Here is a 56,893-nt window from a genome sequence, read left to right as displayed (position 1 = left end):
GGTGCCGGTCCACCGTATAGACCCTCCGCGCCAGTTGCGACAGGATCGCCGCCTGATAGCCCGATCCGGTGCCGACTTCCAGCACGGTATCGCGCGCGGTGACCTGTAGCGCCTGCGTCATCAGGCCTACCACAGAGGGCTGGCTGATTGTCTGCCCGCAGGCGATGGGCAGGGGCATGTCCTCATAGGCGCGATTGGCAAAGATGCCGCGGATAAAGGGGCCACGGTCAATCTTTTCCATCGCGGTCAGCACACGGCTGTCTGTCACCCCCTTGGAGCGCAGGGCAAAAAGGAACTGCATCTTGCGTTCCGCCGCTTCGCTCATTCGATGCCTTTCAATGGATCTATCAGATCATGCGCGGTCAGGTCCGCGCGCATCGGCGTGACCGAGATATAGCCATCCAGATTCACCGCGGCATCCGTATCGGGCAGGGTGGGCACATGCTGCTCGCCCCCCTTGATCCACAAAAAGCGCCGCCCCGAAGGTGAAAGATGCGGCTCGACCGAGAAGCGGGTGTTGCGGCGGAACCCCTGCGGCACCACGCGCACACCGCGCACGGCAGCGGCCAGAACGGGCGGGAAGTTGATGTTATAGAAGACACGGTAATCCGCGTCATTCTGGTCCGCGGGTGTCGCGGCCAGCAACTTGCGGATCAGGTCGGCGCCATGCACGCTGGCGGCCTCGAAGGGATCGGGGGCGGTGAAATTGCTCGGTCCCAGATATTGCGAGAGGGCCATGGCGGGAATGCCCTGCAAAGCCGCTTCCATCGCGCCACCTAGCGTACCGGAATAAAGCGCGTTCTCGGCCGAGTTGTTGCCTCTGTTGACACCCGACAGCACCAGATCGGGGCGCTCGCCCTCGATCACGTCATGCAAGCCGGCCAGCACGCAATCAGCGGGGCTACCCTCGGCTGCGAAACGGCGCTCGCCCAGTTTGGCGATCATCATCGGATGGGTGTAGCTGATACAATGGCCGACGCCGGATTGCTCGAATGCGGGGGCCACGGTCCAGACCTCGCCATCCGGTCCGGCAAGGTCGTTGGCGATCCGTTCCAGAACGGCCAGACCCGGAGCGTTAATGCCGTCGTCATTGGTGATCAAAATTCGCATGCCTGCCCCGATTTGTCCTTTTGCATGGTGTAAAGGAGCCGCGGCAAAGGGGCAAGCGGACAAGCCACATGACGGGGTCGGCAAAGCCTTTTGGCATTTTATCTTGCCGCAAATACTCAGGCAACAGCAGCAGCGATGCACTGAGCCGGAAGGGAGGGCGGGTAGTTATGGCATGATGAAAAGGGCGTCAGACCAGGGCGGCCAGCAGGCGCGCGGCCTCGGTGCGCGGGCTGGCCAAAAGGGCGCGGTCTTCGCCGGGAAAGAACCTAGCGCGGTTGGCTGTAGCCATCGGCGCAGGTGTCAGCACATGCACGCGCGGGCCGGTCTTGACGGTTTCGGCGGCCCAGCTTTGGGCAAGGGCGATCTGTGCAGCTTTGGTGGCGCCATAAGCCCCGAAGAACTTTTCCCCCGCGCGGGGATCTTCAAAGAAGACGGCGCTGCCCTTTTCGCCCAGCAAGGGGGCGATATAAGGGATCAACTGGCCTGTGGCCGTGACATTGCAGGCAACGGATTTGTCCCAGTCGCGCGCGTCGATGGTGTTGGCGGGCGACAGGGGGGCTGCGTGCACCGCCGTGTGCAGCCACATGTCCAGCTTGCCCCAGCGGTCATGGATCGAGCGGCAAAGCTGCGCCATCGCATCGGGTTTGGTGACATCCATCGGGGCCAGTGTTGCCTGACCGCCGACCGCCTTGATCCGGTCGTCCAGTTCTTCCAGCGCGCCAGTCGTGCGGGCGACCGCGACGATGTGATGGCTGGCGGCCAAAGCCTCGGCCAGTGCCGCACCCAGCCCGCGCGATGCGCCTGTGATCAGGGCGATTTTCTCGGACATCTCGGCTCTCCTTGCGGATTTTGGTTGCACGCGGTGTGCTGGACTGCGCGGCCAAGGTCAAGGGGGGCGCGTGTCCTTTGGGCCGGAAGGCAGATGTCAGGGCATGGCCAGCCGGTGCGCCTCGCCGTTGCGGATCATGTGGATCAGACCCGGTTCGATGGCGGCGATTGTGGCATCGCCGATCCTGTCGCCAAGGCGCAATTGCTGCACCTTTCCGCTCTTCAGGCGGATCAGGGCGCGCGATGCCTCGGCCGACACAACGGTGCCCAGCAGGGTAGTGCCATCCAGCGGTAAAAGCTGGGGCAGGGTGGCGGCGGTCTGTGTCTTCTCGGTGGTCGGGGTCGTTTTGTCTGTTATGCTCATTGCCTTTACGGGCGTCCATTCCCCGCTGTCGCGGGCGGCGCCCTCCTTGTGGTGGTGGTGGTCCAGAGGGGCGTTTGGCATGTCTGCCAGGCGGGGGAAAGGCCGATCAGACCGGCCCGCGCAGCACAAGCTATGCTGTCGGCAAAGCCCTGCCAGATCGCAGGCGGCGCCTTGCCTGTCGTTCCGTTTCGGGCTGCGACCTATTGTCCGCAAGGCTTGTGGTGGCGCGGCTATCGCCACGCCAGCGCACCCCCTATTCGGCGGCTTTGAGCTGGAAACCCTTTTCGATCATGTCGGAGGGGGCAACTGGATATTCACCCGAGAAACAGGCATCGCAATATTGTGGGCAGTTCGCGTTGCGGCCCTGTGCTTCGCCCGCGGCGCGGTAAAGACCGTCGAGCGAGATGAACTTGAGGCTGTCCACCGCCAGATGCTGGCGCATTTCCTCTTCGGTCATTGTTGCGGCCAGCAGTTTGTCGCGCTGCGGGGTATCGACGCCATAAAAGCAGGGCCATGCTGTGGGGGGCGATGCGATGCGGAAATGCACTTCCTTGGCACCGGCATCAAGGATCATTTCCTTGATTTTGCGGCTGGTGGTGCCGCGCACCACCGAATCGTCCACCAGAATCACGCGCTTGCCGCGGATCAGCGCGCGGTTCACGTTCAGCTTGAGGCGCACCCCCATGTTGCGGATGCTTTCGGTGGGTTCGATGAAGGTGCGGCCCATATACTGGTTGCGGATGATCCCCATACCATAGGGAATGCCGCTTTCATGGGCGAAACCGATGGCTGCCGGTGTGCCGCTATCGGGCACGGGGCAGACCAGATCGGCATCCTGCGGTGCCTCGCGCGCCAGTTCCACGCCGATCTGTCGGCGTGTTTCATAGACCGAGCGACCACCGATGATGCTGTCCGGGCGCGAGAAATAGACATGTTCGAAAATGCAGAAGCGCGGGCTTTGCTTGCGGAAGGGAAAGCGGCTTTCCAGCCCGTTCTTCTCGTCTATGACAACCATCTCGCCGGGTTCGACCTCGCGGATGAATTCGGCCCCGATGATGTCCAGCCCGCAGGTTTCCGAGGACAGCACCCAGCCATCCCCGACACGGCCCAGAACCAGTGGGCGGACGCCCAATGGATCGCGCACGCCGATCAGCTTGCTGCGGGTCATGGCGACGACGGAAAACGCGCCTTCGACGCGGCGAAGCGCGTCTTCCATCCGTTCGGGGATGTTCTGCTGCAGAGAGCGCGCCATCAGGTGGATGATGCATTCGCTGTCGCTGCTGGACTGGAAGATCGAGCCACGCTCGATCAATTCGCGGCGCAGGGCAATAGCATTGGTGATATTCCCGTTATGTGCAATGGCAGCGCCGCCCATCGAGAACTCGCCAAAGAAGGGCTGCACGTCACGGATGACAGCGCCTTTCGATCCGGCGGTGGAATAACGTACATGCCCGATGGCCAAGGGGCCGGGCAGGGTCTGCATCAGGGTCTGCGAGGTGAAGCTGTCGCGCACATAGCCGAAGCGATGGGCCGAGTTGAAGCCGTATTCGGGATGGTGACACACGATCCCGCCCGCTTCCTGACCGCGATGTTGCAGCGCGTGCAGGCCAAGGGCCACGAAGTTGGATGCATCTGTGACACCAAGGACACCGAACACGCCGCATTCCTCGTGCAGCTTGTCATCGCCGTCGTTGCCGTAGGCATCAAAATCGAAAGGATGGGCGGGGGGCATGGTTTTGGACAAGGCAGGCTCCGAATCCGAAGGGCGTCGCTTAGGGCCCCTCATAAGGGGTCCAAGCGGAAGTGTCACGAAAGGATCACATGAAAGGTGCGTGCGCGGCGCAGCTTTGCGGCGCGCCGGTTATTTCCGATGCGTTTACTGGGGCGTTTCGCAGACACCGACCAGCGCTTCATACTGTTGTGCGATCCATCCCAGGGCCTGATCGGGGTTCCGTTCGCCGATCTGGCCGGTCAGGTTCGCAAAAACACGTGCCGAGCGGCTGTCGTCGATCATTGCGATCTCTTGGGCGCTGACCACGGTTTCATAGGCAAAGAAGGCCACAGCCACCAGAAGGATGCCGCGCAGCACGCCGAACAGGAAACCTGCGCCCTGATCCAGCCCCCCCAGAACCGAGCGTTGCACCAGGTTTGAAAAGAGTGGTGTGAACAGCGAGGCCACGACGAGGGCCAAAGCAAAGACACCGCCAAAGGCCGCGATGATGGACAATTCGCAGCTATCGGCGATCATCGCGCCGACAACGGGGATTTCCTTGACCAGCGGTTGCACCTGCGGGGCAAACATGAAGGCTACAAGGGCGGCCACGATCCAGCCGACAATCGCCAGCGCCTCGCGCACGAAACCGCGGCTGTAGGCCAGCAGCGCTGATACCACGATGACGGCGGCCACGATGCCGTCGATGAGGGTAAAGCCTTCCATGTCGTCCCGTTCCTTGCCCTGAGGCGCGACCGCGCGCCGAAAACCTAACACAAATCCCGTTGGCGCGACCGCGCGCCGAAAACCGTATCTCAACCCTGTGGCACTAACCTGCGCCGAATACCTCGCCCACAAAAGCGGTCAGATCACCCATCTGCGTCAGCTTCAGGCCGCTTGTCGCCCCCACTTTGCCGCCAGAGGGCGCGATGGCCGCTGTGAAACCAAGTTTTTGCGCTTCTTTCAACCTGTTTTCGGTCTGGCTGACCGGACGTAGTGCCCCAGACAGGCTTATTTCGCCGAAAATGACTGTTTCGGCGGGCAAAGCGGCGTCTTCACGGGCACTCAGCAGCGCGGCAGCCACGGCCAGATCAGCCGCGGGTTCGGTTACTTTCATGCCGCCCGCCACATTCAGGTAGACATCAAGCCCCGTGAAGGGGATGCCGCAACGTGCCTCGAGCACGGCGAGGATCATCGCCAGTCGCCCGCCATCCCAGCCCACGACCGAGCGGCGCGGTTGGCTGTGGGGCGAGGGCGCGACCAGCGCCTGAAACTCCACCAGCAGGGGGCGTGTGCCCTCGACGCCCGCAAAGACCACCGATCCGGGGCTGGGTTGGCCGCGTTCCGACAGAAACAGCGCCGAAGGGTTGACCACCTCGGACAGTCCCGCACCTGTCATCTCGAAGACGCCGATCTCGTCTGCGGGACCAAAGCGGTTTTTGACCGCGCGCAGGATGCGGAACTGGTGGCCGCGCTCGCCCTCGAAATAGAGCACTGTATCGACCATGTGTTCCACAACGCGGGGGCCGGCAATCTGGCCGTCCTTGGTGACGTGACCGACCAGAATGACCGCCATGTTGCGCCGCTTGGCAAAGGTTGTCAGCTCATGTGCCGCAGCGCGGACCTGAGACACCGAGCCCGGCGCGCTTTCGACATTGTCGGCCCACATCGTCTGGATCGAATCGATCACGGCCAGTTGCGGTTTCTCGGCCTCGAGCGTGGTCAGGATGTCGCGCAAATTTGTGGCGGCGGCCAGTTGTACAGGCGCGTCCGACAGGCCAAGCCGCTGCGCGCGCATACGGACCTGCGCGGTGGCTTCCTCGCCCGAGACATAGATCGTTTTGAGACCGGATTGCGCGAAACGGGCAGCCGCCTGTAGTAGCAGCGTCGATTTGCCGATTCCCGGATCACCACCCACCAGAATGGCGCTGGAGGGCACCAGCCCGCCGCCCAGAACGCGGTCAAGTTCGGATATGCCTGAATTGGTGCGCGGGGGCGGGGTCTCTTCCGTGGCCAGATCTGTCAGGCGGATCGCTGACCCGCGCTTGCCGCCCAGTGATTTCGAGCTCGGACCGGCAGATAGCGGCGCTTCCTCGACAATCGTGTTCCATGCGCCGCAGCCGTCGCAACGGCCAGACCATTTGTTGAAAGAGGCGCCGCAGGCCGTGCAAGAGAAACTGTTGGATTTTGCCATAGCGCAGTGATGCCCCAGCAGGGCGGGGCGGTCAAACCCTCAATGTTGCGGTTGGTCCGCGCCTATTCGGCGGCGCGGGCCAGACCTGCGGGCATGTCGGTGGACAGATCCGCTGCCAGATGTGCTTGCGCCACCCTGCGCCGCGCCGTCGAACGTGTGTCGAGACCCAGCGGGTCAGGCAGAATGCCGATCAGTTCCGACCGCAGACGCGCCAGTTGGGCATTTGCGCCTGCCTCTTCCTGTGCGACCTGCCGCAACGATTGGCTAAGTTCTTTCGAGATCACCTGCGCCTTGGCCAGACGCTCTTTGAAGGTGGCCACCTCCTGCTGGCGCTGGCGCAGGAACATACGGGCGCGGCCCACATTCGCGTCGGAATAGGTTTCTGCAAGGGCGCGACTGGTGTGTGACATCTGGGCGGCGATCTCCATGATCTCGGGTTCCAGATGGCCCAATTCGGGGTGCCGCCGCATATAGGCCAGCCTTTCGCGAACCGAATCGAATTCTGAGGCCAGCCTGAACACACCCGCACGATCCGCCGCATGGGCCATGTGATAGGCATGGGCCACATCCTGCATGCCCAGCGAGAACTGCCTGTGCGAGTTCTCAAGCGCCATGATACGCGTATGGGTGGGCAGAAACCCTACCAGCATCATGCAAAGCAGCGTGGCCCCGATCTGGGCAAATTGGCCCGCATTCTCGAACACCTGATCGCCCATCAGCACGGTAAACTGTAGCCACGGCAAAAGGCCAACCATCGCCCCGAACGTCAGCAGGCTCAGGCAGAGGGCACAAATCAGGACGAGGCCGAATGAGACAGTCTGAAGAATGACCGCGGCGGACCGGGTCGCGGAACGAACAGAAGACAGCATGTTTCCCCCAGAAACATCAAACTCTTTACCCCTTTTACGCTAAACCGCCTGTGGGCATTTCCCCAAGTGTTTTTATGCCATTAGCCGATGATTGCGCAGGGCAGGAAAGCGCGTTCAGGGTGATTAACAGCCTGAATAGAAACAATGACGCAAATGAAGGTCTATTGTTTCCGTTCTGCAAGAGAAAGAACCAGCGAGGCAAGGATGCAGGCGGAAAACAGGTACAGCCCCCACGCCACCTCGATCCGGCCCACGCCAAGGCCCTTGGCCGTCACGATATAAAGCGCGATCAGAAAGATATCCGCCATTGCAAGCTTGCCCAGCAGGGCCAGTGCGGGCAGGGCGTTGTGGCTGAGAAGCCTGAAATGGACGAGCGCCAGCAAGGCGGTCTTCGTGATTGGCGCGACAAGGGCGAACACAGTGACAATTAACGCCAGAAAGACATCCTCCTGCCAGAGCGTCTGCAACCCCGAGATGACCGAGATGTCCTGCGTCCGGAAGAATGGCAGCAATTGCGCGCGCAACAGGGGCGCGAACCAGGCCAGCGGGAACAGGACCAGCAGTATCAGATTGGCCGCAATCAAGGCCGGATGCGACCGGCCCCCTGTCACTGCGCCAGCATCCAGAGCAGGAACAGCGCAGAGACCAACAACCCGTGCAGCGCGTCCAGCAGGGGCCAGCGTCGTCCGGGCAGAACCGCAGACACGGCCAGCGGGACGGATGCGGCCAGCGCAATCACCATGCCGCCGCCTGCATTTGCGATGCTATAGGCGAATTGTGACAGGGTGCCGCCGGACAGTCCCAACAAAGGCGGACCAAACCGCGCGGTGATACCCAGACCCGCCACCGCGACGGTGATGATCGCAAAGATCCGCGCCGGTCCCTTGGCGATCAGCGCACGCAGACAGGCCAGAAACAGCAGTGCCGGCAAATAGATGGTTGTTTTCAGGGCCAGAAATGCCAGCAATATCGGGTTCGGTTCGAATAAGGCATTCATCTGACCGCCTCGATCGGGCCGGTTGCGCGACCGTGGATGAACTGATCGAGATAGGGATCGCCCGAGTTGTCCATCTGCGCCACCGGACCTGTCCATTTGATGACACCATCATGCAGCATGGCCACATTATCCGCAATCGCGCGAACCGATGTCATATCATGGGTGATGGTCATGGCAGTCGCGCCCATCTCGGTCACGATCTCGCGGATCAGCTCGTTGATGACACCGGCCATGATCGGGTCCAGCCCTGTGGTCGGTTCGTCGAAAAAGATGATCTCGGGCTCTGCGGCAATGGCGCGGGCAAGGCCCACGCGTTTTTGCATGCCGCCCGACAGTTCGGCAGGCAGCTTGTCGGCCACATCGGGCTTCAACCCCACGCGGCGCAGCTTTTCGATCGCGATCTCGCGCGCCTCGGCTCTGGGTCGCTTGAGCGAACCGCGCATCAGCCGGAAGGCCACGTTCTGCCAGACGGGCAGGGAATCGAATAGCGCGCCGCCCTGAAACAGCATTCCGAAACGCGCCAGAAAGGCATCGCGGTCACCCTTGCGGACATCCTGACCATCGACCTCGATCGTGCCGCTGTCATGGGTTACCAGCCCGAGGATACATTTCAGCGCAATCGACTTGCCGGTTCCCGATCCGCCGATGATCACCATGGAGGTGCCGCGCGGCACATGCAGGTTCACGCCGCGCAACACGTGGTTGGAGCCAAACGCCTTGTGGATGTCGGTCAGCCGGATCATAGCGCGAAAAACGCCTCTGTCAGAATGAAGTTGGCGGCCAGTATAAGCACCGCGGCAGCGACGACCGATCCTTTGGTCGCGCGTCCCACGCCCATCGCGCCACGGGTCGAGTTCATACCGTAATAGCAGCCCATCAGTGCCGCGATGAAACCGAAGACAGCTCCCTTGGCCAGCGAAGATACGATATCGCGCAATTCCAGAAAATCGGCTGTGTTTTTCAGATAGGTCGCGGCGTTGAAGCCCAGACGCTCGGTCCCCACCAGAAAGCCCCCATAGATACCGATGATATCGCCAACTCCCACCAGCAGCGGCATCACCAAGGTCGCGGCCAGAACGCGGGGCAGGGTCAGGTATTTCATCGGATGGGTGGACAGGGTCACCAACGCGTCGATCTGTTCGGTCACCTTCATCGTGGCGATCTCGGCGGCGATACTGGAAGTGACGCGCGCTGCGATCATCAGGCCCACCAGAACGGGGCCAAGCTCGCGCACCATGCCGATGGCCACGATCTGCGGCACCACGGCCTCGGCTGAAAAGCGCGCGCCGCCGGCATAGATCTGCAAGGCCAGCGCGCCGCCGGTGAACAGCGCGGTCAGGCCCACAACGGGCAGCGAGAAGTAACCGATCTGCATCATCGCCTGCCCGAATTCGCGGGGATAGAATGGCGGGCGCACCAGATGGCTGACCGTCTGGCCGGTGAAGATGGCAAAACGCCCGATGGCGGCCAGAAGCGCCAGAACCGCACGGCCCAAGGCGGCAAGAGGGTATAAAGCGATCATGCCCCGCTATACCGCCGCTGATAGCGATTGCCCAGTGAAGTCAGGATCTCGTAGCCGATCGAGCCTGCCAGATCTGCCAGCGTGTCGACGGTCTGTATATGGTTCAACAGGTCCAGCGCGCGCGGCTCTTCGGGCAGATGGGTGATATCCACCGTGATCAGGTCCATCGAGATGCGTCCCCGCACGGGGCAGGGTGTGTCGCCTGCATAAAGATGCAGCTTGCCCGACATGGCGCGGTGGATGCCGTCGGCATAGCCTGCCGCCACCGTGGCCAGTTTGGTGGGCGCCGTGGCTGTCCACGTGTTGCCATAGCCGACCGCTTCACCTGCATCAAGGATGCGGGTCTGGATCACCGGCAGGCTGACATGGGCCACCGCCTGCGCGTCACCAAAGGGCGCGCCGCCGTAAAGGCCGATTCCGGGACGGGTCAGGTTGAAATGATATTCCGGCCCCAGCAAGATCCCGCCCGTTGCGGAAAGCGAACGCGGCACGTCCAGCCCCTCGGTCATGGTGCGGAAACTGGCCAGTTGGGCCGCGTTCATCGGATGGTCCGGCTCATCCGCGCAAGCCAGATGCGACATGATCAGGGTGATGTTCTGCTCCAGCGCGATATCGCGCAGGGCGGCCCATTCGGCAGGCTCCATTCCCAGACGGTTCATGCCGGTATCCAGTTGTACCCCGAACGGATGACCCGGCAGTGCCTCGACATGGCGTAGCATCTGGTCGATGGAATTGATCATCGGCACGAGGTGCAGGTCATGGATGCGGTCGGTATCGCCAGCCATATGGCCCGAGAACACGTTGATCTCCGGCCCCGGTCCCAGTGCCTCGCGCAGTTCGGCGGCTTCTTCGGTCACGGCCACAAAAAAGCGCCGCGCGCCCGCCCGCGACAGCGCCCGCCCGACACGCGCGGCTCCCAGTCCGTAGGCGCCCGCCTTGATCACGGCGGCGGTTTCCACGGTGGTGCCAGATGCCGCGTCAAGCGCGCGCCAGTTGGCGGTCAGGGCGTTCAGATCAATGGTCAGAGATGCGGCTGTCATGGCATCGTTGTGGCACGCCGCGTCCCGAGGTCAAGACCAAATCGGACCGCGCGCGCATGGCGGCTGCTGTGCATGGATATTTTTGGCAACAAGAAGCCGCGGTCATTCCCGCCCTGCTTGGTCTTGCAGCAAATATCCTTGCGAAATACCCTGCAAGGACGGGGACATACAGCCCCCTTTTGCTCCGCCTCAGAAGCCCACGTCTTCGGAACCGCCCTGTTGCCATGGTTTGACCAGATTGCCAAAGCGGGTGAACCGGCCCTCGAAGCTCAACTCGACCGTTCCGATGGGGCCGTGGCGCTGTTTGCCGATCACGACCTCGGCCTTGCCGTGCAGGCGTTCCATCTCGGCCTGCCATGTCGCCATCTTCTCCAGTTCGTGATCGCCCGGCTTCTCGCGTTCCTTGTAATATTCCTCGCGGAACACGAACATTACCACATCGGCATCCTGTTCGATCGAGCCGGATTCGCGCAGGTCGGACAGTTGCGGGCGCTTGTCCTCGCGGTTTTCAACCTGACGGCTGAGCTGCGACAGGGCGATGACCGGAATGTTCAGCTCTTTGGCGATAGCTTTCAGCCCCATCGTGATCTCGGAGATTTCGTTCACGCGGTTTTCGGAGCGCCCACTGCCGCGGACCAATTGCAGATAGTCCACGATCAGCACGTCCAGACCATGCGTCCGCTTGAGGCGTCTGGCACGCGCGGCAAGCTGGCTGATCGGCAGGGCGGGTGTGTCGTCGATGAAGAGCGGGCAGGCTTCAAGCGACTTGGCAGCTTCGACAAAGCGGCGGAACTCGGCTTCGGTCATGTCGCCGCGCCGGATCTGTTCGCTGGGAACTTCGGCGGCTTCCGACAGGATGCGCGCGGCAAGCTGTTCGGCGCTCATCTCCAGACTGTAAAATCCTACGACACCGCCTTCCACCGTGCCTTCCTGCCCGTCGGGGAGCATGCCGCGTTTATAGGCTTTGGCGACGTTGAAGGCGATATTGGTCGCGAGCGAGGTCTTACCCATCGAGGGGCGGCCCGCAAGGATCAGAAGGTCGGATTTGTGCAGGCCGCCCAGTTTCTTGTCCATATCGATCAGACCCGTGGACACGCCCGCCAGCCCGCCTTCGCGCTGATAGGCGGCATTGGCCACGTTCACCGCATCGGTCACGGCGCGCAGGAAGGACTGAAAGCCCGTATCGGTTTTGCCCTGTTCGCTGAGTTGATAAAGCGCCTGTTCCGCCTCGACGATCTGTTCGCGTGGCTCGGATGCGATATCGACCTTGGCGGCCTTGGCAGCAATATCGCGCCCCAGCCCGATCAGTTCGCGCCGGATCGCAAGATCATAAATCATCTGCGCATAGTCGCGCACAGCATAGGAGGACACAGCCGAGCCTGCCAGACGCGCCAGATAGGCGGGGCCGCCCAGTTCCTCAAGCCCTGTATCGCCCTCGAAAAACGCCTTGAGCGTCACCGGCGAGGCGAGGTTGTTCTTGGCAATACGGGCCGCTGCCACCTCGTAGATGCGTGCATGGACGGGATCGTAGAAATGCTGCGCGCCGATGATGCTGGCCACGCGGTCATAGACGTCGTTATTGGTCAGGATCGCGCCCAGCAATTGCTGCTCGGCCTCGATCGAATGGGGCATGGTATCGGCTTCCTGAACGACGGTTCCGGTGGCGTTGAATATGGAAAGGTTGTTCATGATTGTCCCTGTCATCCCAAGCCCGTGTCATAGAAAGAGCAGCCCGCGCGCGCAAATTGTATGTTTCTGGGGATAGTCTGTGCATATCCCGAAAACTGCGATCCGCCTACCTTATGATGGGGCGTGCAGGGGTGTTGCGTCAACATATGGATGGTCGCGTGGCTGATCCCGTTGCGTCAGGATGGCGGGTTCCCGCCTGAGAGCAGGCAGGATGTCACCGCGCGGCCACAACTTTCGGCAAGCTGTGGCGCCGCGTCTACTTGCCTGCGCGCGCCTCGCGCCATGCTTGCGGGGCGGTTAGGAAGGATTCGACCTCGGTCATTGTCGCCGCATCGAAAGCACCCGATGCGCGGGCTTCGGCCAGTACGTCCCACCATGTGCACAGGTGATGCAATGCAACACCGTGATCGGCCAATACCTGTTCGGTCTGCGGGAAAATCCCGTAGTAGAAGATAACTGCCGTATGGCCGCAGGTCGCACCTGTCTCGCGAATCGCATCCACAAAACTAAGCTTGGAGCCGCCATCGGTGGTCAGATCCTCGACCAGCAGCACGCGCTGGCCCTCATGCATGACCCCCTCGATGCGCGCATTGCGCCCATAACCTTTGGGCTTTTTGCGCACGTAAGTCATCGGCAGGCCCATGCGTTCTGCCACAAGCGCAGCGAAAGGGATGCCCGCAGTCTCGCCGCCCGCGATATTGTCGAAAGCCTCGAACCCTGCGTTCCGCATGACTGTCACGGTCAGAAAATCCATCAGGGTCGAGCGAATACGCGGATAGGAGATCAGCTTGCGGCAGTCGATGTAGACCGGCGAGGGCAATCCGCTGGCGAAGATGAAGGGCTCATCGGCATTGAAATGGACGGCCTTGATTTCCAGCAGCATCCGCGCGGTCAGGCGCGCCATTTCTTGCGGGGCGGGATAGCTTGAGGGAATCATGGCGATGTCCTTTCGGGCGGTAGGAACGGGATCAGGCGCTAACCTGCCAGTGCAGCGGAAAACCGGGGTCGAAAACGGTAACTGGCCCGTCGCCGCCTTCAATCTTTTGGGGATAGGTGACAGGGGTGTCCTGACGGGTCAGCGTGATGCTGTCCGCGTTTACAGGCAGGCGGTAGTAGGCGGGGCCATGCAGCGAGGTGAACCCCTCAAGCCGTTCCAGCGCGCCTTCTTCCTCGAAGACATGGGCGAGGATCGACATGGTATTGGTCGCGGTAAAACAACCGGCGCAGCCGCAGGCATGTTCCTTGAGAGCATCGACATGCGGTGCGCTGTCGGTGCCAAGGAAAAACCGCCCATCGCCCGAGATGGCGGCGGCGCGCAGGGCTAAACGGTGGCTTTCGCGCTTGGCCACGGGCAGGCAGTAATAATGCGGTTTGATCCCGCCCACCAATATATGGTTGCGGTTGATGATCAAGTGATGCGTGGTGATCGTGGCGGCCAGATCTTCGGGCGCGGATTTGACATAGTCCACCGCGTCTGACGTGGTGACATGCTCCATCACCACGCGCAGACCCGGTGTCTTACGGCGGACCTTATCCAGGACACGGTCGATGAACACGGCCTCGCGGTCGAAGATGTCCACGCTGTGATCCGTCACCTCGCCATGCATGCAAAGCGGCAGACCGATCTCGGCCATACGTTCCAGCACCGCGCGGACATTGTCGAAATTGGCCACGCCCGAGGCCGAATTGGTCGTAGCACCGGCGGGGTATAGCTTGACCGCGCGGATCAGACCGCTGGCATGGGCTGCGGCCACGTCATCGGGGTCCGTCTCCTCGGTCAGATACAGGGTCATCAGCGGCTCGAAGGCCATCCCTTCGGGCAGGGCCGCCATGATCCGGTCGCGGTAGTTTGCGGCCTGCGCGCCTGTCACGACGGGCGGCACAAGATTGGGCATGATGATCGCGCGGGCGAAATGGCGGGCGGTTTCGGGCAGGACCGCGCGCAGCATCGCGCCGTCGCGCAAATGCAGGTGCCAGTCATCGGGGCGGCGGATCGTGATGGATGTGCTCATGCCCGTCGCTTACACAAAGCGCGCGCGCAGGGCCAGAGGGTGCTTTGCCAAAACCCCGCCGCGTGAACGGGTTTTTGTGTTCCGCTTGTCAGTTGCCCTCGGAAGCGGCGGCGCCAGCACCGTTGCCGTTGCGCGAAAAGACGGGTGGTGCCGTGAATTCCCCGTCACGCGCGGCTTTTTCCAACGCATCGAGGCGACGCCGAATCCGTGGCGCATGCATGCGCGATACCACGTTGCGGCAGAGCATCGTCGCCAGATAGGGGCGTTGCGTGGTATCCAAGTGGCCCAGCAAATTACGCAGATAGGGCGGATGGTTGCGCCGCGCGCGCGCGAGTTGGGCGAAACGCTGTTCTGTCAGGGTGCCTTCGGCAACAGCGACCAGCAATTCCTCCAGGATATCTATCTCGATCAGATCGCCTTGCAGCGCAACACCCATATGGCGCAGGCGCAGCTTGGTTACGTTGGGACGGGTGAAGAGGGCTGCATGCATCGCGTCCAGATCTTCGGTCGGATCAAACAGGATAAAACCCTGCGCGGCTGCATCCAGCATATCGGGCGCATAACCGTAGCGATCAGTAAAGGAGGTGCGGCGCATATGGGTAAAGCGGTTGTCCCATTCGGTCACGCGCGGATCAAGCGTGGCTTGCGGTTGCACTGCCAGCACAAAGGCACCGGGCGAGGCGACCGAGAAAGCCGCAGCCGCATAGCCGCAGGGACCGGCACCGTAAAAGACAACACGGTCGAATTCCTCGAAATAGCCGTCATCGGTCAGGCGGTCGAACATCGCATAGACCTGCGGGTCGCGGAACCATGTGTCGCCATCGCTGATGACGCAAAGGCTGGACCAGCCTTGCCGTCGCACCAGATCCCATCCCAGCGGATGGCCTACATCGGATTGAAGCTGGATGCCCTGAATCGTCTCGAAGGTCACAAGCAAAGTGCCTGAACCGATTTCGACCCCGTCGATGCGGGCTGCGACGTGGCGGGTGCCAAGTGTCTCGAACTCGCCAGAATCATCTGCGATTTCAGCCAGTTGAGCCAGCCATTCGCGTTTTTTCAATCCCGACAGGGACCGGTCGGACAATGAGATGGGGTCTTGGGTCACTGCGTGTCCTTACGCTTCCCGCATGATTGTGCAGGTATGTTTGGCGCAAGAGTTAGACTTTGTTTAGGGCAAAATTTGGGAAAATCTCGCGGGTTTCAAGGCGATTACAGGGCAGTCAGCGTCAGCTTTGGGGCAGGCCCTCGTCGGCGCGTTTGGAATGACGGGCCGCTATCGCATGAGCCAGCAGCGGTGCCGCTTGTTTTGCGTCCAGCGGATGCGAGGGGGGCGTCATCATCAAGCGCCCCATCAGGGCGCGCATCTCATCGTCGCGCATCAGTTCGGCAAAGCGGTCGTGCCGCCATGCAACCGCATCCCTGTGCATCCCTGCCAACACCGGATCGGCCGTCAGAGCCGCATATTCGCGCTGCATCTGCGGGGCCAGCGCATGGATCGTGCGATCTTCGTCAGTGTTGAAATTCCGCTCGACCCAGTAATCCATTCCAAGGCGTTGGTCCGTATGCACGGCGCGCCCGCGGTCCGCCTTGAGAAGATAGCTTTCCATTGCCCCCAAGGGATAGTGGTTGATCTGCGCCATCCCGTGATTGGGCCTGCCATAGGCCGAGAATATCCCCGCACGATGGTATCGCGCCGGTAGTGCACGACCATGGCCGTCGAACCAACGCGCAGTATCCAGCTTTGCGGGATCGGGCGCGCGGGGGCGGTGGATTCCGGGTTTTCCGTAGGTGCCATCGTTGCGATAAAGCGTCTTGAACATGGCCGCGCGCCATGGCCAATGAATCACGGAAGGGGCAGCACGGGTGAATTGCGTGGTAATAGGCTGATCGTCATAGGCGACAATGCCTGCATTGCCGAACAGCCGCCATGTCAGGGTAATCGCGGTCGCATCGGGCAGGGCAGCCAGAAGGGCTGGCAAACTGCGGTCGCCCACATGGATATTGACGAATTCGTCAATATCCAGTGGCAAGATCCAGTCGGTTTGTTGCAGCAGCGGATGTGTTGCGGCCTGCTTGAGGGCGGAAAACTGGATGCCCGCCCTGTCATAGGGGGGCAGGTTGGGCAGGTGAACCAGCCAGCCGGATGTGGCTAAATGGTCCAGCATCCGGTCCGATCCGTCCTGACAGTCATTTGAAAATACAAGAAAATCGGTAAAGCCGACCGCCTTGTGATGCGCCAGCCATTCCAGCAGGAAAGCCCCTTCGTTGCGCTGCGACAGGATCGCCAGCGCGCGCATCAGCTTTCCATATCCAGCGCCAGCGCATAGGCTACACGTTCGGGGGCTGTCAGCTTGAGGGTCAGCGCCTGATCGTAAAGCTCGCGGAATTCGGGCATGGCGTGCAACTCGGTCGCCTTGGCGCGATGCCATTCCAGCCCGTCCTCATGCAGCGCGCGCAGGGCGTCATCCTGCATCATCGCGTCAAATTCGGCCCGCAAGCGAGGCAGGTTGCGCTTGATCGTGATGTCGCGCGTATCGTTCCAGTCCATCCTGATCCAGTAGTTGATCCCGATCGCACGATCCACATGCAGCGCGCGGCCCCGCTGGCGTTTGATCAGAAAGCTTTCGGCAGAGCGCAGCGCGTAATGGTTCAGTTGCAGCAGGTCATAGCCGATGGATTTCACCGAATTGCGCCAGCCCTTTTCCGCTGCCTCGCGCGTCATGTCCCGCCCTGACCCGTTGACCCAGCGCACGCTGTCGCGCAGGTCGGCATCCAGCTTGTTGGGGCGGTGGCAGCTGAGCTTGGCATAGGCCCCCATGTTGCGGAACATGGTCTTGAAGCCCCATGCCGTATGAGGCTTGGGGCAAAACCGCGGCGCGCACCATTCGAACTGCTCGGTCACTAGCCCGTCGGATAGAGCGGTCACGCCGCCATGCCCGAACAGCCGCCACGTCATGGCGACGTTGGTCGCGTCGGGCACGCGGGCAAGAAAATCGTCCAGGGTGCCATTGTCGCAGCGCACATTGATGAACTCGTCCACGTCGATATGGATGATCCATTCGGCATCGCGCAGCAGCGGTTCCTTCATGGCCTTGTTCAGCGCGGATTGCTGCGGGGAATTGCCCTTCCAGCCATCGTTGTTGCGGTGCTGGATCAGGCCCATGGTCTGCATCCGGTCCAATATCTCGCCGGTGCCGTCAGTGCAGTCATTGGTATAAATCAGAAAGTTGTCGACCCCGATCGCGCGGTGATAGGCGACCCATTCCGCGATATAGGGTGCCTCGTTCTTCATGCAGCCGACGATCACGCGGCCGCTATTGCCTGCGGGCAGGGTCCGGCGCGGGTGCGGTGTATAGGCGGCGGCGAGATCTTCCTCGTTCACCATGCCAAGGCGGTTGTGCGGGCGGAAGGGTGAGGCTTGAAGCTTATGGAAATTCTCGACCGCGAGCGGCGGCATGATGCGCGCGGCATCGGGGCTGAGAGCCGCTGTCTGTTTCGGGGCAGCGGGCGCAGGTGCGGGTGTCGCTATCTGGGCTGGAGCCGAGTCTGTTTGCGGTGCCGTGTCTTGCGCCGCCGCTTTCTTCGCGGCGGCATATTCCGACTTGATGGCGCGATTTATCCGGGCGCGGAAAGCCAGCAGATACTGGCTGGCGCGATAGCCCTGACGGGGATCAGCCTCGGGCTGCGGTTTGCGGGCGCGCGGGCGTTTGAACAATGTTGCATCCAGCGCAGGCTGGGTCTTGAGAAGTGTCTTCAGGCTGGTATCCAGCGGCTTGACGATGTCGGAAAGATCATCGGGATCAAGTGGTTCTCCGTCAATCCTGATCTCGTCCATGAACTTTCGCCACAGCGCGCGCGGCACGGCCTTGCCGCTGGTATCCTGCAAGCGGTGCAGCAGATGGTTCAACTGCCTGACACGGGTGATCCACGCGGCAGACGGGGGCGCGGAATGCTTGTCTGCTGTGGCGCGGCCCAGCGTTTCGGCAATCCCGAAAGCGGCACGCAGTTCCTCGGTTGCGTCTTCGCCATGAAAACCCGTGGCATCCACGGGGCGCAATGTCATGCATCCTGCACCAAAGACGGCTTCCCAATTGTGCACCAGTCGCCCGAAATCCAGCCAGAAGGGGGCGCATGAGGTTTCGGGAAAACGGCCCATCGCGGGATTGGCTGGCGCAGTCTTGGCCAAGGCACCGTCCCACCAGTCGCCCTGCGCCAGCCCGCGCTCGAGATCCAGCGGTTCGGCACGACCGTCGAACACCTGCGCCGCATAGTGGCGCGCCAGCATGCGGGCGGGCGCATCGACATGGGCGATGATGCGGATATCGTCTGACAGCGGTGCCAGCAAGTCATGCAAGCGCTGAACTTCGGTCGGTTGGGACAGCGAGGTGCCCAACTGGTTGGCGGACAGGATCATGCTTGCGGGCTGATGCGTGGCGATGTCCCGCGCCAGAGTGCTGGCCAGTTCTTGCCGCAAGGTGGCCTGCTTGGTCGGATTGGTATAGCCGCGATTGGCGCGCAGCGCGTCGATACGGTCGGGGTCGGTCACCGCCATGAACAGGCGTGTATGGTTGCGCGCACCGGCCGCGCGGGGGAACAATATGCCCTTGGCCAGCATCTGCTCACGCTTGTCGGCCATGACCTTTTGCAGACGCGATGTGGCGACTGGGTCCAGCCCGATATGCAGATAGATCCGCGTCATGCTGCTTTGGTTCCGTCTTTTTGTGCGGCGGTCAGGTTCTTGTTGGCGCGGCCCCACCATGTGAGCTTGCGCCCGATATGTGCGCCGATCTGCGCCGGTGCTGCGGGATCGGCGATATCATAAAGCAGAAAGGCCGGATCATCGCGGAACAGGGCGCGTAGATGGTCGTAATGCGCGGTGATCCAGCGCACGCGTTCGGCCGTCGTTGCGCCGTAACCGGCGGGAAGGCCCGGCACATTGTTGCGCGGCAGGCGTTCGGTGCCCAGATCGGACCAGCGCAGCATCGAATCCGAAAGCGCCTGCGGGTCGCGCCAACTGGCCAGAAACACCGTGCCGGGATGATGTGCGCGGATCGCGCTGATCAGTCCCCAATCGGTCTGGGGCCACAGGCAATGCCCTTCGCGCAGGCTGCTGATCTCGCTGAAGGCATCGAAAGCCTCAAGTCCTTCCAGCGGATCGCCGGTATGGAAATAGCCGTTATAGAACCGCTCGGCCAGAAAAGCACCGTGAAGGCCTGTATCCTTGGTCTGGCGGCGGCGGATGCGGTAATCGGCGACGGACATGCCTGTCAGCCGCAAGGCATGGGCCAGCGTGGTGGTGCCCGTCTTGGGAAGGCCAAGGTTGACGACGCGCAGGCGGGACGCAGGGTTTGTCATGCGGCGCCTTCCCACAAATCAAGTTCGCGCAACAGCGCCTCTTCCTGCGGTGGCAGGGTCGAGGCGGCTTTCAATTGCGCGCGCATTTTCTGGTATGCGGGTTGCTGCAGCAAGGCATCACGCCGCGCAAGATGCAGGGAGACGCATTCCAGATGCAGCGCGTCAATGACCGGATCAGAGCGCAGGCGGGCTATTTCGGTCTCCAGCGCGGGCAGGTAGCGCCGGATGCTGGTATCCTCATGGGCGGGATCATTCCGCTCGCGCCAATAGGTATCGTCAAAGGCGCGGTTCTCGCGGTTCACATCGCCACGGTCGTTCTTGACCAGATAGCTGTCGAGGCTGCGTAGCGCGTAATGGTTCAAAGTTGCGAACTGGCGCGCGCCTGCGGCGGGAAACTTGCGGATGCGGCGAGGATTGGCCGCGACAAGGAATTTATGGGGCACGGCACGGCCTGCTGCATCAGTCCAGCGGGGCATGTTGCGCGGCGGCAGCTTGGCACGAAAAAAGGGACGATGCGCGCCGTAATAATGAAGAGGAAAATCCTTGCGGACCAGGGACTTCACCTCAATCGCGCTTTCGCCGCACCAGATATCGGGGTTGTGGCTGCGGTTGAATTGTTCGATCACGGGGCGGTCGGTGAAGGCATCCACACCGTCATTGGCGAAGAACTGGAAGGTCACGCTGATCGCCTGCGGATCGCCGCAAGCGGCAATCAGGGCAGGGATCGTGTGATCGCCGACATGGATGTTCAGAAATTCGTCCACATCCGCAACCCAGACCCAGTCGGCGCCTGTCACCACCTCCTGCGTGGCGGCGTGTTTGAGCGCCTCCATCTGGTAGTTGCGCCCCTCGGCGGGGTTGGGCAGATGCTGCAGGACCCCGCGTTCGGCCAACGCATCCAGCATCCGGTCGGTGCCATCGGTGCAATCATTGGAATAGAACAGGAAATCGGTGACACCGATCACGCGGTGAAAAGCGATCCATTCCAGCAGGAATGGCCCCTCGTTCTTGACACAGGTGACAGCCGTGATCCGCAAATCTTTTTGCAAATCTTGCTGCGGCCCCTGTTCCAGACGCTGATCACTCATGACACTCTTGCCCGTCTTCTGCCCCGGCGCGCTGTTGCCAGTCGCCATGCCCCGCCATTGTGGCAGGTTATTCTTGCGGAAAACCATCGCAGGTCAGGCCGAATCCGTCAATCTTTCGCAAAACTTTCTGCATCTTGCAGGCATTCGGGTCACGCTGTCTTGCCTTGACGCCAGCTTGACCCAGTTGCAGGGTTCTGGCGTTCAAGGGAGGGACACATATGCCGTTGCCGCAATCCATCGACGAGGTGCAAAGCCTTCTGGCCGGACAGAACTATGTCTGCGGACGGGCGCTGGCCACGGTCACGTTCCTCTCGCTGAAATTAGGCCGCCCGCTGTTTCTGGAGGGCGAGGCCGGCACCGGCAAGACCGAGATCGCTAAGGCCATTGCCGCTGCTCTTGGTCGCCGCCTGATCCGTCTGCAATGCTATGAGGGACTTGATGCGTCATCGGCGGTCTATGAATGGAACTTTGCCGCGCAGATGATCGCGATCCGCACGGCCGAAGCCGCAGGCGGGGCGGAACGGGATTCGCTGAAATCCGAACTGTTCACGCAAGATTATCTGATCGAGCGTCCTTTGCTGCAGGCCATGCGCCCGCAGGCTGGCGGCGCGCCCGTGCTGCTGATCGACGAGTTGGACCGCACCGACGAACCGTTCGAGGCGTTTTTGCTTGAGGCTTTGTCCGATTTTCAGGTCACGATCCCCGAACTTGGTACGATCCACGCGCCGGAAGCGCCTATCGTGATCTTGACCTCTAACCGCACGCGCGAAGTGCATGACGCTTTGAAGCGGCGTTGTCTCTATCACTGGGTCGATTATCCGACCTTCGAGCGCGAGATCGAGATCCTGCAAGCCCGGGCGCCGGAAGCCTCAGAGGCGCTGAGCCGCGAGGTTGTGGCCTTCGTGCAGCGCCTGCGGACAGAGGACCTTTTCAAGAAACCGGGTGTCGCGGAAACCATCGATTGGGCGAAATGCCTTCTGGCGCTGGATGTGATCAGCCTCTCGCCCGAGGTGATTGCCGACACGCTGGGCGCGATCCTGAAATATCAGGACGATATCGCAAAACTGCAGGGCAGCGAGGCGAAACGCCTGCTGGACGAGGCGCGCGCATCGCTGGAACCTGCGTGATGGGGACGGTGAGCGGACGGAGGGCAGTTTGCCCCCCGCACCCCCCAAGGATATTTGCGGCAAGAAGAAGCGGGGGGGCGTAGTGGCGGAATATATTCCCCTTGAACTGCCCGACAATCCGAAGCTGGCGCAGAACATCACCCATTTTGCACGGGCCTTGCGCAAGGCAGGGTTGCCCATCGGCACGGGCCGCGTGATCGACGCGATCCGCGCTGTGCAGGCAGCGGGGTTCACCGACAAGCGCGATTTCTTCTGGGTGCTGCATGCCTGTTTCGTGAACCGGCCCGAACACCGCGCGGTGTTCTCGCAAATCTTCCGGCTTTATTGGCGCGATCCGCGCTATCTGGAACATATGATGTCAATGATGCTGCCCGCCATTCGTGGCGTGCAGGAGGAACGGCAGACGCAGGCGGCCGAGAAGCGCGCCGCCGAGGCGCTGCTGGACGGGGCCAACAGGCCGGTGGAGCAGGAACAGCCCCGCGAGGAGGAGACGATGATCGAGGTCGATGCCTCGATGACCATCTCGACCGAAGAGCGGCTGAAAACGCTGGATTTCGAACAGATGAGCACGGCCGAGATCGCCGCCGCCAAGCGGATTCTGGCGCGGATGCGTCTTCCGGTGAAGCCCATCCCTTCGCGCCGTGGCCAGCCTAGTCTGACGGGCAACCGGATAGACTGGCGCCGGACCATGCGCGCCTCGATGCGGCGCGGCGGCGAGATGCAGGGGCTGTCGCTGAAACAGCCGCGCCCGCGCTGGCCTAATCTGGTGGTGCTTTGCGATATTTCAGGCTCGATGAGCCAGTACAGCCGGATGGTTTTGCATTTCCTCCATGCCGTTGCGAATGAGAAGGGCGCAGGCTGGGCAAAGGTGCATGCGTTCACCTTTGGCACGAGACTGACCAATATCACCCGCCATCTGGCAACGCGCGACGTGGATCAGGCGCTGAAAGCGGCAGGGGCCGAGGCACAGGACTGGGAGGGCGGCACCCGGATCGGCACCTGCCTGCATGCGTTCAACCGCGACTGGTCGCGCCGCGTCATGGGGCAGGGCGCGGTGGTGCTATTGATCACCGACGGGCTGGACCGCGACAGCGACGCCGATCTGGGTCGCGAGGTGGAGCGGTTGCATCTGTCCTCGCGCCGCCTGATCTGGCTGAACCCGCTGTTGCGCTGGGACGGTTTTGCGCCAAAGGCGCGCGGGATCGCCGCGATGCTGCCGCATGTGGACAGCTTTCGTGCGGGACATTCGATTGATAGTCTCGAGGCACTTGCCGCCGCGATCTCGAAGCAGGATGATACGGGCGAGAAGACACGGTTGATGGCGGCGCTGCGTGCCACATGACCGATGCGGCCCGTCAGGGCCAGGGGAGGGTTCGAGATATGACTGACAGATATGACCGTATTCCCGAGATTGCGCTGGAATGGCACCGCGACGGGCGCGGCGCGGTGTTGGCGACCGTGGTCGAGACATGGGGCTCGGCTCCAAGGCGCATTGGCAGCCAGTTGGTGATTTCGGGCAAGGGCGAGATGGAAGGCTCGGTCTCGGGCGGTTGTGTCGAGGGCGCAGTGGTGACCGAGGCGCTGGAGGCGTTGGAGCAGGGCAGCCAGCGGCTGCTGGAATACGGGGTCAGCGATGGCGATGCCTTTGCCGTCGGATTGGCCTGCGGGGGCACCATCCGCGTGCTGGTGGAACCTGTCGGCGCGGTTTTGCCAGAGGCAATGCTGGCCAATCTGGTCACGGCCCGCGCGGCGCGGCAGGCGGTGGCCTATGTCGTCGATCTGGAGAGCGGCGCCAGGCATCTGAGCAAGGCGGATCATCCCGAACGCTTCCGCATGGACCGTTCAGGCTTTGAAGAGGAGGGGCGCGTTTTTGTGGCCATTCATAACCCGCCCTTGCGGATGATTGTCGTAGGGGCCGTGCATATTGCGCAAGCCCTTGTGCCGATGGCGCGGATCACAGGCTATGATCCGGTGATTGTCGATCCGCGCGATGCTTTCGGATCGCAGGCACGTTTTCCCGGCGAGACCATCCTGAACGACTGGCCCGATGATGCGATTGCCACGCTGGGGCTGGATGCGCGCACGGCGCTGGTGCTGTTGACCCATGATCCCAAGCTCGATGATCCGGCGATCGAGGCGGCGCTGGCATCTGATGTGTTCTATATCGGGGCGCTTGGATCGAAACGGACCCATGCCGCGCGGGTAGCGCGCCTGGAGTCCAAGGGAATCGCTGCGGACCGTATCGCGCGCATCCACGGGCCTGTGGGGCTGGATATCGGGGCGGCGGGGCCCGCCGAGATTGCGCTGTCGATTCTGGCCGAATGCACGCAGGTCTTGAGGAAGGGATGAGGTTCGGACCCGTCCCATTGCGCGATGCCGAAGGGGCCATTCTGGCCCATTCTGTCGATTTGGGCGGCAAGCGTCTGCGTAAAGGTGTGACGCTGGAGGGGTCGCATCTGACCGCGCTGGCCGCGGCTGGCCATGACAGCGTGATCGTTGCGCGGCTGGATGCGGATGATGTGCACGAGAATGACGCGGCGGCGGCGCTGGCGGCGGCACTCGTGCCCGATCCCGTAGCGGCCGGTGTGCGGCTGACAGCACCGTTCACGGGGCGCGTGAACCTGATCGCGACAGGGCCGGGAGTGGCGGTGATGGATGCGGCCGCGCTGACCGCCGTGAATGCCGTCGATCCGATGATCACGCTGGCAACTGTGCCGCCCTTTCATCAGATGGCCGAGGGCGGAATGGTGGCGACGGTCAAGATCATCTCTTACGGGGTCGCGCGCGCGGGCTTGGACAGGGCCTGTGCGGTGGCGGGGCAAGGGGGCGGCACGATCCGGCTGGCAAAGCCGGTGCTGCAGACCGCCACGCTGATCGTCACGGAAATCGGCGGCGGGCTGGAGAGTACCGAGGCCACGACACCCGACAAAGGGCAATCCGCTGTCGCGGCGCGCCTGACCGCGCTGGGCATGCGCCTTGATCAGGTCGTCACCGTGCCGCACCGCATCGCGGAACTGGCCGAGGCTGTGGCGGTATCTGCATCGGATCTGGTGCTGATCCTGACAGGGTCGGCCACGTCTGATATTGCAGATGTCGGCCCTGCGGCCTTGCGTCTGGCGGGCGGTCAGATGGAGCGTTTCGGGATGCCGGTCGATCCCGGCAACCTTTTGTTTCTGGGGCGTTTGGGCACGCGGCCCGTAATCGGCCTGCCGGGATGCGCACGCTCGCCCGCGCTGAATGGTGCCGACTGGGTGCTTAGCCGCATAGCCTGCGGGCTAGCGGTCAGCGGGCAGGATATCGCCGCAATGGGTATCGGAGGGCTGTTGAAGGAAATCCCAACGCGTCCAATGCCCCGTGCAGGGCGGGGCCGCGACAGCAAAGCGTGACAGCAGGACCGACTGCGGATTTGCCGCTTATTCGGGGAGGCAAGTCACATCCTTGCGATACGCGACAAAATTCATGCTTCTCATAACGCCGAGGGCATGTTTAGAATAATATCGTGAACGACATAAATAGACTCTGGGAGGAGCGTCATGGTTAAGGTCAATATGACCGTGAATGGCAAGGCCGCGTCGGGTGACGTGGAAGGCCGGACATTACTGGTTCAATTTCTGCGCGAGAATCTTCATCTGACCGGCACACATGTCGGTTGTGATACCTCGCAATGCGGCGCATGTGTCGTGCATGTCAACGGGACAGCCGTGAAAGCCTGCAGCATGCTCGCCGCCGAAGCGGAAGGGGTTGAGGTTCTGACCATCGAAGGTGTGGCCAATGCGGATGGCTCGCTGAACACTGTTCAGCAGGCATTTCAGGACCACCACGGACTTCAGTGCGGTTTCTGCACACCCGGTATGGTGATGACCGCGACAGCCCTGCTGAAAGAGAACCCCAATCCGACCGAAGCGGAAATCCGCGACTATCTGGAAGGCAATATCTGCCGCTGCACCGGCTATCACAACATCGTCAAGGCGATCATGGCCGCAGCAGGACAAGATGTGAGCCGCATCGCGGCCGAGTAAGACCGAGGGATGCGCCCTGCAGCGGCGCTGTCTTCGCATAACCTAGGATCACGGAAAGTGCCGCTGTCGAGAAGGAAAGCCACTTTCCACTCAGGGAGAGAGATGTAATGCCCAAGGATCATGGAATTGGCGCCAGCCCGAAGCGGCGCGAGGACCTGCGGTTTCTGACAGGAAACGGCAACTATACGGATGATATCAACCTCTACGGTCAGGCCTATGTGCATTTCCTGCGCTCGGACGTGGCGCATGGGCGGCTGAACAAGGTCGACACATCGGCGGCGGCGGATATGCCGGGCGTCGTGCGAATTTTCACCGGCGACGATTTCGCGGGTGTGGGCGGTATACCCTGCGGCTGGCAGGTGACGGACAAGCACGGCCAGCCGATGCAAGAACCGGCCCATCCGGTGCTGGCACAGGGCAAGGTGCGCCATGTGGGCGATCCCATCGCCGCCATCGTGGCCGAAACCTATGAACAGGCCCGCGACGCTGCCGAAGCCATCGTGCTGGATATCGAAGAACTGCCCGCCGTCATCGACATGAAAGCCGCCGTCAAGGATGGCGCACCCAAGGTGCATGACGATCTGACATCGAACCTTTGCTATGACTGGGGTTTTGTCGAGGAAAACAAGGCGGCCACGGACGAGGCGTTCAAGAACGCGGCGCATGTGACTTCGCTTGAACTGGTCAACAACCGTCTGGTGGCCAACCCGATGGAGCCGCGCGTGGCAGTCGGCGACTACAACCGCTCGACAGATGAATCGACGCTCTACACCACCTCGCAAAACCCGCATGTGATCCGCCTTCTGATGGGCGCTTTCGTGCTGGGTATTCCCGAGCATAAACTGCGCGTGGTGGCCCCTGATGTAGGTGGCGGTTTCGGCACCAAGATTTTTCACTATGCCGAAGAAGCCTTCTGCACCTTCGCCGCGCGACAGATCAAGCGTCCGGTCAAATGGACCTCCAGCCGCTCCGAGGCGTTCATGTCCGACGCGCATGGCCGTGACCATGTGAGCAAGATCGAGCTGGCGCTTGACAAGGATAACAACTTCATCGCCCTGCGGACCGAAACCTATGCGAATATGGGCGCATATTTGTCCACCTTTGCGCCGTCGGTCCCGACATGGCTGCATGGTACGCTGATGGCGGGCAACTACCGCACGCCGCTTGTCTATGTGAACGTGAAGGCCGTGTTCACCAATACCGTGCCGGTCGACGCCTATCGCGGCGCGGGCCGTCCCGAAGCGACATACCAGTTGGAGCGTGTGATCGACAAAGCCGCGCGCGAATTGGGTGTCGACCCGATCAAGCTGCGCCGCCAGAACTTCATCACGCAATTCCCCTACCAAACGCCGGTGGCCGTGGTCTATGACACCGGCAATTACGTCGCCACCATGGACAAGCTGGAAGAGATCGCGGATTTTTCCGGTTTCGCGGCCCGCCGCAAAGCGTCCGAGGCCAAGGGCAAACTGCGCGGTCTGGGCGTGAACTGCTATATCGAGGCTTGCGGCATTGCACCGTCGAACCTTGTGGGCCAGTTGGGTGCACGCGCGGGGCTCTATGAAAGCGCCACGGTGCGGGTGAACGCGACAGGTTCGATCAGCGTGATGACTGGCAGCCACAGCCACGGGCAGGGGCATGAAACCGCCTTCCCGCAGGTGATTGCGGAAATGCTGGGCATTGACGAGTCGATGATCGAAATCGTCCATGGCGACACCGCGAAGGGTCCGATGGGCATGGGCACTTACGGCTCGCGCTCGTTGGCTGTCGGCGGCAGTGCGATGGTTCGCGCAACCGAGAAGATCATCAATAAGGCCAAGAAGATCGCGGCCCATCTGATGGAAGCATCAGACGCGGATATCGAGATCAAGGACGGCAAGTTCCACGTCGCGGGCACCGACAAATCGGTTGCTTGGGGCGATGTGACCCTTGCCGCCTATGTGCCCCACAACTACCCGCTGGAAGATATCGAACCGGGTCTCGAGGAAACGGCCTTCTACGATCCATCCAACTTCACCTACCCGTCGGGGGCCTATGCCTGCGAGGTGGAGCTTGATCCGGATACAGGCCGCGTCACGATCGAGCGGTTCAGTGCTGCGGATGATTTCGGCAATATCATCAACCCGATGATCGTGTCGGGTCAGGTGCATGGCGGGATCGGGCAGGGCATCGGTCAGGCGCTGCTGGAAGGGGCTGTTTACGATGATAACGGCCAGCTTCTGACGGGATCGTATATGGATTACGCCATGCCGCGCGCGGCGGATGTGCCGTTCTATGCGGTGGATCACTCCTGCGTCACGCCTTGCACGCATAACCCGCTTGGCGTGAAAGGCTGCGGCGAGGCCGGGGCCATCGGCTCACCCCCCTCAGTGGTGAATGCCGTGATCGACGCGCTGCATTCGGCAGGCAAGACCCATATCACCCATATCGACATGCCGCTCTCGCCCAATCGGGTGTGGGCCGCGATGAACGCGTAAGGAGGCATAACCATGTATAACTTCGAACTGGTCCGTCCCACGACGATAGCCGATGCAGCATCGGCCTTGGGGCATGAGGGCGCGCAGGCGCTGGGCGGGGGGCAGACCCTTCTGCCCACCATGAAACAGCGCCTTGCCAGCCCTGAAACACTAGTCAGCCTGACTGCGATCACCGAGATGCAGGGCGTCTGCATGTCGGATGACGGGCATCTGTGCATCGGGGGGGCCACCCCCCATGCCCTGGTGGCGCGCGAGGCTGTGGCGCATTATCCGGCGCTGGCCGGTCTTGCCAGCCATATCGGTGACCCGGCGGTGCGTAACCGCGGGACGATCGGCGGCAGCCTTGCCAATAACGATCCTTCGGCTTGCTATCCCTCGGCGGCGCTGGGCTCGGGTGCGGTGATCATCACCAATACCCGCAAGATCGCGGCGGATGACTATTTTCAGGGCATGTTCACCACAGCCCTGAACGAGGGCGAGATCATCACCGAGGTGCGCTTTCCCATCCCCGAGAAGGCGAATTACCAGAAGTTCGAACAACCCGCTTCGCGCTTTGCGCTGGTCGGTGTGTTCGTGGCGAAATACGCGGACGGTGTGCGCGTGGCAGTGACAGGTGCGTCGGAAGAAGGCGTATTCCGCTGGACCGAGGCGGAAGCCGCATTGTCCAAATCCTTCACGGCAGATGCCCTGAACGGGCTGACCCTGCCTGCGGATGGCATGATCGGCGACCTGCACGGCTCCAAAGCCTACCGCGCCCATCTGGTGGGGGTGATGACCAAACGGGCGGTTGCTGCGGCGGCGTGATCAGGGTTTGATTGAGTAAGGAACGCCCCTGCGGGAAACTGCGGGGGCGGTTTTTGTTTTTTGGTGGGGGGGAGGCAACGTCTTCGTAGTAAGTACCGTTAAAATTCACGCCTCAGACTTGCATCCATTGGACAACAAAGGTGAAAACCGATCAGCTGCGAAAAACAGGCAAGACTTACAACTTTCGATCATGTCTTTTGATGCTAGGTTTCTATAACATATACTAGTGAGTAAAATAGTGAGTGTGATGGTGGGATAGAAGATGAACGAGTTGCTGGCGCTTCCTTGGCAAATCCAAGTAGTAATTGTAGGCGGTTATTTCGCCTATGTTATTGCCTATTCAGGAAAACGATCTGCGCATAAATCTATTGATACACTTAGTATCATTCTGTGTTTTGGTGGTATTGGATTATTAACATTTAACTTTATTGATCAGGTCATACCCAATTTGCTGGTAGTATGGTCTATAGACATTTCGTATTTGCGAGAATTTATCTTGGCCGCCGGTGCTATTTCTGGTGCTCTTTTAAGTGCTTTGGTTTGGCGACGGTTTCTTGGCCAGAGGCTTGGAAAAGTTTTGCGTAATCTTGGAAAAAGTGAAGACAATGGGCTTTTCTCTGGGTGGGAAACACTCATACAGGAACCAAATTTGGCTTATAGTCAACTTAATGTGTATTTGAAAGACGGTAGAATGCTTGAGAGTTATCCACTTTCAAGATTCTATAAATATCCCAACGGATCATGTATCCTTGGTGGAGATGGTTCAGTTGCGATGTACGTCACGCATATTGAAAGCGCTCAAGGCGGGCGCAGGGAAACTATGAATTTAGACTGCGAAATCGAAGGACCAAGAATGACTTCCATTCCTGCCGATCAAATCGCAGAGATAGATATGCGCCGAAAGCCAATAAAGGGTGACACAAGCTGATCTATTTGCTTCCGCCGTTACTTCCGCCTTGAGATGTTGATGTGCTACCGCCGGAGCTGGTGGGTTGAACTGAACCCTGAACGCCAGAACTAGTAGGCTGAACAGAGCGTTGTGACGGCTGCACAGAGTTAATGGACGTCTGCGTTCTTTCGCTCATACAAAAACACCTTTCACACTTTGTTGAACCGCCTGTAAAACTACCATGGTATCGCCAAGGCGTGCAACATATAGTTGAATGCTAATTTGAAATGTCTACAAACCCATTTGCACGTTTCAAGCATTGTTGGCGTCCGGGTACCTCGAACCCCACCACCCAAACCCTTACCAACTCCTCAACCTTCGTTAAAATGTGGTAAACACGCCCGCGTAACCCGTTGAAAACGAACAATCCGAAAAATGCCCCACGATGGGACAGACAAAGAAAAACCGCCCCGGCGTCGCAAGACGGGGGCGGTTCCTTAAACCTAAACCTAGCGAAACCTACTTCGCCAGTGGTCCGATCAGCATGATCATCTGGCGACCTTCCATTTTTGGGAAGTTCTCGACCTTGCCGACGTCCTTGGTGTCCTCGGCGACCCGTTCCAGCAATTCGCGGCCAAGGTTCTGGTGCGCCATCTCGCGGCCACGGAAGCGCAGGGTGATCTTGACCTTGTCACCTTCCTCAAGGAACTTGAAAACCGAGCGCATCTTGACCTCGTAGTCATGCTTGTCGGTATTCGGGCGGAATTTGATTTCCTTGATCTCGATGATCTTCTGCTTCTTGCGCGCTTCGGATTCGCGCTTCTGGGTCTCGTATTTGTATTTGCCGAAATCCATGATCTTGCAGACCGGGGGTTCAGCATTGGGAGAGATCTCGACAAGATCAAGACCCGCTTCTTCGGCCATTACAAGGGCCCGCTCGGGCGTCACGACGCCCACGTTCTCACCATCTGCGCCGATCAACCGGATTTCGGGGGCGCGGATACGTTCATTGATGCGGGGGCCAGTCTCGCGCTGCGGGGGCGCGTTATGCGGTCTGCGGGCTATGGTAGCGTTCCTTCGATTATTAACGTAATTCGAGGCCGCAACCTAAACGCCGGACGGGGTTTCTTCAAGCAGCAAATCGGCTGATCCCTGCCGACTGGCGAAGATCGGTCTTGTGCCTCCGTCGCAGGAAACCCATGTGTTGCACGCAGATGCGCCGACACGGATTGAATGGTTGGCGCTGCAAGACAAGGGGACGACCGATATGAACAAAGTGATCCTGCCTGTCGCGGTGCTTTTGGCGGCTGCCGCGGCCTATTTATTCTACACAAGCCAGACTGCGGATGGACCGGAGGTTGCCGTTGAAACACCCGCTGTCGAAACCCAGCCTGCACCTGCGCCCGAAACCACTGAAGAAACTGTGGAAGAGGCCGTGGACGAAGCAACCGAGGAGGCCGCAGAGGTTGGGCAAGCCATGCAGGACGCAGCAGCCGATGCCGTAGACGCGACGCAAGATGCGGCACAGGACGCGGCCGAAGCTGTCGAAGAGCAGGTCGGCAATGCTGTCGATGCGGCCACCGAAATGGCCAATGACGCCGCCACCGCTATCGGACAGGCGGCAGACGAGGCGTCTGAAGCGGCCAGCAATGTTGCAAATGATGCAGCCACGGCGCTGGCACCGGAAACCGAAGCGGTTTCTTCTGAAACAAGTCCGGCTGGGACGGCTACGACCGGAACCGCCCTGACAGACGCCGAGGCCGAGGCCGCGCTTTCGGCCGAGACTTTCGATTATGATCGTGCGGTGCAGGTGATCGACAACTCGGATATCAGCGAGACACAGAAAACCATGCTGAAATCCGGTCTGGATCAGGCGCGCAACAATCCGGCATTGCTGGAAAACCTGTTGCAACAGGCCCGCACCGCACTGGGACTGTAACGGCCCGCCTAAGCCAATAAGGAAGCCGCGCATATGATCCTGCGCGGCTTTTTCTTTGGGAAGGCAAGATCAGCGCCAGATGTCAGCCGACAAAGGCCTTTTCCACCACATATTCCGCAGGCTCGGAATTCGCGCCCTCGCGCAAACCAAAGCCTTCCAGCACGGTTTTCATATCGGTATTGAAGGCCAGCGATCCGCAGACCATGCCACGATCCTGTTCGGGCGAAATCGGCGGGATGCCCAGATCGGCAAAGACCTTTCCGCTTGTCAGATTGTCGGTAATCCGGCCCATCTGCGCGCTGTGTTCGCGCGTGGTGGTGGGATAATAGCGCAGCTTGCCAGCGACGAATTCCCCGATCAGTGGATCTTCGGGTAGGCTTTCGATCAACTGGCGGCCATAGTCCAATTCTGCCACATCGCGGCAGGTATGCATCATGATGACCTCGTCATAACGCTCGAAGGTTTCGGGATCGCGCATCAGGCTGGCAAAGGGGGCGATCCCCGTGCCGGTGGCAAAGAACCACAGCCGCTTGCCGGGCAACAGCGCGTCCAGCACCAGCGTGCCCACAGGTTTGGGCCGCAGGATGATCTGCTCACCTTCCTTGATATGTTGCAGGCGCGAGGTCAACGGGCCGTCCTGCACCTTGATCGAATAGAATTCCAATTCCTCGTCCCAACTGGGCGAGGCGATGGAATAGGCCCGCAGCAGCGGTTTGCCGTTATCACCCATCAGGCCGATCATCACGAATTCGCCCGAGCGGAAGCGCAAGGATTGCGGGCGCGTCACGCGGAAGGAAAACAGGCTGTCTGTCCAATGGGTCACGGCGGTGACGGTCTGGGCATCGGGCAGGGTAGGGGTTTTGGGAATGGAAATCTCGGTCACTGTCTGGCTTTCGGTCATATGCGTCCTGCCGGAGATAAACCGGCATCCTTTTTCTATCTTTGATCGAGGTCAGATGAAAGCGCGGGAATTGCGGCGCGGGATCAGCCGCGCAGGCGCGCCTGATAATCATGCGCGCGCCAGTCGGCACGGGCCAGCCATTGCGCTTCGGGCTGGCGGGCGGCTAGCTCGGTGCTGATCTCAACCTCGTCAAAGCCCGCGCGCCGCGCCATTGCGTATTGGTCGGCGATCACATGCCCTGTCGCGCGCAAACGGCCCTGATAGCCGCGCAGTCGCAACCGGCGCGCCAGCGTGAAACCGCGACCGTCCGCGAAACTGGCAAAAGGGATGCGGATGATCTGCAGGCCGGCCAGCGCCACCGCATCGGGATCGGCATCGGCGGGCAGATCGATGGCCGCGCTGCCCGCCGTAGCCTCGGCCAGAGGCGAGAAGGGCGTGGTCCAGTCCTCGGCTGCAAAGCCTGTGTCACGCACGATGACTGTGCTGTTGAGTGTCATGTTCCGGCTCCTGTTCTGACCATTTTGCCATCCACGAAATGGATGCCGCATTCTTCCTTGGCGGCCCCACGCCAACGGCCCGCGCGTTCATCCTCGCCGGGTTTCACGGGCGAGGTGCATGGCGCGCACCCGATCGAGGGATATCCGCGTGCCACAAGCGGGTGACGCGGCAGACGGTTGTTGAGCATGTAATCCTGCACATCGGCCTTGTCCCAATGGGCCAGCGGATTGACCTTGAGCCGCCCATCGGTGTCGGCCTCGAAGAATTCGAGCGCCGCGCGAGTGCTGGCCTGAAAGCGTTTGCGCCCGGTGATCCATGCGTCAAAGCCGTGCAGCGCCCGTTCCAGAGGCTCGGTCTTGCGCAGCGCGCAGCAGGCATCGGGGTCGGTCTGGTGTAACAGGCCCTCAGGGTCTTGTGCCGCGACCCCCACAGGTCGCGCGCGGATGATCCGCAGATCGGACAGTTCCAGCCGTTCCGCCACCTGTCGCTGATAGTCCAGCGTTTCGGCGAACAGCATGGCCGTGTCGATAAACAGCACCGGCACGGTGCGGTCGATCACCGCCAGCATATGCAACAGGGCCACGCTTTCCGCTCCGAAGGAACTGACCAGCGCGATCCGGCCCACTTGGGGATCGGATAGCGCATGGCGCAGCACGGCGCTGGCCGCGTGGTGGCGGTAGCGTGCGTTCAGATCCGCGGCGCGTGTCGCGACGGGGGCAAGGGGCACCTCAAGCGGCATGGCGGTCGCGGGATTCGGGATAGAGTGCCGCTTTGAACGGGGCCAGACCCAGACGGCGATACGCGTCAAGGAAAGTCTCGCTCCGGTCCTCGCGCAGATCCAGATAGGCGCGCACCAGCCGTTCGATGGCACCCAGCAGGTCCTCGGCGGCAAAGCCGGGGCCAGCGCGTTCGCCGATCACAGCGTCTTCGGTGCCGTCACCACCCAGCGTGATCTGGTAGTTCTCGACGCCGGCACGGTCCAGTCCCAGAATCCCGATATGGCCGACATGGTGATGCCCGCAGGCATTGATGCAGCCCGAAATCTTGATCTTGAGCGGGCCGATATCATGCTCGAGCTTCAACGCGTCAAAATGCGTCGCAATTTCTTGCGCGATGGGAATGGACCGCGCCGTGGCCAGCGCGCAGTAATCCATGCCGGGGCAGGCGATGATATCGCTGATCAGGCCGATATTGGCGGTCGCAAGGCCCGCACCTTTCAAGGCGGCATGCAGCGCAGGCAGATCAGCGCGGGCGACATGGGGCAGGATCACGTTCTGCTCGTGGCTGATGCGCAATTCGTCATAGGCATACTGTGCCGCCAGATCGGCCATCAGCCGCATCTGGTCTGCCGTGGCATCTCCGGGTGTCGCGCCATGCGCCTTGAGGCTGATCGACACGATCGCATGATCGTCGCGGCGGTGTGTGGTCAGGTTGGTATCGGCCCAAGCCCGCAACACCGGATCGGCGGCATAGGCCCTGTCAAAGGCGGCGGCATCCTTGGCGCTAAAGTCGGGTGCGGCAAATTGCGGCTCGATCTGCGCCAGAAGCGCCTGATCGGCGCCGTTGAAGGCGGCGCGCAGGGTGGCGAACCGTTCCTCGACCAGATCGCGGATGGTGTCGATCCCGTTCTCGTGCACCGTGATCTTGATGCGCGCCTTGTATTTATTGTCGCGCCGCCCCAACAGGTTGTAGACACTGACAATGGCTTCCAGATAGGGCAGCAGATCGCCGCGTGGCAGGAAATCGCGGATCACCTGCCCGATCATCGGGGTGCGGCCAAGACCACCGCCCACGATCACCTCGAAACCTGCCACACCATCGCGGCTGACCATCCGCAGCCCGATATCATGGGCACGGGTCACGGCGCGGTCATTGGGGCTGCCTGTCACCGCGATCTTGAACTTGCGCGGCAGGAACTGGAATTCGGGGTGATCGGTCGACCATTGGCGGATCAACTCGGCCACGGGGCGGGGATCGGCCAACTCGTCCGCGGCGGCGCCTGCGAAATGGTCGGCAGTCACATTGCGGATCGTATTGCCGCTGGTCTGGATTGCATGCAGGCCGACCTCGGCCAGCGCGTCCAGCATATCGGGCACGTCGCGCAGTTGCGGCCAGTTATACTGGATATTCTGCCGCGTGGTGAAATGGCCGTAACCTTTGTCCCATTTGTCCGCCAGCAACGCCAGTTGCCGCATCTGTGCCGAGTTCAGCGTGCCATAGGGGATCGCAACCCGCAGCATATAGGCATGCAGTTGCAGGTAGAGCCCGTTCATCAGGCGCAGGGGGCGGAATTCCTCCTCGGTCAGCGAGCCGTCGATACGGCGTTCCACCTGCGCGCGGAACTGGGCGTTGCGTTCGGCCAGAAAAGCGGTATCGAACTCGTTGTAATTATACATTTGCCGCATCCTCCTGTTTGCCATGGGCGTAGTTGGACGGACCCTTGCGGCGGAAATCCTCGCGGAAATGGGCGGGCTGGGGACCTTGCGGTCCGGGGATCATATCGGCCAGATAGGCACCCACCACGCGGTCATGCTGGCGCTGTGCGTCCAGCAGGCGCAACTGGGCAATCGCCTCGTCCTCGATCACCTCGGCCGCCCGCAGATCGCGGGTCCAGCTGTCATCGGCGGCCAGATAGATCACATCACCTTCCAGCAGGGCATTGGCCGTAACGACCTTTGGGGTAAAGCGTGGCATGAAACCTCTCTTCGCGGCATGGGTCCGAAGCATCTGCTTTCGGTTTGACCTTTGCGACAATATAGGAAATATTTCCCAGCAAGCGCCAGTATCTGCGTCAGATAAGGAACATTGTTTTCCCTGAGTGCGGAACAGGCAAAGGTTTTCCACGTGAAGGGGATAAAAGAAAATGTCGATCCGATTGGATGCCACGGACCGGAAAATTCTGGCAGAGTTGCAACGCGATGCAGGCCAGTCGCTGGACGAAATTGCCAAACAGGTGGGCTCGTCCAAGACACCTGTATGGAACCGTATCCGCAAAATGCGCGAGGCCGGAATCATGGGGCCGCAGACGGTGATTCTGGATGCCGAGGCGCTGGGGTTCGAGGCCTGCTTTTTCGTGCTGATCCGCACATCGGAACACGAGGCTGAATGGCAGGCCGCGTTCCTGAAGGCGTTGCAGAACCGCCCCGAAGTGCAGGAGGCGCACAGGCTCGCGGGCGATATCGACTATATTCTGAAAGTGCGCGTCAAGAATGCGCGGGCCTATGACGTGTTCTATCAGGCGCTGATTTCAGAGGTGAAAGTCCATAACGTCACGGCGCTTTTGTCGATGGAAGAGATCAAATCGACGACGGCCCTGCCGCTGTAAATGCCCGGCAGGGATATTTAGGGCAAGAAGAAGTGCGGGTCAGACGCGCACCATCAGGGCGTTCATCCCGTGGAAATGGTAGCTGTCCGCAAAGCGGGGCGGGCTGTCCAGCCGCAGATCGGGGCAGCGGGTGAAGAGGGCCGCAAGGGCTGTCTGCATCTCGAGTCGTGCCAGCGGTGCGCCGACGCAGAAATGCAGCCCCGCGCCAAAGGCGCTATGGGCGGTGGCGGGGCGCGCGGGGTCGAACCTGTCGGGATCGGGCCAGATGGCGGGATCGCGGTTCGCGGCCCCCAGCAAAAGCCCGACCTTGTCGCCCCGTTTGAAACGGTGACCCCAGAGGGTGACATCCTCGTAGGCGTAGCGCGTGAACATGTGCAAAGGCGGAGCAAGGCGCAGTAATTCCTCGACCGTGGCAGTGATCCGTTCAGGCGCCAGATGCGCGCGCGGGTCGCGCATGCCCAGCAGCAGGCGGGTCGCGTTGCCGATACTGTGCACGGTTGCCTCGTGCCCCGCGTTGAGCAGCAGGATACAGGTCGCAACCAGTTCGGGCGTCGAGAGGCGCGCGCCATCCTGTTCGGCGGCGATCAGATGGGTGATCAGGTCGTCAGCGGGGGCGTTGCGGCGCTGCTCGATATAGTCTTGTAGGAAAGCGGTGAAGTCAGCCGCGGCGCGGGCGGCATCCTTCTCCATCATCCGCGTGCGGCGCGCCTGATACATGCCAACCATCGCGTTGGACCAGCCCAGCAGATCCTCGGCGCGGTCTTCCGGCATACCCAGCAGGCGCACGATCGTGATGACGGGGATCAGCCGCGCATAGGCGGGCAGCAGATCGAACGGCTCTTTCGCGGGGAAGGAGTCGATCAGGCTGTGGGCGAGTGTGCCGATCTCGGGCCCAAGCGCTGCGATGCGCCGGGAGGTGAAGGCGCGCAACACCAGACCGCGCAGGCGGGTATGGCGGGGCGGTTCCAACTCCAGCATGGAGTGACCCTCGACTGCGTAGAACGCCGCCAGATGTGCGGGCGGAGGGCTGGCCAGTTCGGTGGGGATCTCGCGCCCGAAGCGGCGGTCACGCAGCAGCGCGCTCACGCTGGCATGGCTGATCGCGCAGGGCATATCGTAATCCTGCCACCAGACGAGGTCGCCACCTGCCGCGCGGGCAAGATGGTAGGCAGGGTAGGGATTTTGCACGAAGACGGGATCGGTCGGGGACTGGTGCAATGTGAACATGGCGCCAGAGTTGCCCGAGCCCTCTGGCCAAGACAAGGGCGGACCGGATAGATTGACGCGATGAGACATGACACGCCACGCCGCCTTGCGATCCTTGCGCTGTTTCTTTGCGCCGTTGCCGTTTTTGCGACACTGGTCTGGCGCGCGGGCTACCGTCAGGCGCTGGATCAGGCGGCGCAGCGCGGCGAGGCCGATCTGTTGCTGGCCTCGGACCGGCTGACGGGCCAGTTGCAGCTTTACCAACAACTGGCCGTGGTGATGGCCGCACATCCGGCCTTGTCCGCGGCATTGGATGCGGGACCGACGGATGCTTTGCAGGATGTGCTTGTTGCCACTGCGGACAAGACAGGCGCGATGGATGTGCAACTGGTGGACAATACGGGCCGGGTGCTGGCCTCGGCCAATGGAATGGTCGAACCGGATTTGGCGCAAAGCGACTATTTCCTGCGCGCCATGACAGGGGCCTTGGGCGAGGGGCATGGCATCAACCCGCGAGGCGGGCAGCGCAGCTATACCTTTGCAGCTCCGCTGTTTGGTCCGGATGCGCGGGTGCGCGGGGCGGTGATGGTGGTGGTCGATATCGAACTGGTCGAGGCGGAATGGCGTGGCGCGCGTCCGCCCGTATTCTTTACCGACGCAGACGGGCTGGTTTTCATTACCAACCGTTCGGAATTGCTGTTCTGGCGGCGTGCGTCGGGCGAAATCGGATTGTCGCCGCCTGACGGATCGGCGGGTGAATTCTCGGTCCTGCAGCAAGGCCAGCACACAATCTGGCGCGAAAGCTGGAGCCCCTATATCCCGACCCGCGCCATGCATCTGGCGCGTGATCTGCCGGTGATCAACATGCGGGCAGAGGCACTGGTCGATGTGGAACCGGCGCGGCGTCTTGCGATGTTGCAGGCGGGACTGGTGGCGGCGGTCTGTCTGGCTTTCGGCGCACTGCTGTTTCTGGCGACCGAGCGGCGGCGCACGCTGGCGCTGGCCAATGCGCGGCTGGAGGGACGCGTGGCCGAGCGCACGCGCGAGCTGTCGAGCGCCAATACGGCGCTGCGCCGCGAGGTGGCCGAACGCGTCGCCGCCGAGGTTGCGTTGAAGAAAGTGCAGGACGATCTGGTGCAGGCGGGCAAGCTGTCGGCCCTGGGCCAGATGAGCGCGGGGATCAGCCACGAGTTGAACCAGCCGCTGATGGCGATCCGGCAATATGCCGAGAATGGTGTCGGCCTGCTGGAGCGGGGCAAGACCGATGTGGCAGTGCAGAACCTGACCCGCATCGGGGATCTGGCGCATCGCATGGGGCGCATCATCCGCAACCTGCGCGCCTTTGCGCGGCAGGAACGCGAGCCGATGGGTCGCGTCGATCTGGTGGGCGTGATCAATGTCGCGCTGGAGTTGTCCGAGGCGCGGCTGGAGCAGGACGGTGTGCAGGTGGACTGGACCCCGCCCGCGCCGGTGCATGTGATCGGCGGCGAGGTGCGGCTGGGGCAGGTGGTGGTGAACCTGATCGGCAATGCCGCCGATGCGATGGCCGGTCTGGACGAGCGGCGTATCAGCCTGACCCTGCGCCGCGATGAGGGCCGCGTTGTGCTGGAGGTGGCCGATACCGGACCGGGGATCGAGGAGCCTGAAAAGATATTCGAGCCGTTCTATACCACAAAGGCCGTCGGTGCTGCCGAGGGCATGGGGCTGGGGCTGTCGATCTCTTACGGGTTGGTGCAAAGTTTCGGCGGCGCGATCCGTGGCCGCAACAGGGCCGGAGGCGGGGCGGTCTTTACGGTCGAACTGACGCCTGCCGATACTCTTGCCGCAACAGCCGAGGCTGCGGAATGATCCGGCGTGTGCTGATCGTGGATGACGATATCGCCGTGCGCGAGGCGCTGGCGCAGACGCTGGAACTGGCCGATCTGAACCCGCATTGCACCGGCAGTTTCATCGAGGCCAAGGATCACATCTCGGACGGGTTCGAGGGGATCGTGCTGTCTGATATCCGCATGCCGGGGCGAGACGGTTTTTTTCTGCTGGAACATACACAAAAGCTGGACCCAGACCTGCCGGTGATCCTGCTGACCGGCGAGGGCGATATCCCGATGGCGGTGCGCGCCATGGGGCAGGGCGCTTTCAGCTTTCTGGAAAAGCCCTGTGCTGCCGTCGATCTGCTGGCCGAGGTCGAGCGCGCGCTGAAAACCCGCGCGCTGGTGCTGGAGAACCGCCGCCTCAAGGCGCAACTGGAAGCGGGTGATCCAGCGGCAAGGATGCTGTTTGGCACGTCCCAAATGGCCGTGGCCCTGCGTGACCGTGTGCGGGCCGTGGCACGCACCAAGGCCGAGGTGCTGGTCAGTGGTCCGCCTGGTAGCGGGATTTCCAAAGTGGCCGAGGTGATCCATCTGAGTTCGGTGCAGGCCAAGGGGTCATTCGTCAAAACCCCAGCGGCGGGGCTGGACCCCGCAGGATTGGGCGTGGCGCTTGACGCTGCCAGTGGCGGCAGCCTGTTTCTGGACGAGTTGGGCGCGATGCCCGCCGAGACCCAATTCGCCTTGCTGGACTATCTGGAACAGGAAGGCACCGTGCGTCTTATCGTCGGCAGCAGTGCCGATCTGCCTGCGCTGGTGGCAAAAGGGCGCGTGAACCCCGATCTTTATTACCGGCTGGATGTCAGCCCCGTCCGTATTCCTGCCCTGTCCGAGCGGCGCGAGGATATTCCGGTGCTGTTCCGGCATTATGTCGCTTTGGCCAGTGAACAGGCGGGTCTGACGCCGCCCTCGATCGAGCCCGAGGTGATCGGGGCGCTGATGGCGCAGGACTGGCCCGGCAACGCGCGGGCGTTGATGTCCGCAGCAATGCGTTTCGCGCTGGGTCTGGCCGAGGGAAAAGGGGTCGAGACAGCGGCCAGTCCCGGCCTTGGGCTGGCCGCGCAAATGGCGCAGGTGGAACGCTCTTTGCTGGTGGCGGCGCTTCGCCGTCAACAGGGTCGCGCGGTCGAGGCCGCGCGCGATCTGAAGCTGCCGCGCAAGACGTTTTATGACAAGCTGGCGCGCTACGGTCTGCGGGCCGAGGATTTCCGCTAGGCGCGTCACGGTAAGACGTATCCGCGCGACACAGACCGAATCAGTAGACCGATTCGGTCAGGGGCTGTGCGGATTTCCGCAAAATACCGCCTGAACCTGTGCGGAAATCCGCACAGCCGCTTTCGCAAGCATGGCTGCCATGTGCGGGCTGCATAGCCAAGCCCCTGCAAAACCTGCCTTTTATCGAATCGCCACAAGAAAGTGCACATTCCCTTGAGTGCTGTGTGATCGAGGTCAGAGTTTGCATCGCAGTGCCTCGGTTCGGGGCGCCAATTGCAATGTCTCAATTCTGGGAGGAGAGACCTATGAAATTCCTGACAACAGCCGCCACGGCTCTGGCCCTGACCGTCACCGCAGGGGCTGCAGTTGCAGCTTGCGACGACGGCGAGATCGTCATCAAGTTCAGCCATGTGACCAACTCGGACAAGCACCCCAAAGGGATTGCTGCCACGCTGCTCGCCGAGCGCGTGAACGCCGAGATGGACGGCAAGGCCTGCATGGAAGTGTTCCCCAACTCGACGCTTTATACCGACGAGAAAGTGCTGGAAGCCATGCTGCAGGGTGACGTTCAGTTCGCCGCTCCGTCGCTGTCGCTGTTCGAGCCGATCACCAAGGCGTTCCGCCTGTTTGACCTGCCCTTCATGTTCAAGGACATCGCAGCCGTCGACGCGTTCCAGGCATCGGGAACCGGACAGGAAATGCTGCAGTCGATGACCCGTCGCGGCGTTCTGGGTATGGGCTTCTGGCATAACGGGATGAAGCAGTTTTCGGCCAACAAGCCGCTGATCATGCCCGAGGATGCCGCCGGTCTGAAATTCCGCGTGCAGCCTTCCGACGTGCTGGTCGCGCAGATGAACGCGCTGGGGGCCACCGCACAGCCGATGGCCTTTGCCGAGGTTTACGGCGCGCTGCAGACGGGCGTTGTCGACGGTCAGGAAAACAGCTGGTCCAACATCTATGGCCAGAAGTTCTTTGAAGTGCAGGACGGTATCACCGAGACCAACCACGGCATCATCGACTACATGGTTGTGACCAGCGTTGACTGGTGGGAATCGCTGGACGCCGATGTGCGCGACCAGTTGAAAACCATCCTCGACGAAGTCACAGCCGAGCGTAACGCTGCTGTTCTGGAAGTCGACAACCAGGCCCGTCAGGCAATTCTGGATGCCGGCAGCACCATCGTCGAACTGACACCCGAGCAGCGCGCTGCATGGGTTGAAGCGATGAAGCCCGTCTGGGCGCAGTTCGAAGAAGAAGTGGGCGCCGACAACATCGCCGCCGCACAGACCTTCAACCAGTAATCCGCAGGGTTACCGGACAGGGATGCGCCTGATCGGGCGCATCCCGCGATTTTACCGGTTTACACAACAATTCAGGGGGACCGCCAATGTCTGGGCCTGGCCGATACGAGCCGCGCGGCATGCTGGGGAAGGCCGTGCATGAACTGGAAGAAACGGTCATTGCCGTGCTTCTGGGGCTGATGACGCTGCTGACCTTCGTCAATGTCATCATGCGCTACGTCTTCAACTCGATGGTGATCTGGGGGCTGGAGGTCGTGCTGGTCCTGTTTGCATGGCTTGTCCTGTTCGGGATGACTTATGCGTTTAAGGTGACAGCCAATCTTGGCGTGGATGCAATCATCTCGATCGTCTCGCCGCGTGCGCGCTATGTCCTGGCGCTGATGGCTGCGGGCTTTTGTCTGCTCTATGCGCTGCTGATTGCCAAGGGTGCATGGGATTATTGGGCACCCTTCGCCGGTTTGCAGCAGACGACCGGGCACTGGTTCCCCACCGGATTCGATCCCAACACACGCGACCGCGCGTTTTTCGAAACCGATCAGGTGCCGATGCTGGAATGGCTGCGCTGGCTGGAAGACGCAATCAACCAGGGCGAAAGCTACTCCAAGATGCCGCGCATGATCCCCTACATGATTCTGCCCATCTCTGCCGCGCTACTGTTGTTGCGGATCATTCAGGTGACCATCCGCATCATCAAGGGCGAACAGCAAAGCATGATCGTCAGCCACGAGGTTGAAGACGCGCTGGAAGAGATCGCGCAAAACCGGAAGGGTCAGGTATAAGTCATGGACGTCTTTATCCTCTTTACGATGGTGATCGGACTGATGCTGATCGGCGTGCCGATTGCGGTCTCGCTGGGCCTGTCGTCCATCCTGTTCATGCTGGCGCTCAGCGATACATCCCTCGCAGCGGTGGCGGCCTCGCTCTATAACGGAATGGCAGGGCATTACACGCTGCTGGCGATCCCGTTCTTCGTGCTGGCTTCCAGCTTCATGTCGACAGGTGGCGTGGCACGGCGGATCATCCGCTTCTCTATCGCGCTGGTGGGCCATTTGCCGGGCGGACTGGCGATTGCGGGCGTCTTTGCCTGTATGATGTTCGCGGCTCTTTCCGGCTCCAGCCCTGCTACGGTGGTTGCTATCGGGACAATCGTGATCGCCGGTATGCGGCAGGTGGGCTACACGCGTGATTTCGCCGCCGGTGTGATCGCGGTGGCGGGCACGTTGGGCATCCTGATCCCGCCCTCTATCGTGATGGTGGTCTATGCCTCGGCCACGGATGTGTCTGTCGGCCGGATGTTCCTTGCAGGCGTCATTCCGGGCCTTTTGGCGGGCTTCATGCTGATGCTGACGATCTACGTGATCGCACGGGTCCGCAACCTGCCCAAAGGTGACTGGCTGGGTTGGGGCGAGGTCTGGCGGTCGGGCCGCGATGCCGGTTTCGGCTTGATGCTGATCGTGATCATTTTGGGCGGTATCTATGGCGGTATCTTTACACCCACAGAGGCGGCAGCGGTGGCGGCGGTCTATGCGTTCTTCATTGCCTTCTTTGTCTACCGCGACATGGGCCCGCTTGCCCGCCCCGAGGGCGAGCGCAACCTGACCCTGCTGGACAAGCCGATTGCGCTGGTGACTTCGTTCTTTCACCGCGACATGCGCGACACGCTGTTTGAATCCGGCAAGCTGACCGTCACGCTGATGTTCATCATCGCCAATGCGCTGATCCTGAAACACGTGCTGACGGACGAGCAGATCCCCCAACAGATCGCAGGTGCGATGCTGGCGGCAGGTTTCGGTCCGGTGATGTTCCTTGTGATCGTCAACGTGATCCTGCTGATCGGCGGCCAGTTCATGGAACCGTCGGGTCTGATCGTGATCGTGGCCCCGCTGGTGTTCCCGATCGCGATGGAGTTGGGGATCGACCCGATCCATCTGGGCATCATCATGGTGGTGAACATGGAAATCGGGATGATCACGCCGCCGGTGGGTCTGAACCTCTTCGTGACCTCGGGCGTTGCGGGTATGCCGATGATGCGCGTCGTGCGTGCGGCACTGCCGTTCTTGGCCGTGCTCTTCGTCTTCCTGATCATGATCACCTATATCCCGATCATCTCGACATGGTTGCCGACAATGATGATGGGGCCGGAGATACTGGTGCGTTAGCGGGGCCCTATCCTTTCTGAAGAAACAAAAAGGGGCCGTCAGGCCCCTTTTTTAATTGCAATGCGAACCTTGGCGACAGCACGCTGAATCAAGGCGCGCAGCGCCGCCGCATAGCCGCCGGTCCCGCCCTATGGGGCGGCGGTTTGCGGATGGTGTGGCAACCGGATGCACCAGATAATGTGGCGACGACAAACTGCCCTAGTCCTGCGCAGCCGCCAAAGCCGCCAAAATAGGGCAGAAATCATCTGCTGTCAGGCTGGCCCCGCCCACAAGTGCGCCATCCACTTCGGGAATAGCGAAAATCTCGGTGGCATTGTCGGGTTTGACCGATCCACCATAGAGCAGGCGGATCGCGGTTCCGGTCTGCGTGCCAAAACGTTCCACCAATCCGGCGCGCAGGAAGGCATGCACCTGCGCGATCTGGTCCGATGTGGCGCTTCGCCCGCTGCCGATGGCCCAGACCGGTTCATAGGCGATCACGGTATTCTCTGCCCCAGCCGCCTCCGGCACTGACGCCGCAAGCTGCGCTCCGATCACATCCAATGTGCGGCCCGCGTCGCGTTCGGCCAGTGTCTCGCCCAGACAGATCACGGCGGTCAGGCCTGCACCATGCGCAGCTAAAGCCTTGGCGCAGACAGTCCCGTTTGTCTCGCTGTGATCGGCGCGCCGTTCAGAATGTCCGACAATGACAGCCCGCGCGCCTGCATCCGCCAGTTGGACAGCGGAAATATCGCCGGTATGCGCGCCTGATGCCGCGCAATGGCAATCCTGTGCGCCGACCATCACGGATGTGTCTGACAGGCGGGCCGCCGCTGTATGGATCAGGGTTGCGGGCAGGCAAAGCAACATATCGCAAGCCGGATCGGGATATGCCGAGGCGATTTTAGCCAGTTGATCCAGATCGGCCAACCGGCCGTTCATTTTCCAGTTGCCTGCCGCCAGTCTACGCCGCATCCACTCGCCTCCCTGTCATTGCCTGTCTGTCTTACAGACGAGAGGGCGGCAGTGCCAGATAGAAGGGGCAGGGCGCGCGCTTACTGGCCTTCGCGTTCCGCGGCCAACGCCTCGACATCCTTGAACTTGATCGATTCGCCGCATCCGCAGGCATCCTCGACATTGGGGTTGTTGAATTTGAACCCCGATTCCAGCAGCGAGGTCTGATAGTCGATCTGCGTGCCGAACAGGAACATCTGCGCCATGGGTGCGATCATCACGCGCGCGCCGTCCTGTTCCACCACCTCGTCCATCGGGTTGATCTCGGCGGCGTATTCCATCGTGTATTCCATTCCGGCGCAGCCCCCCTTCTTGACGCCGATGCGCAGGCCCATATGGCCGTCCTTCTGCATCAGGCGGGCGATTTGCTTTGCCGCAGTCTCCGTGATCGTCACGGCCTGTTTTCCGGGTATGGCGAACATTGTTCCTGCCTTTCGGTCTGCGGTGGACCCTTTCGCAAGGATCACTTCCGCGCGATTACATGAATCCGAGTTCCAGCCGCGCTTCGTCACTCATCATGTCCATGCCCCATTGTGGCTCCCATGTGAGTTCGACATCGACATGCTTGATGCCGGGCAAAGGCTCGATCGCATCGGCCACCCAGCCGGGCATCTCGCCTGCGACGGGACAACCCGGTGCGGTCAGGGACATGATGACCTTGACCTCGTTCTCGGGATTGATGTCGATGGTATAGACCAGCCCCAGATCGTAGATATTCACCGGAATTTCAGGGTCATAGACCGACCGGCACGCGGCGACCACATCCTCGTACATCGGATGGTCGGTGCTGGAGGGCGCGATCAGCGGCGTGCCTTCAAGGGGTTCGGCATTCTGGGTCATGGTCTGTCCTGCGATCTGTCCTGCGGATTTCCTGACTGAACATATAAGGATAGGGACCGGATTCGTCCAGTGCCGGCGCACATGCACAGACACACAGCCTGTCTGCTTGTAACGGCACCGCGGGAGGCATATCTTGAGGCTACGCGCTGTCTTGCCGGGCTGTTCCGGCGCAGCGTGGTCAACTCTGTCCTGCCCTTTTTGAATGCACCAGCCTGCGCCCCCGTTCTTGTGCGGGGTCACGTGCTGACGGGGCGGGGTTCGATCCGCAGGGCATAAGCCGCGCGGAGATTCAGCCGGAAGGAACCGGTCATGTCCAAAAAAGGCAACAAGACCAAAGGCAACAAAGAGATCAAGAAACCCAAGCAGGAAAAGCCGAAAGTGCTGGCCACCGCCAATTCCGGTGCGGGCAAGGCCAATCTGTCGGTTGGTGGCAAATCCGTGAAGTAAGCGCCACTCCGCCCTGCCGGCTGTCTTGGCTTTTGGCGCAAAACGTCCCATAGGAGGCCGGTGCGACAAAGGGCAGACAGATGACACAAACGGCAGGGCGGTTCCGCTTCGACCTCAAGACCACGGATGGCAAGGCGCGCCTGGGCGAGATATCAACTCCGCGCGGCGTGATCCGGACGCCCGCGTTCATGCCGGTCGGCACGGCGGCGACGGTCAAGGGGATGATGCCCGAAAGCGTGGCCGCGACGGGCGCGGACATCCTGCTAGGCAACACTTACCATCTGATGCTGCGTCCCACGGCGGAACGGATCGACCGTCTGGGCGGGCTGCATCGCTTCATGAACTGGGACAAGCCGATCCTGACAGACAGCGGTGGCTTTCAGGTCATGAGCCTGTCGGGTCTGCGGAAACTGACCGAAGAGGGTGTGACCTTCAAATCCCATATTGACGGGTCCAAACACCATCTGACACCGGAACGCAGCATGGAAATCCAGCGGCTTCTGGGCAGCGATATCGTGATGTGTTTCGACGAATGCCCGGCGCTTCCCGCCACGGAGGCCGAGGTCGAGAAATCCATGCAGATGTCCATGCGGTGGGCCAGACGCTCGCGCGAGGCCTTTGGCGACAGGCCCGGTCATGCGCTATTCGGCATCCAGCAGGGCGGCGTGACCGAGCATCTGCGCGGTGAAAGCGCAGAACTGCTTAAGGCCATCGGCTTTGACGGCTATGCCGTCGGCGGGCTGGCGGTGGGTGAGGGGCAAGAGGCGATGTTCGGCGTGCTCGATTATGCCCCCGACATGTTGCCTGCCGACAAACCGCGTTACCTGATGGGGGTCGGCAAGCCCGACGATATCGTGGGGGCCGTCAAGCGCGGCATCGACATGATGGATTGCGTGCTGCCCTCTCGCTCGGGCCGCACGGGACAGGCCTTCACGCGGCATGGCGTGGTCAATATCAAGAACGCGCGGCATCAGGACGATCCGCGGCCGCTGGACGAAGACTGCACATGTCCCGCCTGTCGCGGCTATTCCCGTGCCTATCTGCACCATGTTTTCCGCGCGGGCGAGATGATCTCGGGCATGCTGCTGACATGGCATAACCTGCATTATTATCAGGATCTGATGCAGGGCATGCGCGACGCCATCGCGGCGGGCCGCTTCGCCGCCTATGAGGCCGATTTCCACGCGCAGCGGGCCGAGGGCGATATTCCTGTGCGTTGAGCCTTCCGGAGCGATCGGATTGGATATTTGGGGCAAGAAGAAACCGGCAGGGAAGTGACCCCTCCCGCACGGGGCTGACAGGCAGAGGGGCCGGCGGCGGGTGCGGAAGGGGGTTTCTTCCTGCACGGTCATCGGCGTCCCCGCCTGTACCGTGGCTCCAGAATCGCCGATTAACCTTAACATCCGGTTTCTTCTTGCCTTAAATATCCATCCACGGATGCGGCGGGCAATAAAGGGGCAGGGGATGGACTATGGCTATGATCTGGGCGGATATACGCGTGCGGTGACCACCGCATCGCCCGAGGCGCAGCGCTGGTTCGATCGCGGTCTGAACTGGACCTACGGGTTCAACCATGCCGAGGCGGTGGCCTGTTTCGAAAAGGCGCTGCTGGCCGATCCTGCCTGCGCGATGGCGCATTGGGGTATCGCCTATGCGTTGGGGCCCAATTACAACATGCCTTGGGCGCTTTACGATGCGGCTGGCAAGGCGGCGGCTTTGGCGCGGGCCTACCACGCTTCGCAGGCGGCTCTGGCGCTTGTGGAGCAGGTCACGGCGTCCGAGCGCGCCTTGATCACGGCGCTGGCTGCGCGCTATCCGCAGGCCGAGCCGGTCGAGGATATGCGACCGTGGGACCGCGCCTATGCCGATGCGATGCGCGCGGTCCGGCAGGCTTATCCGCGCGATCCCGACATCATAGCGCTGAGCGCCGAGGCGATCATGGACCTGACGCCATGGCAGATGTGGGATTTGCGGTCCGGCCAGCCTGCCGCTGGGGCCGCAACTGCCGAGGTGCGCGCCCTTCTGGAGGCCGCGATGCGCGATCTGCCCGATGCAATGGCCCATCCCGGTATCCTGCATCTCTATGTGCATCTGATGGAAATGTCGCCCTTTCCCGAAAAGGCGATGAAAGCGGCGGATGTGTTGCGGACGCTGGTGCCCGACGCGGGTCATCTGGTGCACATGCCCACGCATATCGACGTGCTTTGCGGCAATTACCATGACGCGTTGCACTGGAACCTGCAGGCCATTGCAGCGGATCGCAAATATCTGGAGCGCGAAGGTGTGATGAATTTTTACACCGGCTACCGCGTCCATGATTACCATTTCGCCGTCTATGGCGCGATGTTTCTGGGCCAGTATCGCGCGGCTCTGGACGCGGCGGAGGAGCTGATCGCCACCATGCCCGAGGCCTTCCTGCGGATCGCATCGCCACCCATGGCGGATTTCTTCGAAAGCTATCTGGCGGTCAAGCAGCATGTCTATGTGCGCTTTGGCAAATGGGAGGAGATCATCGCGCAGGAACTGCCCGACGATCCGGTGCTCTATGCCAATCTGACCGCGATGATCCACTATGCCAAGGGCGTGGCCCATGCCGCCTTGGGGCAGGTCGATCGGGCCTTGGCCGAACAGGTGCTGTTCCGCGCGGCGCGTGCGAAAGTGCCCGACAGCCGCCTGTTGCACAACAATAGCTGTCAGGATCTGTTTGCGATCGCCGAAGAGATGCTGTCGGGCGAGATCGCGTACCGTCGCGGCGATTATGACGCCGCTTTCGCGCATTTGCGCGCTTCGGTCGCGGCGGATGACAATCTGCCCTATGACGAGCCTTGGGGCTGGATGCAGCCCACGCGCCATGCCTTGGGTGCGCTGCTGCTTGAACAAGGTCATGTGGACGAGGCCGAAGTGGTCTACCGCGCCGATCTGGGGCTTGGCGGCAATCTGACGCGCGCGCAGATCCATCCCGACAATATCTGGGCCCTGCGCGGGTTGATGGATTGCCTGAAAGCGCGCGGCGCGGATAGCACGCCAGAGGCGCTTTTGATCCGCCAGCGTCTGGATCTGGCAACAGCGCGCGCCGATCTGCCGGTCGATGTCTCTTGCTTCTGCGCGCGCGGGCGCGATCAGTGAATGGCAGGGTGATCTGGCCCGCGCATGTCCCGATGCAATCGGGACCTATCGAAATGCAGACATCTCATGTCTTGCCCTGACCGCGGCACAAGGGCATTCTGGGGCGAGATGTGACAGGTCGGTGCTTGAAAGACGGTGCCAACTGCCCCAGATTAACGAATGATAAAGACGGAGATGCCCCAGCTGCCGATTGTCGGGGCTGCGACATCTGCCGAACAAAGGACCGAGCATGCAAGACCCCCTGAACCCCTCCTATCCCGTTCTGCCTCTGCGCGATATTGTCGTGTTCCCGCATATGATTGTGCCGCTTTTTGTCGGCCGCGAGAAATCGGTGCGCGCGCTTGAGGAAGTGATGGCCGATGACAAGCAGATCCTGTTGTCCAGCCAGATTGATCCCTCGATCGACGATCCCGCCTCGGACGGGATTTACCAGACCGGTGTGCTGGCCAATGTGCTGCAACTGCTGAAACTGCCTGACGGCACAGTCAAGGTGCTGGTCGAAGGGCAGGCACGGGTGCGGATCACCGAATATCTGACAAATGACCGCTTCTTCGAGGCACGGGCTGAATATCTGACCGAGACAAGTGGCGATGCCGCCACGGTCGAGGCGCTGTTGCGGACCGTGACCGCCGAATTCGAGCGTTACGCCAAGATCAAGAAAAACATCCCCGAAGAGGCGCTGGTTGCCGTTTCGGAAACCACTGATCCGGCAAAGCTGGCTGATCTGGTGTCGGGCCATCTGGGTATTGATGTCGGCCAGAAGCAGGAATTGCTGGAAACCCTCAGCGTCAGCGAGCGGCTGGAAAAGGTTTACGGCCTGATGCAGGGCGAAATGTCTGTTCTGCAGGTCGAGAAAAAGATCAAGACCCGTGTCAAAAGCCAGATGGAGCGCACCCAGCGCGAATACTATCTGAACGAGCAGATGAAGGCGATCCAGAAGGAGCTTGGTGACGGCGAGGAGGGCGGCAACGAGGTTGCCGAGCTTGAAGAGCGTATCAAGGCCACCAAGCTGAGCAAGGAAGCCCGCGACAAAGCCGATGCCGAACTGAAAAAGCTGAAAAACATGTCGCCCATGTCGGCCGAGGCCACGGTTGTGCGGAACTATCTGGACTGGATGCTGGGTCTGCCATGGGGTGTGAAAAGCCGCGTCAAGAAAGATCTGCACAAGGCGCAAGATGTGCTGGATGCCGACCATTACGGGCTTGAAAAGGTCAAGGAGCGGATCGTCGAATATCTGGCCGTGCAGCAGCGCAGCCAGAAGCTGAAAGGCCCGATCATGTGCCTTGTCGGTCCTCCGGGCGTGGGTAAGACCAGCCTTGGCAAATCCGTGGCCCGCGCCACGGGGCGCGAATTCATCCGCATCAGCCTTGGCGGGGTGCGTGACGAATCCGAAATTCGTGGCCACCGCCGGACCTATATCGGCTCGATGCCTGGCAAGATCATTCAGGCGCTGAAAAAGGCGAAAACCACCAACCCGCTGATCCTTCTGGATGAGATCGACAAGATGGGGCAGGATTTCCGCGGTGATCCGGCATCCGCCATGCTTGAAGTGCTTGATCCGGAACAGAACGCGACCTTTGTGGATCACTATCTTGAGGTGGAATACGATCTGTCCAACGTGATGTTCCTGACCACGGCAAATTCCTACAACATGCCTGGCCCGCTTCTGGACCGGATGGAGATCATCACCCTTGCGGGATATACCGAGGACGAAAAGCGCGAGATCGCGCGCCAGCATCTGATCTCGAAAAAGATCAAGGATCACGGGCTGCGCAAAGGCGAGTTCGAGATCACCGATGGTGCGCTGAACGAGATGATCCGCCGCTATACCCGTGAGGCGGGTGTACGGAACCTGGAGCGCGAGATCGCGAAACTGGCGCGCAAGGCCGTAACCATGATCGTCAAGAAAGAGGTCAGCAAGGTTGTCATCAATGAGGACAATCTGGACACGTTCCTTGGCGTGAAGAAATTCCGCTATGGTCTGGCAGAAGCCGAGGACCAGATCGGTGTTGTCACGGGGCTGGCCTGGACATCCGTGGGCGGTGATCTGTTGCAGATCGAGGCTTTGCGCCTGCCGGGCAAGGGTCGGATGAAGACCACGGGCAAACTGGGCGATGTCATGAAAGAAAGCATCGACGCAGCCAGTTCCTATGTCCGCTCGATCAGTCCCAAGATCGGGGTCAAGCCGACGCGCTTTGACAAGATCGACATCCACGTGCACGTCCCGGACGGTGCGACGCCGAAGGACGGGCCTAGTGCCGGTCTGGCAATGGTCACTTCGATCGTGTCAGTGCTGACGCAGATCCCTGTCCGCAAGGATATCGCCATGACCGGCGAGGTGTCATTGCGCGGCAATGCGATGCCCATTGGCGGCCTGAAGGAAAAGCTGTTGGCGGCGCTGCGGGGGGGCATCACAACGGTGCTGATCCCGACCGAGAATGAAAAGGACCTGACCGAGATCCCCGACAATGTGAAGCAGGGTCTGCGGATCATTCCGGTCAGCCATGTCTCGGAAGTGCTGGAACATGCTTTGGTTCGCAAGCCGGAACCCATCGAATGGGATGAAGAGGCCGAGGAAGCCGCGGCCGCCGCCGCAGCCGTAGCCAAGGCGGAACCTTCGAGTGCCGTCACGCATTAACGCGGAAGTGTCAATTCTGACCAAGTTGCAACACCTTGATCGGCGGTCCCTCAGGAGGCCGCCGATTTTCCATGCACTGTTCTCGAATCCGCGCTATGCGTTTGTGAAACGGAAACAAAAGTAGGAACCAGTGTGATGAGCAAGGTGATCAATTTGCAGGATGCTGAAAAGACTGCAGCCAAGAAGCCGACGTCGAAAACGGCAGGATCAAAGACCACTGTGGCCAAGCGTAGCCCTGCAAAGCCCGCGCAGGCCAAAGCGGTTTCCGGCAAAGCGAAACCAGGCAAAATTCCTGCACCGAAAATGCCTGCGAAGGCGACCAAAGCGGCAAGGCCGCTCGATGCCACCACACCAGACGCAAGCACGCCCGTGCAGGCCGCGACAGCGACGCCTCTGGCTGGCCTTACCCCCGTGATTCCCGTGGCAGGGGCGGCGGCGGCCGAACCGAAGCTTGTGACATCCTCGGTGCCGGTCGCGACCGGACCCGAGATGAAAAAGCGCGATCTGCTGGAAAAGGTCGTGAAACGCTCGGGCGTCAAGAAGAAGGATGCCAAACTTGTGGTCGAGGCGATGCTTGCCGTGCTGGGCGAGGCGGTGGCCGAAGGGCGCGAACTGATCCTGCAACCGATGGGGCGACTCAAGACAACCCGCATCAAGGAAACAGGGAACGGACGCGTCCTGATCTGCAAATTGCGGCAGGGTGGCGGTGGTGCCAATGCCGACAAAGAGACCCTTGCAGAGGATGAAGACTGAGTCTAAAAGCCCCCGACCGGGTGATTAGCTCAGTGGTAGAGCGCTTCGTTCACATCGAAGATGTCAGGGGTTCAAATCCCTTATCACCCACCATTTTTTTATCATGTAAAATCAGTTACTTAGGCCTCATTGCTCCGAAATAGTATGGTAGATAGGCCCTAAAATGTATGGTAGAGTCGGGGCGGCTGGCGGCGCTTCAATCAGGTCCGCGTTCCCTTGCGCCATGGATACCGCCGCCCTTGCTATTGAGCACGACGCCATCCTGTCGAACTTCAATCCGAATGCTGATCAATCCAAGCTTTCGCCTCAGCTTCGGTCTTGAACGCTCGGTCATGATTGCGGTGCACGCGCTCTTCACCGTCTAATTCGACAACATCCCAGACTTCATAGAAGACTGCATCGTCCCCGTCAGGGGGTGTGATGTTCGCTACGCGTTGGATTTCGTATCTCATGATTTTGCCTCAAATTTTGAAATCTGGTTGGGCACCGGCCACCGAATGACTGACGCTCCTAGATATTGTGAGTTTTTCGACACGCTGCACGCCCAAAGTTGGTCTGTGTCGTGCACATAGATGCGTTGCGCGGTGAATACCGGTCGTTGCCTTCTGCCTGTCAAATTACTGCCCTCATTACCACTTAGCATTCAAGTGAGGCGTCATTCTGACTGGATTGCTCAGTTTGTTTCGCGCTAGGGTGGAGCAAAACGGGCAATGCGAACCTTGAGGGGCATACTTTGAACAGGACCAAATTCCTTGCTGCAACAGCATTTGTCTGTCTGGCACCCTCCGTGCAAGCGCAGACCATCCCCCGCTACAACGTTGAAGGTTACTGCCAACAGGTTGCGGACGTAAGCGGCGGGTCCGCTATGATTTTCAACGGATGCATGGACATTGAACAACAGTTGTACAACGCTTTGAAACCAGTTTGGGCGCAAATCTCCGGCAAGTCGCGCAACTATTGTGATGAAGTGGCGCAAGTGAGCGGCGGCTCATACAGCATTCTAAAGGGATGCATGGACATGGAAACCAACGCAGCGAATGCGCCCCGTTCCTTTGATTATTGAATATGATGAAAACATTTTCCACAATACTTGCCGCCGTGCTTGCGATAACTCTGCACACCCCGGCATACGCCGATTTCATTGACACCCGCTGGTCGGTTGTTGGTTTCACTGGCGAACCTTGGTTTATCAATCCGCAAAGCATTATCGGTCAATCCCAAGCTTTCAATCGCGGTTTCGCAGAAGGTGTATTTTACACCTGCGACTATGCTGGACAGTCTTCGACTTACACGCGGTACGAGAATGACACGTTTTTTGCCAATCCTGAATTTGAGCTTTTCCTGCCCTTGCAAGAGGGAATGACGCTCAGCAGCGAAGCATTATATGTCCACCGGATCACTTGCGAAGGCGGTGGAAATCCGGCGCAGCGGCGGGTTATTTACCCGTTCGTCACCAATGAAGCGCGCAAATCGGCATGGTATCTTTTTGAGGGTGGCGTTTTTTCACTCTTCAATCTTTAGGCACAAGGTAATTGAAAATGAAGGCGTTTTTCAAAGCTTTCGGTATAGTTGTTTGTCTGACAATCGCGGGCATGATCCTTGCGACAGCCGCGCCGCAAGCCGGTGTTTGGATTGGGGCAGTGTTTTTAGTTGTGCCGCTCTTTGCGCTTATCAAACCGCTTCCCAAATTCCACTTGGGTCACCGTGGATTTAGCATATCTATCGCCTTTTTTGTCGGGCTTCTGACAACCACTGCTTCCTTGGGGCTGATATCCGAGACCGAAAAAATGGTCTCACTGCGCGAAACGGACCCAACGGCGTACTTAGCCGCTCTGGAAAGCCAAGATCAGACAAAATGGCTTGCCGAATTGGAACAGCTAGCTCCCGAGCGGTATGCACTTGAGGTTTCAAAGATCGAAGAAGAGGAGGCGGCAAGAATAGCGGAGGACGCAATAGCCGAAGCTGCCCGCGCAGCAGAAAGAGAGCAGGCACAGGTTGAACTGCGTGCCAAAGACGCAGAGCGTCGCGCGGTGGAGCAACGAACAAAACTAGTTGAACATATCGAACAACTCGACCGCGAGATTGCTTCTATTCCGGGTATTTCGGCGTCTAAATACACTGATGATGTTTCCAATATTAACGTTGGCTTGCTGCTGATGGGCGCGTGGGCCTTGCTTTATGAGGAAGGCGGCAAGCTGGACTTGAATGAAGAGGCGCAGCGAAAGCGGGAACAGTTCCGGCGGCTTCTTGTGAACAAGCAATCCCAGATGCTTCCTGCCATGCGGGATGCTTATGGACCCGCGATGCGCCAGCAACTTTGGGAAGCGGACGGCAGCGCTCGCACCATTGGCGCAGGTTACCGGACTGTGGAATTCGTATCTGCTGCGTTCGCGCGCAACGCCAACATTCAACAAATCCACACAGAGATACGCGAAAACCTCATGATGCTGCGATTCACCCGCGCCCAATACAAATGGATTAAGCAAGCGTCAGAATTCAGCTACTACACTTTGGAAGTTCCGAAGGATTCTGACATTGTGAAATGGGAAAGCGGCGGGCGTTACCGCGTGTTGGACTAAGGCTCCTACTTTCGGCTGAGACAACGCCGCGCACGCAAGGCCTTAGCATGGAAAATTCATGGAAACATTTCTCGCGATAGTTTTCTTCAGCCTTGTTGCGTACGGCCTCTGGTACTTCAACTCCCCTAGCTTCAAAGGGTCAGTTGGAGAGCGCCGCGTAAACTCTACTCTCGAACGGCACCTGCCGGAAGGCTATCGCGTCTTCGCAGACCTGACCTTGCCGTCTCTTGGCGGCACAACGCAGGTTGACCATGTGGTTGTCTCACGGTTCGGTGTCTTCGTAATCGAAACTAAAAACATGCAGGGATGGATATTTGGCAGCGCGGATCAGGCTTCTTGGACACAAACGATCTACGGCCGTAAGACGCGATTTCAGAACCCATTGCGTCAAAACTTTAAGCACGTAAAAGCCATTCAAGAGGCGCTTGGTGTCGACAAACGCCGGATTCACAATCTGGTCGTTTTCGCGGGGTCCGCTGAACCCAAATCGCCAATGCCGTCAGACGTGTGTTGGAATGTGCGGGGGCTTGCGCATTCAATTCTGACACGGCAGGAGGTCCTTTTCAATGATAGCGAAGTCGCGGCTATTTCTGAGAAGCTTGCCCGTGGTGATTTCCAGACGACCAAGGACGCAAAGCGGGCGCATATCCAGCACGTTAAGAAAGCGGCGAACACTTGCCCCAAGTGTGGTTCAGCACTGGTGCTGCGGGCAAACAAGAGAACCGGTTCCGAGTTCTTCGGGTGTTCGCAATTCCCGAAGTGCAAGGGGACGCGGCTGGCGAAATAGATCAAGACCTTTTGGCTAAGTCCGTCGCAGATTCCATAAATTATGAAGAGGCCAACAAAGGGTTCTTCTGGAAAACTAGTTAGCGGGCGGGTCCCCGAAAAGCTATGGCTATGGCTTCCAGATAACCGACACATAGACGCCTACTACGCGCGCGACCCACCCCCAAGCGGGTACTAGCCTTGGGTCCTGACGTTGCCCCCTACCACTAATCCAGTTTGAGATAGAC

General features: G+C 60.8%; 56 protein-coding genes and 1 tRNA gene (1 of these 57 cut by a window edge). 25 read left to right on the top strand and 32 right to left on the bottom strand.

The annotated features are described in order from the left end of the window. The 21 genes from K7H22_RS10170 to K7H22_RS10070 all read right to left on the bottom strand — a co-directional run. Nucleotides 1-325: the 5' portion of a protein-L-isoaspartate(D-aspartate) O-methyltransferase gene (locus K7H22_RS10170; protein WP_230800693.1), read on the bottom strand. Its footprint begins 317 nt before the window's first position; 325 of the gene's 642 nt are visible here — the first part of the coding sequence; it begins with the start codon at nt 323-325; its stop codon lies beyond the left edge, outside the window. Beyond that, nucleotides 322-1,110, bottom strand: coding sequence for a 5'/3'-nucleotidase SurE (gene surE / locus K7H22_RS10165; protein ID WP_230800690.1), 789 nt, complete (start codon nt 1,108-1,110; stop codon nt 322-324). Before surE ends, K7H22_RS10170 begins: the two co-directional genes overlap by 4 nt. Before the next feature lie 187 nt (nt 1,111-1,297). Then, nucleotides 1,298-1,939, bottom strand: coding sequence for an SDR family NAD(P)-dependent oxidoreductase (locus K7H22_RS10160; RefSeq protein ID WP_230800688.1), 642 nt, complete (start codon nt 1,937-1,939; stop codon nt 1,298-1,300). Between the two features lie 96 nt (nt 1,940-2,035). Next, nucleotides 2,036-2,302, bottom strand: a complete 267-nt coding sequence (locus K7H22_RS10155) for a pilus assembly protein PilP (protein ID WP_230800686.1) — start codon at nt 2,300-2,302, stop codon at nt 2,036-2,038. 253 nt (nt 2,303-2,555) lie between these two features. After that, nucleotides 2,556-4,034, bottom strand: a complete 1,479-nt coding sequence (gene purF, locus K7H22_RS10150; protein WP_230800903.1) for an amidophosphoribosyltransferase — start codon at nt 4,032-4,034, stop codon at nt 2,556-2,558. Nucleotides 4,035-4,178: 144 nt separating this feature from the next. Further along, the gene (locus tag K7H22_RS10145; RefSeq protein ID WP_230800685.1) at nt 4,179-4,739 is read right to left on the bottom strand and encodes a CvpA family protein; all 561 of its coding nucleotides are present in this window, start codon (nt 4,737-4,739) and stop codon (nt 4,179-4,181) included. 103 nt (nt 4,740-4,842) lie between these two features. Beyond that, nucleotides 4,843-6,207 (bottom strand): DNA repair protein RadA, encoded by a 1,365-nt coding sequence (radA, locus tag K7H22_RS10140; RefSeq protein WP_230800683.1) that lies wholly within the window; start codon nt 6,205-6,207, stop codon nt 4,843-4,845. 62 nt (nt 6,208-6,269) lie between these two features. After that, nucleotides 6,270-7,076: a DNA repair protein gene (locus tag K7H22_RS10135; RefSeq protein ID WP_230800674.1), complete on the bottom strand. Its 807-nt coding sequence runs from the start codon at nt 7,074-7,076 to the stop codon at nt 6,270-6,272. A gap of 161 nt (nt 7,077-7,237) precedes the next feature. Beyond that, nucleotides 7,238-7,687, bottom strand: coding sequence for a paraquat-inducible protein A (locus K7H22_RS10130; RefSeq protein ID WP_230800668.1), 450 nt, complete (start codon nt 7,685-7,687; stop codon nt 7,238-7,240). After that, complete coding sequence (locus tag K7H22_RS10125; RefSeq protein WP_230800666.1) at nt 7,684-8,073, bottom strand: hypothetical protein; 390 nt, start codon at nt 8,071-8,073, stop codon at nt 7,684-7,686. Before K7H22_RS10125 ends, K7H22_RS10130 begins: the two co-directional genes overlap by 4 nt. Next, complete coding sequence (locus K7H22_RS10120) at nt 8,070-8,816, bottom strand: ABC transporter ATP-binding protein (RefSeq protein WP_230800663.1); 747 nt, start codon at nt 8,814-8,816, stop codon at nt 8,070-8,072. Before K7H22_RS10120 ends, K7H22_RS10125 begins: the two co-directional genes overlap by 4 nt. Continuing rightward, the gene (locus K7H22_RS10115; protein ID WP_230800661.1) at nt 8,813-9,595 is read right to left on the bottom strand and encodes an MlaE family ABC transporter permease; all 783 of its coding nucleotides are present in this window, start codon (nt 9,593-9,595) and stop codon (nt 8,813-8,815) included. Before K7H22_RS10115 ends, K7H22_RS10120 begins: the two co-directional genes overlap by 4 nt. Beyond that, the gene (gene alr / locus K7H22_RS10110) at nt 9,592-10,635 is read right to left on the bottom strand and encodes an alanine racemase (protein WP_230800659.1); all 1,044 of its coding nucleotides are present in this window, start codon (nt 10,633-10,635) and stop codon (nt 9,592-9,594) included. The genes K7H22_RS10115 and alr overlap by 4 nt, the downstream gene beginning before the upstream one ends. Nucleotides 10,636-10,824: 189 nt before the next feature. Beyond that, nucleotides 10,825-12,324, bottom strand: a complete 1,500-nt coding sequence (locus K7H22_RS10105) for a replicative DNA helicase (RefSeq protein ID WP_230800658.1) — start codon at nt 12,322-12,324, stop codon at nt 10,825-10,827. A gap of 256 nt (nt 12,325-12,580) precedes the next feature. Beyond that, nucleotides 12,581-13,261, bottom strand: a complete 681-nt coding sequence (locus tag K7H22_RS10100; RefSeq protein WP_230800656.1) for an orotate phosphoribosyltransferase — start codon at nt 13,259-13,261, stop codon at nt 12,581-12,583. A gap of 31 nt (nt 13,262-13,292) precedes the next feature. Further along, a complete protein-coding gene (pyrC, locus tag K7H22_RS10095) occupies nt 13,293-14,336 on the bottom strand; it encodes a dihydroorotase (protein WP_230800655.1) in 1,044 nt (347 codons plus the stop codon). An 88-nt stretch (nt 14,337-14,424) separates the two neighbouring features. Then, entirely contained in the window at nt 14,425-15,441 is a 1,017-nt protein-coding gene (locus K7H22_RS10090) for a phosphoadenosine phosphosulfate reductase (RefSeq protein ID WP_230800654.1), read from the bottom strand. Nucleotides 15,442-15,562: 121 nt separating this feature from the next. Then, nucleotides 15,563-16,633, bottom strand: coding sequence for a glycosyltransferase family 2 protein (locus tag K7H22_RS10085; protein ID WP_230800653.1), 1,071 nt, complete (start codon nt 16,631-16,633; stop codon nt 15,563-15,565). Then, nucleotides 16,633-19,035 (bottom strand): glycosyltransferase family 2 protein, encoded by a 2,403-nt coding sequence (locus K7H22_RS10080; RefSeq protein WP_230800651.1) that lies wholly within the window; start codon nt 19,033-19,035, stop codon nt 16,633-16,635. Before K7H22_RS10080 ends, K7H22_RS10085 begins: the two co-directional genes overlap by 1 nt. After that, nucleotides 19,032-19,691: a sulfotransferase family protein gene (locus K7H22_RS10075; RefSeq protein ID WP_230800650.1), complete on the bottom strand. Its 660-nt coding sequence runs from the start codon at nt 19,689-19,691 to the stop codon at nt 19,032-19,034. The genes K7H22_RS10080 and K7H22_RS10075 overlap by 4 nt, the downstream gene beginning before the upstream one ends. Beyond that, nucleotides 19,688-20,728, bottom strand: coding sequence for a glycosyltransferase family 2 protein (locus K7H22_RS10070; protein WP_230800902.1), 1,041 nt, complete (start codon nt 20,726-20,728; stop codon nt 19,688-19,690). Before K7H22_RS10070 ends, K7H22_RS10075 begins: the two co-directional genes overlap by 4 nt. 269 nt (nt 20,729-20,997) lie before the next feature. Here K7H22_RS10070 and K7H22_RS10065 point away from each other — a divergent pair, with 269 nt between their 5' ends. From K7H22_RS10065 to K7H22_RS10030, 8 genes are all read left to right on the top strand, one after another. Next, the gene (locus tag K7H22_RS10065; protein ID WP_230800648.1) at nt 20,998-21,906 is read left to right on the top strand and encodes an AAA family ATPase; all 909 of its coding nucleotides are present in this window, start codon (nt 20,998-21,000) and stop codon (nt 21,904-21,906) included. 82 nt (nt 21,907-21,988) lie between these two features. Then, complete coding sequence (locus K7H22_RS10060) at nt 21,989-23,248, top strand: vWA domain-containing protein (protein WP_230800901.1); 1,260 nt, start codon at nt 21,989-21,991, stop codon at nt 23,246-23,248. 38 nt (nt 23,249-23,286) lie between these two features. Next, nucleotides 23,287-24,255: an XdhC family protein gene (locus K7H22_RS10055; RefSeq protein ID WP_230800647.1), complete on the top strand. Its 969-nt coding sequence runs from the start codon at nt 23,287-23,289 to the stop codon at nt 24,253-24,255. After that, on the top strand, nt 24,252-25,292 hold the full coding sequence (locus K7H22_RS10050) for a molybdopterin-binding protein (protein WP_230800645.1): 1,041 nt from the start codon (nt 24,252-24,254) through the stop codon (nt 25,290-25,292). The genes K7H22_RS10055 and K7H22_RS10050 overlap by 4 nt, the downstream gene beginning before the upstream one ends. Before the next feature lie 147 nt (nt 25,293-25,439). Beyond that, nucleotides 25,440-25,925 (top strand): (2Fe-2S)-binding protein, encoded by a 486-nt coding sequence (locus tag K7H22_RS10045; protein ID WP_230800643.1) that lies wholly within the window; start codon nt 25,440-25,442, stop codon nt 25,923-25,925. Nucleotides 25,926-26,032: 107 nt separating this feature from the next. Further along, complete coding sequence (locus K7H22_RS10040; protein WP_230800642.1) at nt 26,033-28,399, top strand: xanthine dehydrogenase family protein molybdopterin-binding subunit; 2,367 nt, start codon at nt 26,033-26,035, stop codon at nt 28,397-28,399. Between the two features lie 12 nt (nt 28,400-28,411). Next, nucleotides 28,412-29,203 (top strand): FAD binding domain-containing protein, encoded by a 792-nt coding sequence (locus tag K7H22_RS10035; protein WP_230800640.1) that lies wholly within the window; start codon nt 28,412-28,414, stop codon nt 29,201-29,203. Between the two features lie 262 nt (nt 29,204-29,465). Beyond that, on the top strand, nt 29,466-30,131 hold the full coding sequence (locus K7H22_RS10030) for a hypothetical protein (protein ID WP_230800639.1): 666 nt from the start codon (nt 29,466-29,468) through the stop codon (nt 30,129-30,131). 480 nt (nt 30,132-30,611) lie between these two features. Here K7H22_RS10030 and infC read toward each other — a convergent pair whose 3' ends face one another. Further along, nucleotides 30,612-31,157: a translation initiation factor IF-3 gene (gene infC / locus K7H22_RS10025; RefSeq protein WP_419248173.1), complete on the bottom strand. Its 546-nt coding sequence runs from the start codon at nt 31,155-31,157 to the stop codon at nt 30,612-30,614. 136 nt (nt 31,158-31,293) lie between these two features. Here infC and K7H22_RS10020 point away from each other — a divergent pair, with 136 nt between their 5' ends. Continuing rightward, nucleotides 31,294-32,031, top strand: a complete 738-nt coding sequence (locus tag K7H22_RS10020; RefSeq protein ID WP_230800635.1) for a hypothetical protein — start codon at nt 31,294-31,296, stop codon at nt 32,029-32,031. A gap of 82 nt (nt 32,032-32,113) precedes the next feature. On the opposite strand, the gene K7H22_RS10015 is transcribed toward K7H22_RS10020, so the two are convergent. The 5 genes from K7H22_RS10015 to K7H22_RS09995 form a co-directional block, all read right to left on the bottom strand. Next, on the bottom strand, nt 32,114-32,932 hold the full coding sequence (locus K7H22_RS10015; RefSeq protein WP_230800634.1) for a ferredoxin--NADP reductase: 819 nt from the start codon (nt 32,930-32,932) through the stop codon (nt 32,114-32,116). A gap of 83 nt (nt 32,933-33,015) precedes the next feature. After that, nucleotides 33,016-33,429 carry a DUF934 domain-containing protein gene (locus K7H22_RS10010; protein WP_230800629.1) on the bottom strand — a complete coding sequence of 138 codons (414 nt, stop codon included), beginning with the start codon at nt 33,427-33,429 and terminating at the stop codon, nt 33,016-33,018. Then, nucleotides 33,426-34,169, bottom strand: coding sequence for a phosphoadenylyl-sulfate reductase (locus K7H22_RS10005; protein ID WP_230800900.1), 744 nt, complete (start codon nt 34,167-34,169; stop codon nt 33,426-33,428). Before K7H22_RS10005 ends, K7H22_RS10010 begins: the two co-directional genes overlap by 4 nt. Continuing rightward, a complete protein-coding gene (locus K7H22_RS10000; protein WP_230800627.1) occupies nt 34,159-35,826 on the bottom strand; it encodes a nitrite/sulfite reductase in 1,668 nt (555 codons plus the stop codon). Before K7H22_RS10000 ends, K7H22_RS10005 begins: the two co-directional genes overlap by 11 nt. Beyond that, nucleotides 35,819-36,124: a DUF2849 domain-containing protein gene (locus K7H22_RS09995; protein WP_230800626.1), complete on the bottom strand. Its 306-nt coding sequence runs from the start codon at nt 36,122-36,124 to the stop codon at nt 35,819-35,821. The genes K7H22_RS10000 and K7H22_RS09995 overlap by 8 nt, the downstream gene beginning before the upstream one ends. A 169-nt stretch (nt 36,125-36,293) precedes the next feature. Here K7H22_RS09995 and K7H22_RS09990 point away from each other — a divergent pair, with 169 nt between their 5' ends. Next, complete coding sequence (locus tag K7H22_RS09990) at nt 36,294-36,755, top strand: Lrp/AsnC family transcriptional regulator (protein ID WP_230800625.1); 462 nt, start codon at nt 36,294-36,296, stop codon at nt 36,753-36,755. A gap of 39 nt (nt 36,756-36,794) precedes the next feature. Here K7H22_RS09990 and K7H22_RS09985 read toward each other — a convergent pair whose 3' ends face one another. Continuing rightward, complete coding sequence (locus tag K7H22_RS09985; RefSeq protein WP_230800899.1) at nt 36,795-37,982, bottom strand: cytochrome P450; 1,188 nt, start codon at nt 37,980-37,982, stop codon at nt 36,795-36,797. A gap of 60 nt (nt 37,983-38,042) precedes the next feature. Here K7H22_RS09985 and K7H22_RS09980 point away from each other — a divergent pair, with 60 nt between their 5' ends. The 5 genes from K7H22_RS09980 to K7H22_RS09960 all read left to right on the top strand — a co-directional run bounded on the left by K7H22_RS09980 (nt 38,043) and on the right by K7H22_RS09960 (nt 44,504). After that, nucleotides 38,043-39,809: a sensor histidine kinase gene (locus tag K7H22_RS09980; protein WP_230800620.1), complete on the top strand. Its 1,767-nt coding sequence runs from the start codon at nt 38,043-38,045 to the stop codon at nt 39,807-39,809. Then, nucleotides 39,806-41,044 carry a sigma-54-dependent transcriptional regulator gene (locus tag K7H22_RS09975; RefSeq protein ID WP_230800619.1) on the top strand — a complete coding sequence of 413 codons (1,239 nt, stop codon included), beginning with the start codon at nt 39,806-39,808 and terminating at the stop codon, nt 41,042-41,044. The genes K7H22_RS09980 and K7H22_RS09975 overlap by 4 nt, the downstream gene beginning before the upstream one ends. A gap of 305 nt (nt 41,045-41,349) precedes the next feature. Beyond that, the gene (locus K7H22_RS09970; protein WP_230800618.1) at nt 41,350-42,345 is read left to right on the top strand and encodes a DctP family TRAP transporter solute-binding subunit; all 996 of its coding nucleotides are present in this window, start codon (nt 41,350-41,352) and stop codon (nt 42,343-42,345) included. An 86-nt stretch (nt 42,346-42,431) separates the two neighbouring features. After that, nucleotides 42,432-43,124 (top strand): TRAP transporter small permease, encoded by a 693-nt coding sequence (locus K7H22_RS09965; protein ID WP_230800616.1) that lies wholly within the window; start codon nt 42,432-42,434, stop codon nt 43,122-43,124. A 3-nt stretch (nt 43,125-43,127) separates the two neighbouring features. Then, on the top strand, nt 43,128-44,504 hold the full coding sequence (locus tag K7H22_RS09960) for a TRAP transporter large permease (RefSeq protein ID WP_230800615.1): 1,377 nt from the start codon (nt 43,128-43,130) through the stop codon (nt 44,502-44,504). Between the two features lie 198 nt (nt 44,505-44,702). Here the strand turns inward: K7H22_RS09960 and tpiA are convergent, their stop codons facing one another. From tpiA to K7H22_RS09945, 3 genes are all read right to left on the bottom strand, one after another. Then, on the bottom strand, nt 44,703-45,458 hold the full coding sequence (gene tpiA, locus K7H22_RS09955; RefSeq protein ID WP_230800613.1) for a triose-phosphate isomerase: 756 nt from the start codon (nt 45,456-45,458) through the stop codon (nt 44,703-44,705). Between the two features lie 80 nt (nt 45,459-45,538). Continuing rightward, complete coding sequence (locus K7H22_RS09950; RefSeq protein ID WP_230800612.1) at nt 45,539-45,919, bottom strand: HesB/IscA family protein; 381 nt, start codon at nt 45,917-45,919, stop codon at nt 45,539-45,541. 55 nt (nt 45,920-45,974) lie between these two features. Then, complete coding sequence (locus K7H22_RS09945; RefSeq protein ID WP_230800611.1) at nt 45,975-46,337, bottom strand: SUF system Fe-S cluster assembly protein; 363 nt, start codon at nt 46,335-46,337, stop codon at nt 45,975-45,977. A 309-nt stretch (nt 46,338-46,646) separates the two neighbouring features. Here K7H22_RS09945 and K7H22_RS09940 point away from each other — a divergent pair, with 309 nt between their 5' ends. The 6 genes from K7H22_RS09940 to K7H22_RS09915 all read left to right on the top strand — a co-directional run bounded on the left by K7H22_RS09940 (nt 46,647) and on the right by K7H22_RS09915 (nt 53,394). Next, on the top strand, nt 46,647-46,784 hold the full coding sequence (locus K7H22_RS09940; RefSeq protein ID WP_230800610.1) for a hypothetical protein: 138 nt from the start codon (nt 46,647-46,649) through the stop codon (nt 46,782-46,784). Nucleotides 46,785-46,864: 80 nt separating this feature from the next. After that, nucleotides 46,865-48,004, top strand: a complete 1,140-nt coding sequence (gene tgt / locus K7H22_RS09935) for a tRNA guanosine(34) transglycosylase Tgt (RefSeq protein ID WP_230800608.1) — start codon at nt 46,865-46,867, stop codon at nt 48,002-48,004. A 244-nt stretch (nt 48,005-48,248) separates the two neighbouring features. Then, entirely contained in the window at nt 48,249-49,910 is a 1,662-nt protein-coding gene (locus tag K7H22_RS09930) for a hypothetical protein (protein WP_230800604.1), read from the top strand. A gap of 229 nt (nt 49,911-50,139) precedes the next feature. Continuing rightward, nucleotides 50,140-52,548, top strand: a complete 2,409-nt coding sequence (gene lon / locus K7H22_RS09925) for an endopeptidase La (protein WP_230800602.1) — start codon at nt 50,140-50,142, stop codon at nt 52,546-52,548. 135 nt (nt 52,549-52,683) lie between these two features. Continuing rightward, on the top strand, nt 52,684-53,301 hold the full coding sequence (locus K7H22_RS09920) for an HU family DNA-binding protein (RefSeq protein WP_230800600.1): 618 nt from the start codon (nt 52,684-52,686) through the stop codon (nt 53,299-53,301). Nucleotides 53,302-53,319: 18 nt separating this feature from the next. Next, nucleotides 53,320-53,394 (top strand) — tRNA-Val (locus tag K7H22_RS09915). Between the two features lie 179 nt (nt 53,395-53,573). Here the strand turns inward: K7H22_RS09915 and K7H22_RS09910 are convergent. Continuing rightward, nucleotides 53,574-53,753, bottom strand: coding sequence for a hypothetical protein (locus K7H22_RS09910; protein ID WP_230800596.1), 180 nt, complete (start codon nt 53,751-53,753; stop codon nt 53,574-53,576). Between the two features lie 281 nt (nt 53,754-54,034). Here K7H22_RS09910 and K7H22_RS09905 point away from each other — a divergent pair, with 281 nt between their 5' ends. Genes K7H22_RS09905 through K7H22_RS09890 form a run of 4 tightly spaced genes read left to right on the top strand, consistent with a single transcriptional unit; the run spans nt 54,035 to nt 56,667 of the window. Then, the gene (locus K7H22_RS09905) at nt 54,035-54,364 is read left to right on the top strand and encodes a hypothetical protein (RefSeq protein WP_230800595.1); all 330 of its coding nucleotides are present in this window, start codon (nt 54,035-54,037) and stop codon (nt 54,362-54,364) included. A gap of 2 nt (nt 54,365-54,366) precedes the next feature. Further along, nucleotides 54,367-54,822, top strand: a complete 456-nt coding sequence (locus tag K7H22_RS09900; RefSeq protein ID WP_230800593.1) for a hypothetical protein — start codon at nt 54,367-54,369, stop codon at nt 54,820-54,822. Nucleotides 54,823-54,839: 17 nt separating this feature from the next. Next, complete coding sequence (locus K7H22_RS09895; RefSeq protein WP_230800592.1) at nt 54,840-55,880, top strand: hypothetical protein; 1,041 nt, start codon at nt 54,840-54,842, stop codon at nt 55,878-55,880. Between the two features lie 58 nt (nt 55,881-55,938). Beyond that, nucleotides 55,939-56,667, top strand: coding sequence for a nuclease-related domain-containing protein (locus tag K7H22_RS09890; protein ID WP_230800590.1), 729 nt, complete (start codon nt 55,939-55,941; stop codon nt 56,665-56,667). Nucleotides 56,668-56,893 lie beyond the last annotated feature (226 nt).

Origin of the sequence: Seohaeicola saemankumensis (genome assembly GCF_021021435.1) — a bacterium.
In the GTDB taxonomy this organism is placed as follows: Bacteria; Pseudomonadota; Alphaproteobacteria; order Rhodobacterales; family Rhodobacteraceae; genus Seohaeicola.
Note: the sequence above shows the minus strand (reverse complement) of the source record. Positions and strands in the feature narration are given on the sequence as shown.

Bases quoted from the DNA above. Each gene is read 5' to 3' on its own strand.
- K7H22_RS09945 (WP_230800611.1), bottom strand. From the start codon at position 46,337: ATGACCCAGAATGCCGAACCCCTTGAAGGCACGCCGCTGATCGCGCCC.
- K7H22_RS09920 (WP_230800600.1), top strand. From the start codon at position 52,684: ATGAGCAAGGTGATCAATTTGCAGGATGCTGAAAAGACTGCAGCCAAG.
- surE (WP_230800690.1), bottom strand. From the start codon at position 1,110: ATGCGAATTTTGATCACCAATGACGACGGCATTAACGCTCCGGGTCTG.
- K7H22_RS09895 (WP_230800592.1), top strand. From the start codon at position 54,840: ATGAAGGCGTTTTTCAAAGCTTTCGGTATAGTTGTTTGTCTGACAATC.
- K7H22_RS10030 (WP_230800639.1), top strand. From the start codon at position 29,466: ATGAACGAGTTGCTGGCGCTTCCTTGGCAAATCCAAGTAGTAATTGTA.
- K7H22_RS09960 (WP_230800615.1), top strand. From the start codon at position 43,128: ATGGACGTCTTTATCCTCTTTACGATGGTGATCGGACTGATGCTGATC.
- alr (WP_230800659.1), bottom strand. From the start codon at position 10,635: ATGACAGCCGCATCTCTGACCATTGATCTGAACGCCCTGACCGCCAAC.
- K7H22_RS09965 (WP_230800616.1), top strand. From the start codon at position 42,432: ATGTCTGGGCCTGGCCGATACGAGCCGCGCGGCATGCTGGGGAAGGCC.
- K7H22_RS10075 (WP_230800650.1), bottom strand. From the start codon at position 19,691: ATGACAAACCCTGCGTCCCGCCTGCGCGTCGTCAACCTTGGCCTTCCC.
- K7H22_RS10120 (WP_230800663.1), bottom strand. From the start codon at position 8,816: ATGATCCGGCTGACCGACATCCACAAGGCGTTTGGCTCCAACCACGTG.
- K7H22_RS10045 (WP_230800643.1), top strand. From the start codon at position 25,440: ATGGTTAAGGTCAATATGACCGTGAATGGCAAGGCCGCGTCGGGTGAC.
- K7H22_RS09985 (WP_230800899.1), bottom strand. From the start codon at position 37,982: ATGTTCACATTGCACCAGTCCCCGACCGATCCCGTCTTCGTGCAAAAT.
- K7H22_RS10010 (WP_230800629.1), bottom strand. From the start codon at position 33,429: ATGACACTCAACAGCACAGTCATCGTGCGTGACACAGGCTTTGCAGCC.
- K7H22_RS10145 (WP_230800685.1), bottom strand. From the start codon at position 4,739: ATGGAAGGCTTTACCCTCATCGACGGCATCGTGGCCGCCGTCATCGTG.
- purF (WP_230800903.1), bottom strand. From the start codon at position 4,034: ATGCCCCCCGCCCATCCTTTCGATTTTGATGCCTACGGCAACGACGGC.
- K7H22_RS09995 (WP_230800626.1), bottom strand. From the start codon at position 36,124: ATGCCACGCTTTACCCCAAAGGTCGTTACGGCCAATGCCCTGCTGGAA.
- K7H22_RS09910 (WP_230800596.1), bottom strand. From the start codon at position 53,753: ATGAGATACGAAATCCAACGCGTAGCGAACATCACACCCCCTGACGGG.
- lon (WP_230800602.1), top strand. From the start codon at position 50,140: ATGCAAGACCCCCTGAACCCCTCCTATCCCGTTCTGCCTCTGCGCGAT.
- K7H22_RS10040 (WP_230800642.1), top strand. From the start codon at position 26,033: ATGCCCAAGGATCATGGAATTGGCGCCAGCCCGAAGCGGCGCGAGGAC.
- tgt (WP_230800608.1), top strand. From the start codon at position 46,865: ATGACACAAACGGCAGGGCGGTTCCGCTTCGACCTCAAGACCACGGAT.
- radA (WP_230800683.1), bottom strand. From the start codon at position 6,207: ATGGCAAAATCCAACAGTTTCTCTTGCACGGCCTGCGGCGCCTCTTTC.
- K7H22_RS09950 (WP_230800612.1), bottom strand. From the start codon at position 45,919: ATGTTCGCCATACCCGGAAAACAGGCCGTGACGATCACGGAGACTGCG.
- K7H22_RS09975 (WP_230800619.1), top strand. From the start codon at position 39,806: ATGATCCGGCGTGTGCTGATCGTGGATGACGATATCGCCGTGCGCGAG.
- K7H22_RS10065 (WP_230800648.1), top strand. From the start codon at position 20,998: ATGCCGTTGCCGCAATCCATCGACGAGGTGCAAAGCCTTCTGGCCGGA.
- K7H22_RS10160 (WP_230800688.1), bottom strand. From the start codon at position 1,939: ATGTCCGAGAAAATCGCCCTGATCACAGGCGCATCGCGCGGGCTGGGT.
- K7H22_RS10005 (WP_230800900.1), bottom strand. From the start codon at position 34,169: ATGCCGCTTGAGGTGCCCCTTGCCCCCGTCGCGACACGCGCCGCGGAT.
- K7H22_RS10085 (WP_230800653.1), bottom strand. From the start codon at position 16,633: ATGCGCGCGCTGGCGATCCTGTCGCAGCGCAACGAAGGGGCTTTCCTG.
- K7H22_RS10125 (WP_230800666.1), bottom strand. From the start codon at position 8,073: ATGAATGCCTTATTCGAACCGAACCCGATATTGCTGGCATTTCTGGCC.
- K7H22_RS09970 (WP_230800618.1), top strand. From the start codon at position 41,350: ATGAAATTCCTGACAACAGCCGCCACGGCTCTGGCCCTGACCGTCACC.
- K7H22_RS10115 (WP_230800661.1), bottom strand. From the start codon at position 9,595: ATGATCGCTTTATACCCTCTTGCCGCCTTGGGCCGTGCGGTTCTGGCG.
- K7H22_RS09900 (WP_230800593.1), top strand. From the start codon at position 54,367: ATGATGAAAACATTTTCCACAATACTTGCCGCCGTGCTTGCGATAACT.
- K7H22_RS10135 (WP_230800674.1), bottom strand. From the start codon at position 7,076: ATGCTGTCTTCTGTTCGTTCCGCGACCCGGTCCGCCGCGGTCATTCTT.
- K7H22_RS09890 (WP_230800590.1), top strand. From the start codon at position 55,939: ATGGAAACATTTCTCGCGATAGTTTTCTTCAGCCTTGTTGCGTACGGC.
- K7H22_RS10055 (WP_230800647.1), top strand. From the start codon at position 23,287: ATGACTGACAGATATGACCGTATTCCCGAGATTGCGCTGGAATGGCAC.
- K7H22_RS09940 (WP_230800610.1), top strand. From the start codon at position 46,647: ATGTCCAAAAAAGGCAACAAGACCAAAGGCAACAAAGAGATCAAGAAA.
- K7H22_RS09930 (WP_230800604.1), top strand. From the start codon at position 48,249: ATGGACTATGGCTATGATCTGGGCGGATATACGCGTGCGGTGACCACC.
- K7H22_RS10105 (WP_230800658.1), bottom strand. From the start codon at position 12,324: ATGAACAACCTTTCCATATTCAACGCCACCGGAACCGTCGTTCAGGAA.
- K7H22_RS10080 (WP_230800651.1), bottom strand. From the start codon at position 19,035: ATGACGCGGATCTATCTGCATATCGGGCTGGACCCAGTCGCCACATCG.
- K7H22_RS10035 (WP_230800640.1), top strand. From the start codon at position 28,412: ATGTATAACTTCGAACTGGTCCGTCCCACGACGATAGCCGATGCAGCA.
- K7H22_RS10155 (WP_230800686.1), bottom strand. From the start codon at position 2,302: ATGAGCATAACAGACAAAACGACCCCGACCACCGAGAAGACACAGACC.
- K7H22_RS10050 (WP_230800645.1), top strand. From the start codon at position 24,252: ATGAGGTTCGGACCCGTCCCATTGCGCGATGCCGAAGGGGCCATTCTG.
- K7H22_RS09990 (WP_230800625.1), top strand. From the start codon at position 36,294: ATGTCGATCCGATTGGATGCCACGGACCGGAAAATTCTGGCAGAGTTG.
- tpiA (WP_230800613.1), bottom strand. From the start codon at position 45,458: ATGCGGCGTAGACTGGCGGCAGGCAACTGGAAAATGAACGGCCGGTTG.
- K7H22_RS10015 (WP_230800634.1), bottom strand. From the start codon at position 32,932: ATGACCGAAAGCCAGACAGTGACCGAGATTTCCATTCCCAAAACCCCT.
- K7H22_RS09980 (WP_230800620.1), top strand. From the start codon at position 38,043: ATGAGACATGACACGCCACGCCGCCTTGCGATCCTTGCGCTGTTTCTT.
- pyrC (WP_230800655.1), bottom strand. From the start codon at position 14,336: ATGAGCACATCCATCACGATCCGCCGCCCCGATGACTGGCACCTGCAT.
- K7H22_RS10000 (WP_230800627.1), bottom strand. From the start codon at position 35,826: ATGTATAATTACAACGAGTTCGATACCGCTTTTCTGGCCGAACGCAAC.
- K7H22_RS10100 (WP_230800656.1), bottom strand. From the start codon at position 13,261: ATGATTCCCTCAAGCTATCCCGCCCCGCAAGAAATGGCGCGCCTGACC.